40 protein-coding genes, 1 tRNA gene and 1 pseudogene are annotated in these 43,760 nt (G+C 69.8%); 25 read left to right on the top strand and 17 right to left on the bottom strand.

The annotated features are described in order from the left end of the window. Positions 1-33 precede the first annotated feature (33 nt). On the top strand, positions 34-171 hold the full coding sequence (locus OC490_RS49705) for a tetratricopeptide repeat protein (protein WP_410099268.1): 138 nt from the start codon (positions 34-36) through the stop codon (positions 169-171). Positions 172-386: 215 nt separating this feature from the next. On the opposite strand, the gene OC490_RS46370 is transcribed toward OC490_RS49705, so the two are convergent. After that, positions 387-2,129 carry a dolichyl-phosphate-mannose--protein mannosyltransferase gene (locus OC490_RS46370; protein ID WP_262064097.1) on the bottom strand — a complete coding sequence of 581 codons (1,743 nt, stop codon included), beginning with the start codon at positions 2,127-2,129 and terminating at the stop codon, positions 387-389. 95 nt (positions 2,130-2,224) lie between these two features. On the opposite strand from OC490_RS46370, the gene rsmI reads away from it, so the two are divergent. The 14 genes from rsmI to OC490_RS46300 all read left to right on the top strand — a co-directional run bounded on the left by rsmI (position 2,225) and on the right by OC490_RS46300 (position 19,564). Next, positions 2,225-3,076, top strand: coding sequence for a 16S rRNA (cytidine(1402)-2'-O)-methyltransferase (gene rsmI, locus OC490_RS46365; protein ID WP_262064096.1), 852 nt, complete (start codon positions 2,225-2,227; stop codon positions 3,074-3,076). A gap of 304 nt (positions 3,077-3,380) precedes the next feature. Next, entirely contained in the window at positions 3,381-3,824 is a 444-nt protein-coding gene (locus OC490_RS46360; protein ID WP_262064095.1) for a hypothetical protein, read from the top strand. Between the two features lie 47 nt (positions 3,825-3,871). Next, positions 3,872-4,759 (top strand): TatD family hydrolase, encoded by an 888-nt coding sequence (locus tag OC490_RS46355; RefSeq protein ID WP_262064094.1) that lies wholly within the window; start codon positions 3,872-3,874, stop codon positions 4,757-4,759. A gap of 131 nt (positions 4,760-4,890) precedes the next feature. Continuing rightward, positions 4,891-6,192 carry a resuscitation-promoting factor gene (locus OC490_RS46350; protein ID WP_262064093.1) on the top strand — a complete coding sequence of 434 codons (1,302 nt, stop codon included), beginning with the start codon at positions 4,891-4,893 and terminating at the stop codon, positions 6,190-6,192. A gap of 131 nt (positions 6,193-6,323) precedes the next feature. Next, positions 6,324-7,220 carry a 16S rRNA (adenine(1518)-N(6)/adenine(1519)-N(6))-dimethyltransferase RsmA gene (gene rsmA, locus OC490_RS46345; protein WP_262064092.1) on the top strand — a complete coding sequence of 299 codons (897 nt, stop codon included), beginning with the start codon at positions 6,324-6,326 and terminating at the stop codon, positions 7,218-7,220. Continuing rightward, positions 7,221-8,150 carry a 4-(cytidine 5'-diphospho)-2-C-methyl-D-erythritol kinase gene (locus OC490_RS46340; RefSeq protein WP_262064091.1) on the top strand — a complete coding sequence of 310 codons (930 nt, stop codon included), beginning with the start codon at positions 7,221-7,223 and terminating at the stop codon, positions 8,148-8,150. It abuts the gene before it with no gap. Between the two features lie 194 nt (positions 8,151-8,344). Then, positions 8,345-9,124, top strand: coding sequence for an MHYT domain-containing protein (locus OC490_RS46335; protein WP_262064090.1), 780 nt, complete (start codon positions 8,345-8,347; stop codon positions 9,122-9,124). A 321-nt stretch (positions 9,125-9,445) separates the two neighbouring features. Then, on the top strand, positions 9,446-11,443 hold the full coding sequence (locus OC490_RS46330) for a nitrate- and nitrite sensing domain-containing protein (protein ID WP_262064089.1): 1,998 nt from the start codon (positions 9,446-9,448) through the stop codon (positions 11,441-11,443). A gap of 222 nt (positions 11,444-11,665) precedes the next feature. Then, complete coding sequence (locus OC490_RS46325; RefSeq protein ID WP_262064117.1) at positions 11,666-12,688, top strand: peptidoglycan recognition family protein; 1,023 nt, start codon at positions 11,666-11,668, stop codon at positions 12,686-12,688. 71 nt (positions 12,689-12,759) lie between these two features. Next, positions 12,760-14,562, top strand: a complete 1,803-nt coding sequence (locus tag OC490_RS46320) for an ABC-F family ATP-binding cassette domain-containing protein (protein WP_262064088.1) — start codon at positions 12,760-12,762, stop codon at positions 14,560-14,562. Between the two features lie 190 nt (positions 14,563-14,752). Beyond that, on the top strand, positions 14,753-16,462 hold the full coding sequence (locus OC490_RS46315; RefSeq protein WP_262064087.1) for a PQQ-like beta-propeller repeat protein: 1,710 nt from the start codon (positions 14,753-14,755) through the stop codon (positions 16,460-16,462). Positions 16,463-16,514: 52 nt separating this feature from the next. Next, on the top strand, positions 16,515-18,287 hold the full coding sequence (locus OC490_RS46310) for a PQQ-like beta-propeller repeat protein (RefSeq protein ID WP_262064086.1): 1,773 nt from the start codon (positions 16,515-16,517) through the stop codon (positions 18,285-18,287). A 231-nt stretch (positions 18,288-18,518) separates the two neighbouring features. Continuing rightward, a complete protein-coding gene (locus tag OC490_RS46305; RefSeq protein ID WP_262064085.1) occupies positions 18,519-19,211 on the top strand; it encodes a helix-turn-helix transcriptional regulator in 693 nt (230 codons plus the stop codon). Positions 19,212-19,258: 47 nt separating this feature from the next. After that, entirely contained in the window at positions 19,259-19,564 is a 306-nt protein-coding gene (locus OC490_RS46300; protein WP_262064084.1) for a hypothetical protein, read from the top strand. Here OC490_RS46300 and OC490_RS46295 read toward each other — a convergent pair. Then, the gene (locus OC490_RS46295; protein ID WP_262064083.1) at positions 19,555-19,770 is read right to left on the bottom strand and encodes a DUF397 domain-containing protein; all 216 of its coding nucleotides are present in this window, start codon (positions 19,768-19,770) and stop codon (positions 19,555-19,557) included. The two genes, OC490_RS46300 and OC490_RS46295, sit on opposite strands and share 10 nt — an antisense overlap. A gap of 8 nt (positions 19,771-19,778) precedes the next feature. After that, on the bottom strand, positions 19,779-20,630 hold the full coding sequence (locus OC490_RS46290) for a helix-turn-helix domain-containing protein (protein WP_262064082.1): 852 nt from the start codon (positions 20,628-20,630) through the stop codon (positions 19,779-19,781). 229 nt (positions 20,631-20,859) lie between these two features. Here OC490_RS46290 and OC490_RS46285 point away from each other — a divergent pair, with 229 nt between their 5' ends. Next, positions 20,860-21,273 (top strand): ATP-binding protein, encoded by a 414-nt coding sequence (locus OC490_RS46285; protein WP_262064081.1) that lies wholly within the window; start codon positions 20,860-20,862, stop codon positions 21,271-21,273. 33 nt (positions 21,274-21,306) lie between these two features. Beyond that, a complete protein-coding gene (locus tag OC490_RS46280) occupies positions 21,307-22,212 on the top strand; it encodes a hypothetical protein (RefSeq protein WP_262064080.1) in 906 nt (301 codons plus the stop codon). A 37-nt stretch (positions 22,213-22,249) separates the two neighbouring features. Here OC490_RS46280 and OC490_RS46275 read toward each other — a convergent pair whose 3' ends face one another. After that, positions 22,250-22,567: a hypothetical protein gene (locus OC490_RS46275; protein WP_262064079.1), complete on the bottom strand. Its 318-nt coding sequence runs from the start codon at positions 22,565-22,567 to the stop codon at positions 22,250-22,252. A 23-nt stretch (positions 22,568-22,590) separates the two neighbouring features. After that, positions 22,591-24,163: pseudogene (locus tag OC490_RS46270) on the bottom strand (sodium:solute symporter family protein); the annotation flags it as partial. Between the two features lie 163 nt (positions 24,164-24,326). Between OC490_RS46270 and galT the strand changes: the two are divergent. From galT to galK, 3 genes are read left to right on the top strand one after another with little or no spacing between them, the layout of a single operon-like run. Further along, the gene (gene galT / locus OC490_RS46265) at positions 24,327-25,385 is read left to right on the top strand and encodes a galactose-1-phosphate uridylyltransferase (RefSeq protein ID WP_262064078.1); all 1,059 of its coding nucleotides are present in this window, start codon (positions 24,327-24,329) and stop codon (positions 25,383-25,385) included. Beyond that, positions 25,385-26,350 carry a UDP-glucose 4-epimerase GalE gene (gene galE, locus OC490_RS46260; RefSeq protein WP_262064077.1) on the top strand — a complete coding sequence of 322 codons (966 nt, stop codon included), beginning with the start codon at positions 25,385-25,387 and terminating at the stop codon, positions 26,348-26,350. The genes galT and galE overlap by 1 nt, the downstream gene beginning before the upstream one ends. A gap of 10 nt (positions 26,351-26,360) precedes the next feature. Next, entirely contained in the window at positions 26,361-27,503 is a 1,143-nt protein-coding gene (gene galK / locus OC490_RS46255) for a galactokinase (RefSeq protein WP_262064076.1), read from the top strand. A 25-nt stretch (positions 27,504-27,528) separates the two neighbouring features. On the opposite strand, the gene OC490_RS46250 is transcribed toward galK, so the two are convergent. From OC490_RS46250 to OC490_RS46240, 3 genes are all read right to left on the bottom strand, one after another. Further along, positions 27,529-27,993 (bottom strand): hypothetical protein, encoded by a 465-nt coding sequence (locus OC490_RS46250; protein ID WP_262064075.1) that lies wholly within the window; start codon positions 27,991-27,993, stop codon positions 27,529-27,531. Between the two features lie 19 nt (positions 27,994-28,012). Further along, positions 28,013-29,266, bottom strand: coding sequence for an MFS transporter (locus OC490_RS46245; protein WP_262064074.1), 1,254 nt, complete (start codon positions 29,264-29,266; stop codon positions 28,013-28,015). A 67-nt stretch (positions 29,267-29,333) separates the two neighbouring features. Then, a complete protein-coding gene (locus OC490_RS46240; RefSeq protein ID WP_262064073.1) occupies positions 29,334-29,789 on the bottom strand; it encodes a GNAT family N-acetyltransferase in 456 nt (151 codons plus the stop codon). A 261-nt stretch (positions 29,790-30,050) separates the two neighbouring features. Here OC490_RS46240 and OC490_RS46235 point away from each other — a divergent pair, with 261 nt between their 5' ends. Continuing rightward, the gene (locus OC490_RS46235; RefSeq protein WP_019066623.1) at positions 30,051-30,818 is read left to right on the top strand and encodes a LuxR C-terminal-related transcriptional regulator; all 768 of its coding nucleotides are present in this window, start codon (positions 30,051-30,053) and stop codon (positions 30,816-30,818) included. On the opposite strand, the gene OC490_RS46230 is transcribed toward OC490_RS46235, so the two are convergent. After that, positions 30,777-31,274 carry a MarR family winged helix-turn-helix transcriptional regulator gene (locus OC490_RS46230; protein WP_019064646.1) on the bottom strand — a complete coding sequence of 166 codons (498 nt, stop codon included), beginning with the start codon at positions 31,272-31,274 and terminating at the stop codon, positions 30,777-30,779. The genes OC490_RS46235 and OC490_RS46230 overlap by 42 nt on opposite strands. A gap of 104 nt (positions 31,275-31,378) precedes the next feature. Between OC490_RS46230 and OC490_RS46225 the strand changes: the two genes are divergently transcribed. Together OC490_RS46225 and OC490_RS46220 are read left to right on the top strand one after the other, a co-directional pair. Further along, positions 31,379-32,182, top strand: coding sequence for a trans-aconitate 2-methyltransferase (locus OC490_RS46225; RefSeq protein ID WP_262064072.1), 804 nt, complete (start codon positions 31,379-31,381; stop codon positions 32,180-32,182). Between the two features lie 3 nt (positions 32,183-32,185). Beyond that, complete coding sequence (locus OC490_RS46220) at positions 32,186-32,581, top strand: VOC family protein (protein WP_262064071.1); 396 nt, start codon at positions 32,186-32,188, stop codon at positions 32,579-32,581. Here the strand turns inward: OC490_RS46220 and OC490_RS46215 are convergent, their stop codons facing one another. Together OC490_RS46215 and OC490_RS46210 are read right to left on the bottom strand one after the other, a co-directional pair. Beyond that, complete coding sequence (locus OC490_RS46215) at positions 32,582-33,259, bottom strand: TetR/AcrR family transcriptional regulator (protein WP_200714921.1); 678 nt, start codon at positions 33,257-33,259, stop codon at positions 32,582-32,584. It lies immediately after the preceding gene. Next, positions 33,256-34,272: an acyl-CoA desaturase gene (locus tag OC490_RS46210; protein WP_262064070.1), complete on the bottom strand. Its 1,017-nt coding sequence runs from the start codon at positions 34,270-34,272 to the stop codon at positions 33,256-33,258. Before OC490_RS46210 ends, OC490_RS46215 begins: the two co-directional genes overlap by 4 nt. Positions 34,273-34,576: 304 nt before the next feature. Here OC490_RS46210 and ppc point away from each other — a divergent pair, with 304 nt between their 5' ends. After that, positions 34,577-37,309 (top strand): phosphoenolpyruvate carboxylase, encoded by a 2,733-nt coding sequence (ppc, locus tag OC490_RS46205; protein WP_262064069.1) that lies wholly within the window; start codon positions 34,577-34,579, stop codon positions 37,307-37,309. A gap of 65 nt (positions 37,310-37,374) precedes the next feature. Here ppc and OC490_RS46200 read toward each other — a convergent pair whose 3' ends face one another. From OC490_RS46200 to OC490_RS46175, 6 genes are all read right to left on the bottom strand, one after another. Next, positions 37,375-37,821 (bottom strand): hypothetical protein, encoded by a 447-nt coding sequence (locus tag OC490_RS46200; RefSeq protein WP_262064068.1) that lies wholly within the window; start codon positions 37,819-37,821, stop codon positions 37,375-37,377. 63 nt (positions 37,822-37,884) lie between these two features. Beyond that, a complete protein-coding gene (gene pth, locus OC490_RS46195) occupies positions 37,885-38,487 on the bottom strand; it encodes an aminoacyl-tRNA hydrolase (protein ID WP_262064067.1) in 603 nt (200 codons plus the stop codon). A gap of 79 nt (positions 38,488-38,566) precedes the next feature. Continuing rightward, complete coding sequence (locus OC490_RS46190; protein ID WP_262064066.1) at positions 38,567-39,151, bottom strand: 50S ribosomal protein L25/general stress protein Ctc; 585 nt, start codon at positions 39,149-39,151, stop codon at positions 38,567-38,569. A 285-nt stretch (positions 39,152-39,436) separates the two neighbouring features. Then, positions 39,437-40,417, bottom strand: coding sequence for a ribose-phosphate diphosphokinase (locus tag OC490_RS46185; RefSeq protein ID WP_262064065.1), 981 nt, complete (start codon positions 40,415-40,417; stop codon positions 39,437-39,439). A gap of 77 nt (positions 40,418-40,494) precedes the next feature. Beyond that, positions 40,495-41,940 carry a bifunctional UDP-N-acetylglucosamine diphosphorylase/glucosamine-1-phosphate N-acetyltransferase GlmU gene (gene glmU / locus OC490_RS46180; RefSeq protein ID WP_262064064.1) on the bottom strand — a complete coding sequence of 482 codons (1,446 nt, stop codon included), beginning with the start codon at positions 41,938-41,940 and terminating at the stop codon, positions 40,495-40,497. A gap of 132 nt (positions 41,941-42,072) precedes the next feature. Then, a tRNA-Gln gene (locus OC490_RS46175) sits at positions 42,073-42,144 on the bottom strand. Between the two features lie 194 nt (positions 42,145-42,338). Between OC490_RS46175 and OC490_RS46170 the strand changes: the two genes are divergently transcribed. Then, positions 42,339-43,655 (top strand): sensor histidine kinase, encoded by a 1,317-nt coding sequence (locus tag OC490_RS46170; protein WP_262064063.1) that lies wholly within the window; start codon positions 42,339-42,341, stop codon positions 43,653-43,655. Positions 43,656-43,760: the final 105 nt, after the last annotated feature.

The raw sequence follows: 43,760 nt of genomic DNA, 5'->3' as shown, positions 1-43,760 counted from the left end.
TCCGCGTACAACCTGGCGATTCAGCTGGGGGCGGTGGGTCGGGTGGAGGAGGCGTTGGAGCTGGGTGAGGACACTTTGGCCCGGCGGCGGCGGGTGCTGGGTGAGGACCACCCCGACACCCTGCGCACCGCAAGACTGCTCGACAGCCTCACCCGGCCGAACGGTGGCTGATACGCCTCAGGTCCTGGACATCCCCCAGGCGCCCCCCCGAGATATGCGTTGGCAATCGCGAACTCCATCGTCAGACCAGCTACACCCAGCCCGCCGCAAACCTGCCGACGCCCAGAGCCGAACCGCCCTCCGCCCATCCAAAGGCGACCAACCACCCCCGCCAACGACCAAGAGGGCGCGGCAAGTTGCCGCGCCCCCTCCCTACACCCACCCACCTACACCCACGTATCCAGCCACATCCGAGACCGCCACTGATCAATAGGAATCGACGTCCCCGTATACAGCGGCCAGAAGTAGATGAAGTTCCACGTGATCAGCAGGACCAGTACCCCCGCACCGACCGCCCCCGTGACCCGGCGGGTGTCGCTGGAGCCCGGTGGGCCGATCATCGCGCCGATCAGCATCGCGACCGCCAAACACAGGAACGGGAGGAAGACGATCGAGTAGAAGAAGAAGATCGTGCGGTCCTGGTACAGGAACCAGGGGAGGTAGCCGGCCGCGACCCCGCAGGCGATTGCTCCCGCCCGCCAGTCGCGGCGGAACGCCCAGCGCCACAGGACGTAGAGGATCGCGAAGCAGGCGGCCCACCACAGCAGCGGGGTGCCGATGGCGAGGACCTCGCGGGCGCACTTGTCGCCGGCGTTCACCGGGCAGCCGTCCGCGCCGGGTGAGGGGGACTCGTAGAAGTAGGAGACCGGGCGGCCGTCGACCAGCCAGCTCCAGGGGTTGGACATGTACGTGTGCGGCGAGTGCAGGCCGACGTTGAACTCGTAGACCTCGTGCTCGTAGTGCCACAGGCTGCGCAGCCAGTCCGGCAGGACGTGGCTCCAGGTGCCGCCCTTGCCGTCGGTCGCGGCCCAGTTGCGGAAGTAGCCGCCGGTGCCGTTGGCGGGGGAGAGGATCCAGCCGATCCAGGAGGTCAGATAGACGGCGACGGCGACCGGGATGGTGGCCAGGAAGCCCAGCCCGAGGTCGTACTTGAGGACGGCCACGTACGCGTTGCGGGCACCCGCGACCTTGCGGGAGCCGACGTCCCACATCAGCATCATCACGAAGAACGCGGCCGTGATGTAGAGGCCGTTCCACTTGGTGCCGATCGCGAGGCCCAGCAGCAGGCCCGCCGTCCAGCGCCAGGGGCGCCAGCCGAAGGAGAGGGTGTCGCCGGTGTGCGCGTCGGGGCGGACCCGGCCGTAGGCGTCGGCCGGCAGTGCCGCCGCGAGTTTCTCTCTGGCCTTGTCCCTGTCGATCAGCAGGCAGCCGAACGCGGCCACCACGAAGAACATCAGCACGCCGTCGAGCAGTGAGGTGCGGGCCATCACGAAGGCCAGGCCGTCCAGTGACATCAGGACGCCGGCGACACAGCCCAGGAAGGTGGAGCGGAAGAGGCGGCGGCCGATGCGGCACAGCATCAGCACGGTCAGCGTGCCGAGCAGCGCCGTCATGAAGCGCCAGCCGAAGGGGTTGAAGCCGAAGATCAGCTCGCCGATGCCGATGACGTACTTGCCGACCGGCGGATGCACGACGTAGGCCGCGTCCGTCGGGATCGAGACGTGCCCGCCTGTCTTCAGGATCAGGTCGTTGGCGTTCTTGTCCCAGTTGACCTCGAAGCCGCGGTGGACGAGCGCCCACGCGTCCTTGGCGTAGTACGTCTCGTCGAATATCACCGCCTTCGGACTGCCCAGGTGGTAGAAGCGCATCACGCCGGCCATCAGCGTGACCAGCAGCGGGCCGCCCCAGCCCGACCAGCGGGTGATCCGGTCGACGAGCCCCGGCGAGAAGCCGAGCGTCGCCCACAGCCGGGGGCTGGGCTCCGCGTACGGCGGCGTCAGCCGGTCCCGTACGTCGCTTCTGGGCCCGGCCGTGTAGCCGAAACGGCGCAGCCGCTGCTGCCACGACGGCCGCTGCTCTTGGGGGGCCTGGCCCTGCCGGGTGTCCGTGGAGGACGCGGTACTGGTCACCGCGCCATCGTAGGGAACAGCGCTGTGTGAGTCCCGTGCATGGGTGGTCTCGGTCCGGATGCGTCCGGATCTGTCGGCCCTGCGAGGATGGGAACGTGACTGGAACCCTTGTTTTGGCGGGCACCCCCATCGGCGACATGCAGGACGCTCCTCCCCGGCTCGCGGAGGAGCTGGCCGGGGCCGACGTGGTCGCCGCCGAGGACACCCGGCGGCTGCGCCGGCTGACCCAGGCGCTCGGGGTGCAGCCCAAGGGGCGGGTCGTGTCGTACTTCGAGGGCAACGAGTCCGCGCGGACCCCGGAGCTGGTCGAGGCCCTGGTGGGCGGGGCGCGGGTGCTGCTGGTGACCGACGCGGGGATGCCGTCGGTGTCCGACCCGGGGTACCGGCTGGTCGCCGCCGCCGTGGCGAAGGACATCAAGGTGACCGCCGTACCGGGGCCGTCGGCCGTGCTCACCGCGCTCGCGCTGTCGGGGCTGCCGGTGGACCGGTTCTGCTTCGAGGGGTTCCTGCCGCGGAAGGCGGGCGAGCGGCTGTCGCGGCTGCGGGAGGTGGCCGGTGAGCGGCGCACCCTCGTCTACTTCGAGGCACCGCACCGGCTCGACGACACCCTCGCCGCGATGGCGGAGGCGTTCGGCGCCGAGCGGCGGGCCGCCGTGTGCCGGGAGCTGACCAAGACGTACGAGGAGATCAAGCGCGGCCCGGTCGGCGAGCTGGCCGCATGGGCGGCGGAGGGCGTGCGCGGCGAGATCACCGTCGTGGTGGAGGGGGCGCCGGAACAGGCGGAGGAACTCGACGCCGACGAACTGGTGCGGCGGGTCCGGGTGCGCGAGGAGGCGGGCGAGCGGCGAAAGGAAGCGATCGCCGCGGTCGCGATCGAAGCAGGCGTTCCCAAGCGCGAGGTGTTCGATGCCGTGGTGGCCGCCAAGACCGCGCAAAAACCCCTCTGAGCCTGCCCGAAATCCCCTCTGAGCTGCGCGGAGATCCCCTCTGAGCAGGGCGCTCCTCCCATGAGCGAGCGCCCCATGGCGGGGCAAAGCGCGGTCGCCGAATGCAAAGTCCCGACCGGGTCGCAGGGGCGATTCGACAAGGAAAGTCCAAATCGCCTCCAACAGTCGACAGGACTGGTGCGTTCGCCCTGCCGGAGGCGTCCACTGGACTGAGGGACGCACCCGTCCCTCGCCTCCAACGGGATTCCGGGGGGAATCCCCTCGCCGGGGGCGCTTGTCCAGCGGAAGTCAAGCAGGAGCTGGCATGAGTGAGATCGCAGGGCAGACCGGCCTCCGGGGCGCTGCCACCGCCGTGGTGAACGAGTCGTACTCCTTCGCCTGCATGCGGTGCGGGCACGGCTGGGAGCAGGCATACGAGATAGAGCACCACGTCGACACCGACGGCCACCAGTTCGTGATGTACGTGGCGGACGGCCAGGTCGTGCCGTCGCCCCTGAGCCGCCCCGCGTGCCACAACTGCGACGGGCATGTCGTGCGCATCATGCGGGCGGGCCAGGTGTCGTCGGTACGGGACGCGGCGCAGCGGCAGTACCAGGCGCCCCGGCCGCGGTCGGCAGCGGCAGCGGCGGCGGAGGACGGCACGGCCACCACGGACGAGTCCGCGGCCCCCGGGCAGGAGCCCGTCGAGCACCACTGGCACCTGTCCGACCTGCTGCACCCGTTCCACCACCACCGCAAGGCGAGCTGACCGCCTCCGGCGACCGGGTGGGCATGCCCCTTTCGTAGGATCGGGGCATGCCTGCCTCCAGCGACAAGACTGTCGAGAAGACTGCGCCTCCGCTCCCGGAGCCCCTCCGGGTGCCCGTCGCCGACTCCCACACCCACCTCGACATGCAGTCCGGCACGGTGGAGGAGGCGCTCGCGAAGGCGGCCTCGGTCGGTGTCACGACGCTCGTGCAGGTCGGCTGCGATGTGAAGGGCTCCCGCTGGGCCGCCGAGACGGCCGCCCGCCACGACGCGATCCACGCGACGGTCGCCCTCCACCCGAACGAGGCCCCGCGCATCGTCCACGGCGACCCCGACGGGTGGTCCCGGCAGGGCGCGCGGCTGCCGGGCGGTGACGGGGCCCTGGACGAGGCGCTGACGGAGATCGATCGCCTGGCCGGGCTCTCGCAGGTCAAGGGCGTCGGCGAGACCGGCCTCGACTACTTCCGCACCGGACCCGAGGGCAAGGCGGCGCAGGAACTCTCCTTCCGCGCCCACATCGAGATCGCCAAGCGGCACGGCAAGGCCCTGGTCATCCACGACCGCGACGCCCACGCCGACGTACTGCGCGTCCTCAAGGAAGAGGGCGCCCCTGAGCGGACCGTCTTCCACTGCTACTCCGGTGACGCCGAGATGGCCGAACTCTGCGCGAGCGCCGGGTACTTCATGTCGTTCGCCGGCACCGTCACCTTCAAGAACGCCCGGAACCTGCGGGACGCGCTCGCCGTGGCGCCCCTGGAGCTCGTCCTCGTGGAGACCGACGCCCCCTTCCTCACGCCCGCCCCGTACCGCGGACGGCCCAACGCCCCCTATCTCATTCCGGTCACGGTCCGCGCCATGGCGGAGGTCCGGGGCATCGACGAGGATGCCCTGTCGTCGGCACTCGCGGCGAACACGGCCCGCGCCTTTGGCTACTGAGGCCCCACCGATGCCTGGCGCCCCTTTCGAACACAACCCTGGGTAGCCGCGTCGCTTTGGAGAGTGACGGTCGCTCCGCTAGGTTCTGTTGGCCCGATCCGGACCCTTCTGGCCTTCTGGAGCGTGTCGGCGTGAGCAACTACGAGACCTACGAGACGTACGACCGCGGTGTGCGCGACGACGAGTACACCGACGCGACCCAGGTGTACGAGGACACGTACCGGCCCGCCTACGAGGCGCCCGAACCGGTCTTCCCGCGCCAGGCGGTGAGCGTGCCGCAGAGCGCGGCGCCCGGGCGTGCGGACCGCAGGCGAAGAGCCGACCGCACGGGCGGCTCCACGGCCGCCACCGTGCGCCGACTCGTCCCGCAGGCCCTGGTCGTCGCCTTCCTCGCCGGCGGCACCACCGCGTTCGTCGCCAAGGACAAGGCGATCGAGCTGAGCGTCGACGGCAAGCCGCGCACCCTGCACACCTTCGCCGACGACGTCACCGAACTCCTCGCCCAGCAGGGCGTCGAGGTCGGCGAGCACGACGTGGTGGCCCCCGGCCGGGACGCGGACCTCGCCAGCGGTGACGAGGTCGCGGTCCGCTACGGCCGCCCCGTGCGGCTCACCATCGACGGGCAGCGGCGCGAGGTGTGGACGACGGCCCGCACGGTCGACGGCGCCCTCGAACAACTCGGCGTACGGGCGGAGGGCGCCTACGTCTCGACCTCCCGCTCCCAGCCCATCGGCCGCGCCGGACTCACCCTCGACGTGCGCACCGAACGCACCGTCACGATCATGGCCGACGGCCGCGCCCGCACGATCCGCACCAACGCGGCGACGGTCGGCGAGGCGGTCCAGGAGGCCGGCATCGGTCTGCACGGCGAGGACACCACCTCGGTCCCGCCCGAGAACTTCCCGCGCGACGGCCAGACGATCACGGTCCTGCGGGTCACCGGCACCCGCGAGATCCACGAGGAGGCGATCCCCTTCGAGGTGGAACGCACCGACGACCCCACCCTCTTCAAGGGCACGGAGGTGGTCGAACGGGCCGGCCGGCCGGGCCTGCGCCGCGTCACATTCGCCCTCCGCACGGTCAACGGCGTCAAGGAGAAACCGCGCCGCATCGACGAGGAACTGGTCCGGGAACCCCGTTCCCAACTCGTGAAGGTCGGCACCAAACCGATGCCCACCTCGGTACAGGGCGCCGACCAACTCAACTGGCACGGCCTGGCCACCTGCGAGTCCGGAGGCCGCCCCGGCGCGGTAGACCCCTCCGGCACCTACGGCGGCCTCTACCAGTTCGACACCCACACCTGGCACAGCCTCGGCGGCTCCGGCCGCCCGCAGGACGCGAGCGCAGAGGAACAGACGTTCAGAGCGAAGAAGCTGTACGTGCGCAGGGGCGCAAGTCCGTGGCCGCACTGCGGGACAAGGCTGCACGGCTGATGGATCGGAGGCTGGGGGCGCAGCCCCCATCCTTCAGGGGCGCGGGGCTGTGTCGATTTGCAGCTCCGCTGCGTGGGCGCGACCAGCCACAGCGGACCGGCAGACGAAGAACCGCCCCGTAACCTAGGTACGTGAGCAGCAACCCCGACGCCCTCCTAGGCCCCGCCGAAGTCCGCGAACTCGCCGCAGTCCTGGGCGTACGCCCCACCAAACAGCGCGGCCAGAACTTCGTGATCGACGCGAACACGGTCCGCCGCATCGTCCGCACCGCGGACGTCCGCCCCGACGACGTGGTCGTGGAGGTAGGCCCGGGCCTCGGCTCACTCACCCTCGCCCTGCTCGAAGCAGCCGCCCACGTGACCGCCGTGGAGATCGACGACGTCCTCGCGAGCGCGCTTCCCGCGACGGTCACCGCCCGCTTGCCCGAGCGGGCGGACCGCTTCGCGCTGGTCCACTCGGACGCGATGCAGGTGACCGAACTCCCCGGCCCACCCCCCACCGCACTGGTCGCCAACCTCCCGTACAACGTGGCCGTACCGGTCCTGCTCCACATGCTGGAGCACTTCCCGACCATCGAGCGCACCCTCGTGATGGTCCAGGCGGAGGTCGCCGACCGGCTGGCCGCGCCGCCCGGTTCGAAGGTGTACGGCGTCCCGTCCGTGAAGGCGAACTGGTATGCCGAGGTCAAGCGGGCCGGCTCCATCGGCCGTACCGTCTTCTGGCCCGCACCGAACGTGGACAGCGGCCTCGTGGCGCTCACCCGCAGGGCGGAGCCGCCGAAGACCACCGCCGACCGACGCGAGGTCTTCGCCGTGGTCGACGCGGCCTTCGCGCAGCGCCGAAAGACGCTGCGGGCCGCACTCGCCGGCTGGGCGGGCTCGGCGGCGGCGGCCGAGACGGCGCTCGTCGCGGCCGGGGTGTCCCCACAGGCGCGCGGCGAGTCCCTGACGGTCGAGGAGTTCGCACGCATCGCGGAACACAAGCCCGAACTGGCGGAACACAAGGCTGAACCCAAGGAGTCCGAGTAAGTGAGCGTGACGGTCCGCGTCCCCGCCAAGGTCAACGTCCAACTGGCAGTCGGCGCCGCGCGCCCCGACGGCTTCCACGACCTGGCCAACGTCTTCCTCGCGGTCGGCCTGTACGACGAGGTCACCGTGACCCCGGCCGACGAGCTCCGCGTCACCTGCACGGGCCCGGACGCGGCCCAAGTCCCCCTGGACCGTACGAACTTGGCGGCGCGGGCGGCCGTGGCACTCGCCGAGCGGTACGGCCGCACCCCCGCCGTGCACATCCACATCGCCAAGGACATCCCCGTCGCCGGCGGCATGGCGGGCGGCAGCGCGGACGGCGCGGGCGCGCTGGTGGCGTGCGACGCGCTGTGGGGCACGGGCGCCTCGCGGACCGAACTGCTCGACATCTGCGCCGAGTTGGGCAGCGATGTGCCGTTCAGCCTGGTCGGCGGGGCGGCGTTGGGGGTAGGGCGCGGGGAGCAGCTCACCGCACTGGAGACCGGAGGCACCTTCCACTGGGTGTTCGCGATGGCCGGGCGGGGACTTTCCACCCCGGCGGTCTTCCGGGAGTTCGACCGCTTGGCGGAAGGGGCCGACATCCCCGAGCCGGTCGCCTCGCAGCCGCTCCTCGACGCGCTCGCGAAGGGCGACCCGGACGCGCTGGCCGCCGCCGTCTCCAACGACCTTCAGCCCGCGGCCCTTTCGCTCTTCCCGGAACTCGCCGACACCCTCGCCGCGGGCCGCGCCGCGGGCGCCCTCGCCGCGCTGGTCTCCGGCTCGGGCCCGACGACGGCGTTCCTCGCCCGCGACCCCGGGTCGGCGGTGAAGGTGGCGGAGGCGCTGACGGCCTCGGGAACATGCCGGACGGTACGTACGGCGACGGGTCCGGCGGCGGGGGCGACCGTGATCGCCCGACCTTCACACCAGGTCCACGAAAACCCCGCCTGAACTGCGAAAATGCGCATGTGCGGTGTTATCGAAACCACATTGATTTAATGTTCGCCAATCAACCCCATGGTCCTCTTTCGCGGCGTATGTCCTGCAGGGTACGGCTGGCATGATCAGCCGACCCCGGTCCTCGTTACCGGCGGTACTCCCTGCGCGCGCGGTGTCGCCGCGCCACGCCCGAGAGGAACCTCCCCATGGGCCACATGGACCATTTCAGCGCCGGCTGGGTCACCCCGGTCCTGTCCTACGCGATGGCCTGCGTCGGCGCCGCGCTCGGACTGCGCTGCACCGTAAGGGCACTTGAGACGGACGGCGCCTCCAAACGGAACTGGCTGACCCTCGCCTCCGTCGCCATCGGCTCCGGCATCTGGACCATGCACTTCGTGGCCATGCTCGGCTTCAGCGTCGAAGGCACCCCCATCCGCTACGACGTCCCGCTCACCGTTCTGAGCCTGTTGATGTCGATCGGCGTGGTCGCCGCCGGCGTCTTCACCGCCGGATACGGCCGCTCCCGCGTCACCTCGGTCGCCTTCGGCGGACTCGGCACCGGCCTGGGCGTCGCCGCCATGCACTACACCGGCATGGCCGCGCTCGACCTGCACGGCGAGATCGACTACGACCCCCGGCTGGTCATCGCCTCTGTCGTGATCGCCGTCGTCGCCGCGACCGCCGCCCTCACCCTCACCCTGATCGTGCGCGGCCCGGTCCTCGCCACGATCGCCGCCCTCGTCATGGGACTCGCGGTCAGCACCATGCACTACACCGGGATGTACGCCGTGAGCGTCACCCTCGCGCCCAGTGGTGCGACCCTCTCCGGCGCCACCGCCACGGAGTTCATCTTCCCGCTCGCCGTCGTCCTCGGCTCCTTCCTCTTCCTGGCCTCCGCCTACGTCGCCCTCTCCCCGACCGGCAAACGCCACGAGTCGGCGTTCGCGGCCGAGTTGCTGCGCGAGGTCGAACTCGCCACGGTCTGAGCCGACTTCGGCCGGCCCGGCGCCCATGACAACGGGCATCGGACGCCCGTCACTGCGGTCTGCCCTGACGTCAACTGTCCTTACGGCAACGGCCCCCACCCCTCCCGGGTGTTGGCACCGACTGTCGATCGGCATATCGAACACGCCATGATCCCAACCGGCTTCTCCACGGCACCGACCCGAACTCCCCGGGACGTCGCCGCCGAACTCGCCACGGTCTGAGCCCACTTCGGCTCTCCCCACGGCACCGGACTGCCAACTCCCCAGGCGGCCACCGCCGTTCGAACCACCCGCACTTCCCCTCCCGAACGAGGTCCCCCCATGCGTGTCCTCCGCGCACCGGCCCGACTGCGCCCCAGATCCGTCCGCGCGAAGATCGTCGCCCTGCTGATGCTGCCCGTCGTGTCCCTGATGGCCCTGTGGGGCTTCGCCGCGGTGACGACCGCGTCGAGCATCGCCGACACCGAGACCGCCAAGGACGTCAATTCCGAACTCCTCACCCCGGTGGCGGAGTTCATCACCGCTGTGCAGGGCGAGCGGACCGCCGCCCTGCGCCACGCGGACGCCCCCGGCGCCTTCAAGGCCGCCACCAAGGCCACCGACACGGCCGCCGCCGCGCTCCGCGGCGGCGTCAACGACTCCAGCTCCGACGCGGCCCTCATCGACTCCTCGCTGCCGGGCCGGATCGACAAGCTGGAGGCCGACGCCACCGGCCTCGTGGCGCTGCGCGCGAGCGCCACCGCCAAGGGCGCCAAGTCGACCGCCACCTACGGCAGTTACTCGGCGATCGTCGAGCACGGCTTCTCCGTCACCGGTGCGCTCACCGGCGACAAGACCGCCGCCGACGCCTCCGAGGCGCGCGTGGTGCTCGAACTCTCCCGGGCCCGCGAGGCGGTTGCCCAGGAACAGGCACTGCTCGGCGCCGCCCGCACCGGGGGCGAGCTGACCAAGGAGCAGTACGCGCTGTTCGTCGGCGCCGTCGCCACGCAGCGCGAGCTGCTCGAACCAGCGGTCGCCGACCTCAAGGCCGCGCACCGGACGGCGTACCGCAAGGTCCTGGACGGCACCGGCTACGCCCAGTTCCAGGCCGTGGAGAACCGGGTGCGCAGCGCGGGCCCCGGCACCTCCGCCGTGTCCACGGGGCTGCTGAGCGGCTGGGACTCCGCCGCGAGCGGGGTGCTCACCGGGCTCGACGCGGCCGAGACGAAGGCCGGTACGGGAGCCACGGCCGCCGCCGACCCCTTCGGCTGGGACACGCTCGGCGCCTCCGGGATCGCCGTCGTCCTCGGCCTGGTCGGCGTGCTGCTGTCGCTGCTTGTCTCCGTGCTCGTCGGCCGCGGTCTCATCGTCGAACTCCTCGACCTGCGCAACTCCGCCCTCGAAGTGGCCGGCCGCAGTCTCCCGCGGGCCATGCGCCGACTGCACGCCGGACAGGGCGTCGACATCGACGCCGAGGCCCCCATGCGCCGCCTCGCCGGTGACGAACTCGCCCAGGTCGGCACCGCGTTGACCGCAGTCCAGCGCGCCGCCCTCAGGGCCGCCTCCGAACGCGCCGAACTCCTCTCCGGCATCTCCGGGGTCTACGTCAGCCTCGCCCGCCGCAGCCAGGTCCTGCTGCACCGCCAACTCGACCTGCTCGACGCGATGGTGCGCCGCCAGCGCGACCCCGCCGAACTCCACGAGCTGTACCGCGTCGACTACCTCGCCACCCGCATGCGCCGCCACTCCGAGAGTCTGCTGATCCTGTCCGGCATCGCACCCGGCCGTGGCTGGCGGGACCCGATCCCGCTGACCGACGTCCTGCGCGCGGCCGTCGCCGAGATCGAGAACTCGTCCCGGGTGCAGATCTGGGCCGTACCGAAGGTGTCGCTGACCGGCGGTTCCGTCGCCGACGTGATCCATCTGCTCGCCGAACTCGTCGAGAACGCAACGGCGTTCTCCCCGCCCAGCACCCAGGTGCAGCTGCGCGCGGCCCGGCTGCGGGAGGGCGTCCTCATCGAGATCGAGGACAGCGGCTTCGGTATGAAGGAGGACGCGATGGCCGACGCCAACCGCAAGATCCAGTCCGAGAAGGTCGACCTCCTCGACGCCAAGCAGATCGGCCTCTTCGTGGTCAACCGGCTGCGCGAACGCCAGGGCCTGCGCGTGGAGATACGGGACTCGCGGAGCGGCGGCATCACGGCCGCCGTACTCATCCCCGAGAACCTGATGCGCGACGACATGCCGGTGGGCGAGCAGCAACAGGCGTCCGGCGGGCGGGGGTTGGCACCGGCGTCGGCCCTGGTCCCGCAGCAGCGACTGCGCGGGGCGGGTGCCTGAGTCACCCTCCGCACCATCTCCACACAGATGTACCGCAATTGCAGTACAGGTGGGGCGGATGGGGCGGATAGGTTCGTTTGATACTTCAAGTGCACCGCTGGAAGGGTCAGTTCCGTGTCCGACACCCCCACACCGTCGTCCCCCACACCGTCATTCCCCACCCCGTCCCACCGCAGGAAGCGGTCCCTCTCGCGTCGCGGCGCGATAGGGGCTGCCGGAGCCGTGGCCGCCGGGGCCGCCCTCACCCCGGTGGTGTTCGCGGCCACCGAATCCGGCTCGGACTCCACCCCCGACACGACCCCGTCGGGCACGAAGCCGGAGACCTTCCCGGCCACCCGCACCGCGACCGCCACCGGCACCACCCCCGCCACCACGGCCTTCGCCGCGTCCTACGTCGGCCTGCGCTGGACCGGCGAGCAGGACGGCGCCGGCATCCGCCTCGCGGACGGCCCCTGGCAGACCACCGGCACCGGCTGCGCGACGGTCGACGGCGGCGGCACGGCCCTCATCGCGGCCGACGAGGGCACCGCCTACGAGGTCAAGGCACCGGCAGGCGCAACGGACGTACGCACGGTCGCGATCGACTGCACCCGAGGCCCCGACCGCACCTTCCACGTACCGTCCGAGCCGACCCGCGTCCGCGGCGTCCGCTACCTCTCGCGCCCGGCCTGGGGCGCCGACGAGTCGAAGCGGTACAAGGACGGCAAGGTCAACTCGCCCGAGGCGTACTACCCGTTGCAGTCGATCACGGTCCACCACACGGACACCCCGAACGCCGACCCGGACCCGGCCGCGACCGTCCGCGGCATCTACGAGTACCACGCGGTCACCCTCGACTGGGGCGACATCGGCTACCACTTCCTCATCGACGAGGCGGGCGTGATCTACGAGGGCCGCTACTCCGGCGACGATCTCGTCCCGGCCTTCAACCCCGACGGCAACCTGGTCACCGCCTTCCACACGGCGGGCTTCAACTCCGGCAACCTCGGCATCGCCCTCATCGGCACCTTGGTGACCCAGCCCCCGACCGACGCGGCGAAGGCTTCGCTGATCCGCCTGATCAAGGTCATCACCCGCTTCAAGGGCCTCGACCCCCAGGCCAAGATCACCTACACCAACCCGGTCAACGGCGTGAAGAAGGACAACGAGACGATCAGCGGCCACCGGGACTGGCTCCAGACGGACTGCCCGGGGCAGACGATGTACGACCTGCTGAGCGAAGTAAGAACGTCAGCGGCCTACTGACCTGCACGGATCGTCACCCTCCCGCCGCGCATTACTCTGGGAGGCTGACCGTCCCCCCTGTCAGGAGAGAAATGGCCGTCAACCTGGTCAATGTCGAGAACGTCAGCAAGGTGTACGGCACCCGTGCCCTGCTCGACGGTGTCTCGCTCGGTGTCTCCGAAGGGGACCGGATCGGGGTCGTGGGCCGCAACGGAGACGGCAAGACCACCCTGATCCGGATGCTCGCCAAGCTGGAGGAGTCCGACACCGGCCGTGTCACCCACTCCGGCGGACTCCGCCTCGGCGTCCTCACCCAGCACGACTCCCTGGACCCCGAGGCGACCGTCCGCCACGAGGTCATCCGGGACATGGCCGACCACGAGTGGGCGGGCAACGCCAAGATCCGTGACGTACTGACGGGACTGTTCGGCGGGCTCGACCTGCCGGGCTTCCCGCAGGGCCTGGACACCGTGATCGGCCCGCTCTCCGGCGGCGAGCGGCGCCGTATCGCGCTCGCCAAGCTGCTCATCGAGGACCAGGACCTGGTCGTCCTGGACGAGCCCACGAACCACCTCGACGTCGAGGGCATCGCCTGGCTCGCCCAGCACCTGCGCGAGCGCCGCTCCGCGCTCGTCTGCGTGACCCACGACCGCTGGTTCCTGGACCAGGTCTGCACGCAGATGTGGGACGTGCAGAAGGGCGACGTCTACGAGTACGAGGGTGGCTACACCGACTACGTCTTCGCCCGCGCCGAGCGCGAGCGCATCGCCGCCACCGAGGAGACCAAGCGGCAGAACCTGGTCCGCAAGGAGCTGGCCTGGCTGCGCCGGGGCGCCCCGGCCCGTACGTCCAAGCCGCGCTTCCGCGTCGAGGCAGCCAACGAACTGATCGCGGACGTGCCGCCGCCGCGCGACACCAGCGAGCTGATGAAGTTCGCGTCGTCGCGCCTCGGCCGGACCGTCTTCGACCTGGAGGACGTGACCGTCCAGGCCGGCCCGAAGGTGCTCCTGAAGCACATCACCTGGCACCTCGGCCCCGGCGACCGCATCGGCCTGGTCGGCGTCAACGGCGCCGGGAAGACCTCCCTGCTCCGGGCCCTCGCCGACGCCGCCCGCAGCGACGGCGAGACCCAGCCGGTGGCCGGCAAGGTCGTCGTAGGAAAGACGGTCAAGCTGGCCTATCTCTCGCAGGAGGTCGCCGAACTCAAGCCCACGCTGCGGGTGTTGGAGGCCGTGCAGCAGGTGCGGGAGCGGGTCGATCTCGGCAAGGGGCGGGAGATGACCGCCGGGCAGCTGTGCGAGACGTTCGGCTTCAACAAGGAGAAGCAGTGGACGCCGGTCGGGGATCTGTCGGGTGGTGAGCGGCGCAGGCTGCAGCTCCTCCGACTCCTCATGGACGAACCCAACGTCCTCTTCCTCGACGAGCCCACCAACGACCTCGACATCGAGACCCTGACCCAGCTGGAGGACGTCCTCGACGGCTGGCCCGGGTCGATGATCGTGATCTCCCACGACCGGTTCTTCGTCGAGCGCACCACCGACAAGGTGTACGCCCTCCTCGGCGACGCGACCCTGCGGATGCTGCCGCGCGGCATCGACGAGTACCTGGAGCGGCGCCACCGTATGGAGGAAGTGGCCGCCGCGGCCGTCCCCGTCGTGGAGAAGGCCGCGCCCGCCGTGAGCGCCGCCGACCAGCGGGCCGCGAAGAAGGAACTCCAGAAGATCGAGCGGCAGTTGGACAAGGTCTCCGAGAAGGAGGCCAAGCTGCACACGCAGATTGCCGACAACGCCACGGACTTCGCGAAGGTGGCCGAACTGGACGCGCAGCTGCGGGACTTGGGCGGCGAGCGCGAGGAGCTGGAGATGAGGTGGCTGGAACTCGCCGAGGACGCGTGAAAGGTGAGTGAAGGCGCATAACGGGGCTGTCACGGGCCGGTTCTCCCTTGGGTACAGGGGTGAACCGGCCCGTTGTCCGTGGACAGCCGGGTGATAGAAAGGGCCGTCTGAGACCTGCTTGAATGCGCCTCCGGGTCCTCGCGAATCCTCGGGGCGTGGCTAAAAATCAGTGAACGAGGGGGAGCCGCTGATGACTCAGCCGCCCGAACAGCCGCCGTCCGGCGGTTACGGAGTGCCGCCGAACCAACCGCCACAGCCACCGTCCGGCGGCTTCGGCGCTCCCGTTCCGCCGACGCCCGGCTACGGCTATCCGCAGCAGCAACAGCCGGGCCCGTACGGCTCCGGTCCCTACGGTCATCCGCAGCAGCCCGGTCCGTACGGTCAGCAGCCCCAGCAGCCCGGTCCCTACGGCGGCTACGGCTACCCGCCGCCCCCGCCCCCGCAGTTCCCCCCGCCTCAACCCCCCTCCGGCCGTGGCCCCTTCAAGGGCAGGCCCGCCCTTCTGATCGCGGCGGCGGTCGCCGGGCTGCTGGTCGTCGGCGGCACGGTGTGGGCGGTCACCGGCGGCGGTGACGACAAGAAGCCGGTCGCGGAGAAGAGCGACAGTCCTACGGCCTCCGGCACCGGCGACGACCCCGCCAACCCCGGTGACGGCAGCGGCGACGGCGGCAAGGACCCCGAGAACCTCAACGAGGGCCGCAAGTCCGGCGAGGCGAAGGTGCTCTGGTACAAGGAGGCGCCGGACGCGCCCGGTTCCGGCGCCGACGCCCCCGGCATGTGGATCACCGGCAAGACGGCGGTGAAGGCCGCGTACAAGGAACTCGTCGCCTACGACGTCGGCAACGGCGACCCGACGTGGCCCACGATCACCTTCCCGCAGAAGATCTGCGCGGTCACCCCGCAGAAGTCGGCCGACGACAAGATCGTGGTGGCGTACGAGAGCGGTGTCAGCGACAGCGCCAAGTGCAACCACCTCCAGCAGGTCGACCTGAACACCGGGGCGAAGGGCTGGACCGCGACCGTCGCGGACGGCGACCTGTTCGACAGCGCGCTCACCATCGGACTGACCATCACCGGCAAGACGCTGATGGTGGGCCGCTCGCAGTCGGGTGTGGCCTACGACCTCGGCACCGGCAAGCAGCTGTACGAGAAGAAGAAGTACGGCGCGGCCTGCTTCCCGTCCGCGTTCGCGGGCGGCGGCAAGCTGCTCGTGGTCTCGTCCTGCGGGGCGGGCTCCGACACCGCGCACGACGAGGTGCAGGAGCTCGACCCGGCGACCGGCAGTGCCAAGTGGACGAAGGCGATCCCCAAGGGCTGGACGGTCTCCCATGTGTACTCCGTGGACCCGGTCGTCCTCTACATGACCGACTCGGACAACAAGCACTGGAACATCTCGACGCTGAAGAGCGACGGTTCCGTCCGCTCGCAGGTCGACTCCAAGGCCGCCTTCGCCCCCTCCTGCGGTCTGTCGATCCTCGACCAGAACCTCCAGGGCTGCCAGGGCGTCGCGGTCGACGCGGACACCCTCTACCTCCCGACCGACGCGACGACCGGCGCCAACCAGATCGTCGCGATCGACCTGGCCACCGGCAAGGAGAAGTGGCGCGTCAAGTCCCCCGAGGACGAGTCGATGCTGCCGGTCAAGGTCGAGGGCGGAAAGCTCATCGCCTATGTCGAGGCGGCCTACGACGCGGGTGGCCAGGTCGTGTCCGTCCCGACGACCGGCTCCTCGCACACCACGACGAAACTGCTGCAGATGCCGGCGGGCACCGCGCGGATCGAGTCGAGCTTCTTCTCCCGGGACATCGACTACGTCGACGGGCGCTTCTACATCTCGTCGACCCGGCTGAACGGCAATGACGACACGAAGGAGAAGTTGATGCTCGCCTACGGCAAGTGACGCCTTCCGTCGTCCTGTTCGCTTCCGTCGATCCGTCCCCGAGGTACTCGTCATGACCCAGCCGCCCCCGCCCCCGCCGAACCAGCCCCCGCAGCCGGGCGGCTTCGGCCCGCCCCAGGACCAGCCCCCGCAGCAGCCCCCGCCCCCACCGGGCTACGGCTACCCGCAGGCGCCGCCCCCGCCCCCGCCCCAGCAGCCGGGCTACGGCTACCCCGGCCAGCAGCCCAACCCGTATGCCCAGCCCCCGCAGCAGCCGTACGGGCAGCAGCCCAACCCCTATGGCCAGCAGCCCGGTTACGGCTACCCGGGGCAGGGCCAACCCGGTCAGCCGACCATGCCGTTGCATCCGCAGCCTGGCCAACCGGGCGGCGGCGGACGGAAGTTCGGGGCGTCCGCGGTGATCATCACCGCGGCGGTCGTGGCGATCGCGCTGATCGTCGGCGGCGGGATCTGGTACTCGTCCTCGTCCGGCAAGGACGACAAGGCCGACGACAAGAAGACCACCGCCGACTCAACTCCCTCCGACAGCAAGGGCGGCACCGGTGGCACCACGACCGGCGGCAAGGAGAAGGTGCCCGCCGACACCGCCTCCAAGGTCCTCTTCCAGGTCCCGATGCCCAAGGTCAGCGACACCATGGTGACCACCGGCTCCTGGCTCACCGACAAGGTGTACGCCAAGAGCGGGGCCGCCGAGATCGACGGCTACGACCGTGACTCCGGTGCCAAGCTGTGGACGATCAAACTCCCCGGCCCGGTCTGCCAGGCCACGAAGAACACCACCACCGACGGCAGGACGGCGATCATCTACGAGCCCGCCATGCCGACCAAGGCCAAGCCCTCGAACGGCTGCAGCCAGATCGCCGCGATCGACCTGAACGCGGGCACCAAGCTGTGGACGAAGACCGCCAACTCCGGTGACCAGCCGATCAGTTTCGAGAACGTCACCGTCAGCGCCGGCACGGTCGCCGTCGGCAGCACCGACGGCGGCGCCGCCTTCGACATCGCCACCGGCAAGGCCCTGTGGAGCCCGAAGGTCGCCGACTGCTACGACGCCGGGTACGGCGGCGGCGCCAAACTGGTCGCGGTGCGCAAGTGCGGCACGTACGACTCGCCCGTCCTCCACATCCAGACCATCGACCCGGTCTCCGGGAAGGTGCTCTCGGACTACAAGATGGCCCAGGGCATCGAGTACGCGAGCATCGTGTCGACCGACCCGCTGGTCGTCGCGGCCGACGTCGGCGACAGCGCGGGCGACGGCAGTGGCATCTCCGACTTCTTCTCCATCGACAACAAGACGGGTGCCCTGCGCGCCCACATCTCGGCACCGGGCAAGCAGTACGCGGCCCGCTGCGACGGCATCACCCGAGTCGAGTACTGCACCGAACTCGCCGTAGGGAACGGCCGGTTGTACGTGCCGACCGAGGAACACGACGGCTCCGGCGACTCCTACAGCAAGACCAACGAGATCGTCGCCTTCGACCTCACCACGGGCAAGCAGACCGGCCAGCGCGCCGACGCCGGCGACGGCTACACCATCACGCCGCTGCGCATGGACGGCAGCAACCTGCTCGCCTACAAGTCCCCGCCATACGACAAGGGCGGCCAGATCGTCAGCATCGACGGCAACTCCTTCAAGGAGACGACGCTGCTGGAGAACCCGAGCACCGAGACGGTACGGGACACGGAGACCAGCTTCCTCCCGGACTACGCGGAGATCCTCTACGCGGAGGGCCGGCTGTACATGTCGGCGGTCTACGCGGACAAGCCCTCGTCGTCCTCCACCGACGACAAGGACCTGGCGATCGCCTTCGGCACAACAGGCTGAACCACCCTCCTCATTCACCCTCTCGCTCACCACCCTCATCACCCGTGAATGCCCCGGAATGCGAAAAAGTCCGTCGATCCGGGGCACTTCTCACCAGTAGGGGCAGCGCAACGTCGAACAAGCGTGTAGCTTCCGGGGGCATGAAGAACGGGGGTACTGGGGGCCCTCTGTTCTTGGGGACCGGTGGGCATCCATAGTGGGCATCCATTGGGGGGACTGGGGGGTTGCTCGATGGGAGTGCGGCTGATGGTGGTCGACGACCACCGATTGCTCGCCGAGGCGCTGGCCTCGGCACTGAAACTGCGGGGACACCGGGTGCTGGCCGCGGCGGCGCCCGCGGCGGGCGCGGCGGAACTGGTGATCACCCGCGCACCCGAGGTGTGCCTGCTGGGCACGGCGACACCGGCCGAACCGGGCATCTTCGACCCGGTGGTGAAGATCAAGCGGGAACGCCCGCAGGTAGCGGTCCTGGTCCTCGGCCCGGTCCCGAGCCCTCGCGGCATCGCGGCGGCCTTCGCGGCAGGCGCCTCGGGCTACGTCCGCCACGACGAGCGCATAGAGGGCGTGGAGCGCGCCATCATGAAGGCCAGGGCAGGCGAGGCAGCCGTAGCACCGCAGTTGCTACAGGGGGCCTTCAGCGAACTGCTCAACCCGGCGGCCCAGCCCGACGACGAGGGCCAGCGGCTGTTGCAGATGCTCACGCCGAGGGAGGTAGAGGTCCTGGTCCGGGTGGCCGACGGCGAGGACACCCGCCTGATCGCCGCAGGCATGGGCATAGCCCCGTCGACGGCACGCACGCACGTACAGCGAGTCCTGATGAAGCTGGGCGTGGGTTCGCGACTGGAGGCGGCAGCGCTGGCGGCGCGGACGGGGCTGCTGGACCGGGCGGGCCCACTGGCCAGTTCGGCGGGGCCGGACGCGTAATGGACCAGCGGTGGGTGCGGGAGGAATCCCGCACCTCGTGGGAGGCCATGAGCCGGAAGGAACACGCGGCCGTCCTACGGGCCGTCCGCAAGGGCAGACCGACACAGGACCCCGCCACGGCACTGCTGGCGCTGCACTGGGCCTGGACCGTCATCGGCCCGCCCGGCGCCCGCAGGCGCTACCCCTGGCTGGACGCTCTCTTCGATATCAGACCCAAGGCTTTCCTCTCGGACATTTACGACGGCACCCCGCGAAACGACGCCCGCACATACGTCCGCCGCGCCGCCCGCCGGGTCGAGGCGGCGTACTTGCCGTTCCTGGAGTCCCTGGGCGTGGACACGGGTCAGCCGTGACGACCGACGCGGCCGGCGGTCAGCGCTCCGGACCGTATGCCGTGGAGGAGGGCGGCGAGGGCCGTGGGGGTGGTGGTGAGGGCGGCGGCGGGGGTGTCGCTCTCGCGGAGGTGGAGGGTGGTGGGGGTGGTGGCGAGCTCGATGCAGTTGTTGCCGTCGCCACTGCCGGAGAAGGATGACTTCTGCCAGTTGTTGGGGATGGTCACGGCGCGCCTCACAGTTCCTTCGCCAGCCTATGGATGACGTCACGCGATTGATCGGGGTCGAGTGACACCGCCTCCACTTTACGGAAGAGCGTTCGAAAGGCGCCGAGTTGGGCTTCGGAGTCGATGAAGGCCGCGCCGTGGGGTGCGTCGCGTACCGCGGTGTCGAGCTTGGGTACGGCACCTCCCGCGTACATCATGGCGTTGGTGGCGCCGGCGAAGTCGTCGAGGGCGAAGGGGATGACGCGCACGGTGATGTGTTCTGCCTCGGAGAATTCGAGAACGCGGCTGAGCTGAGCTCGTGAGCAGGTTCGACCGCCGACCTTGATGCGGAGCGCTGCCTCGTGGATCACCGCTTCGTACGGGGCTGGAGTGGGACTCTCGATGATCTTCTTGCGATCCATGCGATGGCGTACGCGCAGTTCGAGGTCGTCGGCCGGGAGTTCGGGGACTCGGTAGGAGAAGACGGCGCGCGCGTAGTCCTCCGTCTGGAAAAGCCCGGGGATGTGCAGGAACTCCACATCGAGTCGGTAGCTGGAGTGGTACTCCAACTCGGCGAGATCCAGGAACGACATGGGCAGCAAGCCGCGGTACTCCTCCCACCAGCCGCGGGTCCGGTCGGTCGCCATCGCCACCAGTGCATGGACCAACTCGTCGTCCGTGCAGTCGTAGTGGGCGGCAAGCCGCCGTACACGGGCCTCGCTCACGCCCGCGATACCGAACTCGATCTGGCTCATCTGGACGGAATCCGCTCCGAGCAAGGTGGCTGCCTCACGCGCCTTGAGCCCTGCGGCTTCGCGTAGTTTCCGCAGCTCCACGCCCAGTCGTACCTGGCGTGCGGTGGGTTGCTTACGGCGTGGCATGGCTTCCTCCTTGCCACCCCCAACTCCCGGGAAGCGGCGACTCGTTCGGGGGCAGATTACGGCAACGACTTGCAGAGTCCTAAATTAAGGTCCTACCGTCGGTGACGCGACGCACACCGTGCGGAACCCCGGGATGCCGGAAGCGCACCACCCCGTCCTGCCATGGCGGCGTGGCAGGCCACCGCCCGTGACCCGCATCAACTCCCCACACCACCAACGGAGTTCACCCATGCCCGAAACCGAGCCCGAACCCTGGGAGTACTCCCTCTCCATCCCGTCCGACCGCCGTGCCGTCACCGTTTGCCGCCGCACCCTCCGCCTGGTCCTCACCGTGCACGGACTCATCGGCGTCGCGGACACCGCCGAGCTCCTCGCGACGGAGCTGGTGGCCAACGCCGTACTGCACACCAAGGGTCCGGCGATGCTCGGGGTGCGGTGGTCGGCGGGGGTGCTGCGGGTCGGGGCGTGGGACGCGGACCCCGAACCGCCTGAAGCGCCGGGGCAGTTGGCGAGTCTGTTGGACGCCGAGGAGGGGCGCGGTCTCGCCCTCGTCCAGGCGTGCGCAGATGCCTGGGGCTGGCAGCCGTTGTCGAGGAACGGCAGGCGCGGCAAGTACATCTGGTGTGACCTCGCCGTGGCCTAGCTCGTTGATCATGTCGTACCGAAAGGAGAGCTGATGGTCGGCTCGTCACACGAGGCGCTGCACCGGATCTTCCAGAAGGATCCCGCGCTGCTCACCCGTGCTCTGCAGGACGTGTTAGGTGTTCCGCTGCCGGAACCGCGTGAGTTCGCCGCCATGAACGTGGACCTCACCGAGATCGAGCCGGTCGAGAGACGTGTGGACACGTTGCTGCGGGCGGAGACCGAGGAGGGCGTCTATCTCCTGGTCGTCGAGTCGCAGAGCGACATCGACAAGAGGAAACGCGGCAGTTGGCCGTACTACCTCAGCTACCTGCATGAGAAGTACCGCTGCGAGCCCGTGCTCATCGTCATCACCCAGAGCAGCGCCACGGCCCGGTGGGCGGCTGAGCCCATTCATCTCGGGGTGCGCGGATGCCCCTCGCTGACGGTACGACCGTTCGTCCTCGGTCCGGACAACGTGCCGGTGATCGCGGACGAGCGGGAGGCCGAGCGGGACGTACCCCTTGCGGTGCTTTCGGCGATGACGCATGGCAAGGGTCCGCAGGCCGCCGTCATACTGGAATCCCTGGCAACCGCCCTGCGGACCATCGACCCGGACAGTGCCGCGGTCTTCGTGCAGTTCGTCGACTCGTGCCTGGCGGACCGCCAGGCCCAGCAGATGTGGAGGGACCTGATGACGGCGATCCAGTACTTCTGGCGGCACCCGCTGGCGGAGCAGGTGCGGGAAGAAGGGCGCGAGGAGGGGCGCGTCCAGGCGACGGCGGAGATGCTGCTTCGTATTTTCGGTTGGCGTCAGATCGACGTCCCCGAGTCCGTCCGCGACCGCATCCTCGCCTCCACGGACCTGGACGAACTCAACGCCTGGCTGGACCGTGCGAACCACGTCACCGACGCGTCGGAACTGTTCGTGGGGGAATTCCCCAGGAGTGCGGGGAACTGAGCGACCGGCCACAGCTCACCCGCACCCGGTAGCCGCCCTAAGCCCCCTCTTCCTCTTCCTCTTCCGCCACCTCCACCGGAGGCGTCGGCCGCAGCTTCAACCACCCCAGGAAGAAGATCCCGAGCAGCAACATCGCGATCCCGGTCCACAGGTTGATGTTGACGCCCTCGGACTTGTCCAGCGACGAATCCGACGGGTTGATCCCCGCGATCGTGACGATCACGCCGTAGACGACGAACAGCCCACCGATGATCAGCCGCAGGTCGAACAGTCGGGACGCGGTCGTCGACTTGCCCTCCAGTTCGCTGACTTCGCGCTGGAGGTCGTGCTCTGAGCGTCCGGAGTTTTCAGACATGGTCTCTCAATCCTCCGCGGCCAGAACGAGAACGGGATGTAGCAGAGGGCGGCCAGGATCACCGCGCCCCAGCCGAGCAGGGCCGGGCGGCGGTACCACGCGTCGTCGCCCGCGGCGGGTGCCTCGGTCATGCCGGGGGACGTCGTGCCGTAGACCAGGCCCTGGAGTTCCGCCGCCGGCTTCGGCCGGGTGAAGAGGGAGACCGCGAACATGACCACCGCGCCGGCGACGAACCCGGCGATCGCGGAGACGAAGTTGGCGCCCTGGTCGGAGGGGATGGAGATGATCCCCTGCTTGTAGATCCAGAAGTAGTTGACCATCGCGGTGACCGTGCCCGCGAGCAGGCCCCAGAAGCCGGACTTCGACGTCGCCTTCCTCCAGAACATGCCGACGATGAAGACGACGAACATCGGCACGTTGAAGAAGGAGAAGAGGGTCTGCAGATAGCTCATGATGTTGGAGAAGGACGAGGCCAGGAAGGCTGTGCCGACGGAAGCCGCCACGCCGATCACCGTGATCAGGCGGCCGAAGCGGACGTAGTACGAGTCCTCGCGGTCCGTCACCACGTACTTCGCCCAGATGTCGTTCGTGAAGACCGTGTTGAAGGATGAGACGTTGGCCGCCATGCCGGCCATGAACGCCGCCAGCAGGCCCGTCACCGCGATGCCGAGGACGCCGTTGGGCAGCAGCTGTTCCATGAGGTACGGGATCGCGTCGTTGTATTGCAGATCCGAGCCGCTGGTGCCGATCTTCGGGACCAGCGCCGCCGCCACCAGGCCCGGGATCATCACCAGGAACACGATGAAGACCTTCGGGTACGCGGCGATGAGCGGGGTGCGCTGGGCGGCGGAGAGGTTCTTCGCGGAGAGCGCGCGCTGCACCTCGGCGAAGTTGGTCGTCCAGTAGCCGAAGGACAGGACGAAGCCGAGACCCAGCACGATGGTCAGCCAGTTCGCGCCGAGCGGGTTGACGCTGCCGATGCCGGTGCCGCCCCACGCGGTGGTGAAGTTGTGGCCGTGGGGCGCGTCGAGTTTGTCGGTCAGGCCGTCCCAGCCGCCGACCTTCTTCGGGTCGAGGTAGGAGATCGGGATGAGGGCGGCCAGGATCACGAAGAACTGGAGGACCTCGTTGTAGATCGCGGACGACAGCCCGCCGAGGGTTCACACCGGCGATCAGGATCGCGGCGAAGGCGAACAGGATCGAACTCAGCAGGTGTGCCCACTTGTCGAAGCGCAGCAGCAGGAACTCCGGGACCGAGCGCACCTTCGAGCCGTAGTAGAAGGGCATCATCACCAGGCCCAGGAAGACCATGGCCGGGATGGCGCCGATCCAGTACCAGCGCACGGTGTACGCGCCGTACTGCGCGCTGTTGGCGGCCATGCCCAGGATCTCGGTGGCGGCCAGGTCGGCCGAGATGAAGGCGAGACGGGTGATCCACGCGGGCAGGGAGCGCCCGGAGAGGAAGAAGTCGAGGCTCGTCTTCACCGATCTGCGGGCGGCCAGACCGATGCCGAGGACTACGACGAAGTAGATCGCCAGGATCGTGTAGTCGAGCCCGTTGGTGGGGAGCCGGAGCTCGGCGGCGAGGGAGGTGGGGGCTGCAGAGTCCGCATCAAGCGCTCACCTTGTTTGTGTTCTTCGTTTGGTGTTCTTTGTTTGATTTTGATGGTGACGGCTGGGGGGATCGATGGTTTGATGTGTTTAGTTCTGTGTGAAGCCCGGATGCGGCGTGGATGTACGTACGGATGGAGAGCCCGGCGTGAAGAAGACCTCGACCCGGTTGGCCGACGGTCGTGAGCTCATCTACTACGACCTGCGGGACGACACCGTGCGCGACGCGGTGGACCGCCGCCCGCTGGAGCGCACGGTCACCACTTCGGAGGTACGGCGGGACGTGCTGCTCGGCGACTCGGTGGCGATCGCCTCGCACCGCCAGGGCCGCATCTATCACCCGCCGGTCGACCAGTGCCCGCTCTGCCCGACGACGGGCGACCGGCTCAGCGAGATCCCGGACTCCTCGTACGACGTCGTCGTGTTCGAGAACCGTTTCCCCTCGCTGGCCGGGGACTCCGGCCGCTGCGAGGTGGTCTGCTTCACCTCCGACCACGACGCGTCCTTCGCCTCGCTGACCGAGGAGCAGGCGGCCCTCGTCCTCGACGCGTGGACGGACCGGACGTCGGAGCTGTCGCATCTTCCCTCCGTCGAGCAGGTCTTCTGTTTCGAGAACCGCGGCGAAGAGATCGGTGTGACCCTCGGTCATCCCCACGGCCAGATCTACGCCTACCCCTTCACCACCCCGCGCACCGCCCTGATGCTGCGCTCGCTCGCCGCGCACAAGGAGGCGACCGGCGGGGAGAACCTCTTCGACTCGGTCCTGGAGCGCGAACTCGCCGGTGAGCGGGTCGTCCTTGAGGGTGAACACTGGGCGGCCTTCGTGCCGTACTCCGCGCACTGGCCCTACGAGGTCCACCTGTATCCCAAGCGCCGGGTGCCCGATCTGCTCGGTCTGGACGAGGCGGCGCGCACAGAGTTCCCCAAGGTCTATCTGGAACTCTTGAGGCGCTTCGACCGGATCTTCGGTGAGGGCGAGCCTCCGACGCCGTACATCTCCGCCTGGCACCAGGCGCCGTTCGGCACACTGGAGGAGTTCGAGGGTGTGAGCAGGGACGACTTCGCGCTCCACCTCGAGCTTTTCACCATTCGCCGCACTTCCGGCAAGCTGAAGTTCCTCGCGGGTTCCGAGTCCGGCATGAGCGTGTTCATCAATGACGTGCCGCCGGAGCGCGCGGCCGAGCGACTGCGAGAGGTAGCGAGTTGATGAGCGGTAAGTACCTGGTCACGGGCGGGGCGGGTTACGTCGGCAGCGTGGTCGCCCAGCATCTGCTGGAGGCGGGCCACGAGGTCACGGTCCTGGACAACCTCTCGACGGGTTTCCGCGAGGGAGTGCCGGCGGGGGCCACGTTCATCGAGGGCGACATCCGCGACGCCGCCAAGTGGCTGGACTCGTCCTACGACGCCGTCCTCCACTTCGCCGCGTTCTCCCAGGTCGGCGAGTCCGTCGTCAAGCCCGAGAAGTACTGGGAGAACAACGTCGGCGGCTCGATGGCCCTCCTCGCCGCGATGCGCGAGGCCGGAGTCCGCAAGCTCGTCTTCTCCTCCACGGCGGCCACGTACGGCGAGCCGGAGGAGGTTCCGATCGTCGAGACCGCCCGCACCTCCCCGACCAACCCCTACGGCGCCTCGAAGCTGTCGGTCGACTTCATGATCACGAGCGAGGCGCAGGCCCACGGGCTGGGCGCGGTCTCGCTCCGCTACTTCAACGTGGCGGGCGCGTACGGCAGTTGCGGCGAGCGGCACGCCCCCGAGTCGCACCTCATCCCGTTGGTGTTGCAGGTCGCCCAGGGCAAGCGCGACGCGATCTCCGTCTACGGCGACGACTACCCGACGCCGGACGGCACCTGCGTCCGTGACTACATCCATGTGGCGGACCTGGCCGACGCGCACCTGCTGGCGCTGAAGGCGGCCACCCCGGGCGAGCACCTGATCTGCAACCTGGGCAACGGCGAAGGCTTCTCCGTCCGCCAGGTCGTCGAGACGGTCCGCCAGGTCACCGGGCACCCGATCCCCGAGATCGTCGCCCCGCGCCGCGGCGGCGACCCGGCGACCCTGGTCGCCTCGGCGGACCGTGCCAGGGAGCGCCTCGGCTGGAACCCGGCCCGCGCGGATCTCGCGGGCATCGTCGCGGACGCGTGGGCGTTCGCGCAGAACGTATCGAAGGGTTAGGAGAGAACACGTGGGTGTACTTGAGGGCTTCGAGGAGCTGTACGGCACCGCTCCCGAGGGCGTCTGGGCCGCGCCGGGCCGGGTCAACCTGATCGGCGAGTACACCGACTTCAACGAGGGCTTCGTGATGCCGCTCGCCCTGCCGCACACGGCGGTGGCGGCGGTGTCCCGCCGTACGGACGGCGTCCTGCGCCTCCACTCGGCGGACATCGAGGGTCCGGTCGTGGAACTGCATGTCGAGGACCTGGCCCCGCGCACCAACACCAGCTGGGCCGCGTATCCGGCGGGCGTGGTCTGGGTGTTGCGCGAGGCGGGCCATCAAGTCACCGGTGCGGACATCCACTTGTCGTCCACGGTTCCGACGGGCGCGGGCCTGTCGTCGTCGGCGGCGCTGGAGGTCGTCACGGCCCTGGCCCTCAACGACCTCTTCGAACTCGGCCTGTCCGGGCCGGAGTTGGCCCGCTTCTCGCAGCGCGCTGAGAACGACTTCGTGGGCGTTCCCTGCGGGATCATGGACCAGACGGCCTCGGCCTGCGCCGAGGAGGGTCACGCGCTCCACCTCGACTGCCGCGATCTGTCGATCCGTCAGATCCCCTTCGACCTGGCGTCGGAGGGCCTGTCGTTGCTTGTCGTCGACAGCCGTGTGAAGCACGCCCTCGGCGACGGCGCCTACGCCGAACGCCGCGAGGGCTGCGAGGAGGGCGCCCGCCAACTCGGCGTCCCCTTCCTGCGGGACGTGGCGTACGAGGACCTGGAGTCGTCCCTGGCGCGGTTGAGCGATGAACGGATCCAGCGTTACGTCCGCCATGTCGTCTCCGACGACCACCGGGTCGACCAGGTCATCAACCTGCTGGACGCGGGGGACGTACGGGCGATCGGCCCGGTCCTCACCGAGGGCCACACCTCCCTCCGCGACGATCTGCGCATCTCCTGCCCCGAGTTGGACCTCGTGGTCGACACGGCGGTCGGCGCGGGCGCGCTCGGCGCGCGGATGACGGGCGGCGGCTTCGGCGGCTCGGCGATCGTCCTGGTCGAGGCCTCGGACGCGGACACGGTCACGAAGGCGGTCGAGGAGGCGTTCGCGGCGGCGGGTTACACCGCGCCTCGCGTGTTCCCGGCGGTGCCTTCGGCGGGGGCGCGGCGGGTGCGCTGAACTGCGGCCGGCCGGGGCGTCCCGCTCACCGGGGTATGTCGTCGCAGACGGCATCCCGGGCGGAGACGCTCCTGGCCAGTCGGCGCAGCGCACCGTGGACCACCGTGCGTAGACGCGCGGCGGTCAGCGCGGACGCGCTGTCGTAGGTGAGGATCCGCACCACGTCGACACGCAGCCGGTCGACCTCGCCGAGGGCGGGGAGACCGGCGAGCAGTTCGTAGTCGGGCCGCTTCGTCACCACGTCCGCCAGGTCGACCAGCCTGAGCCACCCGATCATGTCCGGTGTGTACGGCTGTCCTTGGGCCACGGCGTCCAGGACGAGGGAATGGATGCTCAGCGCGAGCAGCGTCCGCACCAACGGATCGGCCGAATCAGGGTGCAGCCCCCAGTTCTCGTACCGCCGATGCCGCACGCCGGGCCCGCCGGAAAGCCGGTCGTCGGCGGCCAGGATGCGACGGCTCCACGAGGAACAGTCCGACCAGACGTCCACGGGTTGTCCCTCGCCTTCGTCAGGGAGCCGTGACCGGCTCGGGCTCTCCGCCGCCGCGCAGGTTCCGCACCCCCGGCGCCAGCAGCGCCGCCCCCGTGGCCAGCACCACCAGCGCCGCGCACCCCGCGAGAGCGTGCCCCAGCCCTACGGTCGCCGCGAGCGGTCCGGCGATCAGCAGGCCCAGTGGGGCGAAGGACAGGGAGCCGAAATAGTCGTAGGAGCTGACTCGGGAGAGGGACTCCTCCGGGATCTCGCGGTGGATCGTGGTGCTCCACAGGACGCCGAAGACGTCGTTGGAGACGCCGGCCGTGAACATCGCGGCGGCGATCAGCCAGACCGGGGCCCGCACGGCGAGCAGGGCGACCGGTGCCGCCGTCGGGAACGTGGCCAGGACCGCCACCAGGATCGGGCGGCGGACCCGGACGCGGGAGGCCAGGCCCGCGCCGGCGATCGTGCCCAGGGCCTGCGCGGCGACGATCAGCGACCAGGCGCGGGCGCCGCCGAGATAGCGGTCGGCGGTCAGGGGGCCGAGGACTCCCACGTTCGCGTTGAGCGCCGCGATCACGATCGACCACTGCGCCACCACCACCCACAGCCACTGGCGGGACGCGAACTCCCGCCAGCCGTCGCGGAGATCGGCCCAGCCGGAGGTCTTCCTGGGCGGGCGGGCCGGCACCGGGAGGCGGGCCGTCAGGGCCGCGCTGAGGGCGAAGGACGCGGCGTTCAGGGCCAGTGCCCAGCCGGGGCCGACCAGCGCCACCGTCACGCCCGAGAGCGACAGACCCAGGAGCAGCGCGCTGTTGGTGCCCACCCGCAGCAGACCGTTCGCCCGCTGCAAGCGGTCCGCGGGGACCACCAGCGGCATGATGCCCTCCATCGCCGGCGCGAACACGGCCGTCGCCGTACCGGCCGCCACCGCCAGCAGGCACATCGCCGGGATCGGTGCGTGTCCGGACAGGACCAGGACGGCCAGGCCCGTGTACGCCCCGGCGCCGAGCACATCCGCCAGCGCCATCAGCCGGGCGCGTGACATCCGGTCCGCGATGACCCCGCCGATCAGGATGAACACCAGCTGCGGCAAGGCCTGGCAGGCCACGACCAGGGAGAGTTGGCCGGGTCCGGCGCCGGGCAGCGCCAGCACCGCGAAGGCGAGGGCCACCCGGGCGAATCCGTTGCCGAGCACGGAGACGGTGCGGGCGGCGGCGAGCAGCAGGAACGGCCGTTCACGCCACAGCGACGGTGTTCCGGGGTTTCGGGAGGAAGTGAGCGTCACAGCGAGGGACTGTAGAGGGCCGATCCCAACGTGCCGCCACAATCGGCCACTTCACCGACCGCCGTGGTCAGCCCAGGTGCTTGGTGAGGGTGTACTCCGTGATCCCCGGCGGATAGTCCGGGATCACGGACACCACCTCGTACCCCTGCTTCTTGTAGAACTCCGGCGCCTGGAAGTCCCATGTGTCGAGCCGGGCCGCCACACAGCCGCGCTTCTCACGGGCGATGCGCTCCGCCCGCGCGAGCAGCCGGGAGCCGAGCCCCGTCCCCCGGTGCCGGCCGTCCACCCACAGATAGGTCACATGGAGCCAGTCCGCCCAGGTGTGGCAGACCGCTCCGCCCGCCAGCTCCCCCGAGTCGTCCAACGCCCACACGTGGAGCGGAACTTCACGTTCGCGAGGGGTCCCGCGCAGCGCCCGCAGCACCGGGGACGCGGCCGTGTTGGTTTCGAGCAGCCGGGCGCGGAGCAGATCGCGTCGCTCCTTGTCGACTTCCGTCTCAATACGAAACATGCGGCTCACCATAAACGCGCCGGACAGTCAGTTCTGCAAATTGGGTTCCGCTGCTGCGCCCCGGCCGTACCCTGTGAACAGCACCGGTGGGGGCCGGTGCTGATCAGGGGGCGAGACAAGTCGGGTACGACGCCCGATGTGGGGGTAGCAGTCTCTGCACGGCGGCGGCCGTGCGGTTTCGGCAGCTCCCGGGCGTCGTACCCGCAACCATCGCTTCGTCTCCCGACGATGAGGTATCCCCTGCTCCACCAGGAGCCTGGGGAAGGGGGTTTCGTGGTTCGCATCCGAGTCCTGGTCGTCGACGACCATCGCATCTTCGCCGAATCGCTCGCCGCGGCACTGGCGGCCGAGCCAGATGTCGACGTGTCCGCGGCCGGCAGTGGTCCCGCCGCGCTGCGCAGCATGGAGCGCGCGAACGCCGAGGGCCGCAGATTCGACGTCCTGCTGGTGGACGCCGACCTGGGCGGCAATGTGCAGGGCATCCGGCCGGCGGTGCCGGTACAGGCGGGCAACGAGGACGGGCTGGTGGACGGGATCTCCCTGGTCGCCGGGGTCCGTTCCGCCCAGCCGAGCGTACGGATGGTCGTGCTGGCGGAGAAGGACGATCCGCGCCGGGCCGCGCTGGCCCTGCAGGCCGGGGCGTCCGGCTGGGTCGCCAAGGACTGCTCGCTGTCCAGGCTTTTAACCGTCATCCGAGGTGTCCTGCGCGACGAGACGCATCTGCCGCCGGCCCTGCTGACCGGGGTCCTGCGCGAGTTGACGGCCGCACGCAAGCACCGCACCGAGAGCGAGCGTCTCGTGGAGTCCCTCACGCCGAGGGAACGCGAGGTGCTGCGCTGCATGGTGGCCGGGCTGGGGCGGAAGGCGGTCGCCGAGCGGCTGTTCCTTTCCCCGCACACGGTCCGGACGCATATGCAAAACGTGCTCGGCAAGTTGGGGGTCCACTCGACCCTCGCGGCGGTGGCGCTCGCCCGGCGCGCGGGGGTCGGACCCGTCGACCTAGCCGGGGATGTTGTCGAACGGGGCGGTCAACTGGCGTAGCAGTCCGGCCAGTTCGCCCCGCTGGGCGCGGGAGAGTTCCGCGAGGATCGCGCGCTCCTGCGCCAGCAGGCCGGCCAGGGCCTGGTCCGCGCGGTCCTGGCCCTCCTCGGTGAGCCGGACCAGCACGCCCCGGCGGTCGCTGGGGTCGGGGAGCCGCTCGACCAGGCCCTTCTGGGCCAGGCGGTCGATGCGGTTCGTCATCGTGCCGGACGTGACCAGGGTCTGGGTCAGCAACTGGCCGGGGGAGAGCTGGTAGGGGCTGCCCGCGCGCCTCAGTGCCGTCAGCACGTCGAACTCCCAGGGTTCGAGACTGTGCTCGGCGAAGGCCAGCCGGCGCGCCCGGTCCAGGTGCCGGGCCAGTCTGCTCACCCGGCTGAGTACCTCAAGCGGCTCCACGTCGAGGTCCGGGCGCTCCCGGCGCCACGCTGCGACAAGCCGATCGACCTCGTCCTCCATGACGATCAGTGTAGTGGTTGTGTCGACATGAAGTCTCTTGACATCAACTAACTTGATTTCAAGTCTCTTGACATCGAGATAACCGTGCGGGGAAAGTGGGAGACATGACGACTTGGGACCCCGCCCAGTACCTGCGCCACGCCGGCCACCGCGCCCGCCCGTTCACCGACCTCCTCGCCCGCGTCACCGACGTCCCCGGCACCCCGCCCCGCATCGCCGACCTCGGCTGCGGCCCCGGCAACATGACCGCCGTCCTCGCCGACCGCTGGCCCACCGCGCACATCACCGGCTACGACAACTCACCCGAGATGCTGGAGAAGGCCGAGCCCTGCGCCGGCCCCACGGCCGGTGGCGGCAGCCTCGACTTCGCCCCGGCCGACGCCACGACATGGGCACCGACCGAGCCGTACGACCTGATCGTGTCGAACGCGGCGCTGCAATGGGTGCCGGGGCACCTCGACCGGTTCGGCGACTGGATCTCCGCGCTGGCGCCCTCCGGCACCTTCGCCTTCCAGGTGCCGGACAACATCGACGCGCCCCTGCACGCCCTGATGCGCGAACTCGCCGCCACCGCCCGCTGGAAGAGCCGGCTCGGCGAGGTGCTGCGCCGCGAGGACTCGGTCCACGCACCCGGCGTCTACCTCGACCGCATGACCCGCCTCGGCTGCGCGGCGGACGTCTGGCAGACGACGTACCAGCACATCCTGCCCGGCACCGACCCCGTCCTCGACTGGGTCAAGGGCACCGGCCTGCGCCCGGTCCTCACCGCGCTCGCGGACGACCCGGAGGCACGGGACGCGTTCGTGACGGAGTACCGCGACCTGCTGCGCGAGGCGTACCCGACGGCGGAGTACGGCACGGTGCTCCCCTTCAGGCGGCTGTTCGCGGTGGCCCGCAAGGAGGTGTGAGCGGTGCTCGCGGCCGTGGACCATGTGCAGTTGGCGGCCCCGGCGGGTTCGGAGGACGCGCTGCGCGCCTACTACGTCGACACCCTCGGCATGACCGAGATCCCCAAGCCGGCGGCACTGGCCGCGCGGGGCGGGTGCTGGTTCGGGGCGGGGGCGGTGCAGCTCCATCTGGGGATCGAGGCCGACTTCCGGCCCGCGAAGAAGGCCCATCCCGGGCTGCGAGTCACCGACATCGAGGCGTACGCGGCCCGGCTGGCGGCCCATGGAGCGACGGTCACCTGGGACGGGGACCTGCCGGGGCACCGGCGCTTCTACTCGGAGGATCCGGTGGGGAACCGGCTGGAGTTCCTGGAGCCGGTGGTCGGGGGATCCGGCCCAGCCGACTCTGCGAGTCCGTGATCAGGCCTTCCGGTGCCCTATCAACCGCGGCTTCGCCTCCAGGCCGTCCAGCCCGTGCCAGGCCAGGTTCACCAGATGGGCCGCCACCTCCGCCTTCTTCGGGCGGCGGACGTCCAGCCACCACTGGCCGGTCAGGGCGACCATGCCGACGAGGGCCTGGGCGTAGAGGGGGGCGAGTTTCGCGTCGAAGCCGCGGCTCTTGAACTCGCGGCCCAGGATGTCCTCGACCTGGGTCGCGATGTCCGAGATGAGCGATGCGAAGGACCCCGTCGATTGCGGGATGGGGGAGTCGCGGACCAGGATGCGGAAGCCGTCCGTGTACTCCTCGATGTAGTCGAGGAGGGCGAAGGCCGCCTGTTCGCAGAGTTCGCGGGGGTGGCCGGCCGTCAGGGAGCTGGTCACCATGTCCAGCAGGCGGCGCATCTCGCGGTCCACGACCACCGCGTACAGGCCCTCCTTGCCGCCGAAGTGCTCGTAGACCACCGGCTTGGAGACCCCGGCCTTCGCCGCGATCTCCTCCACCGACGTGGCCTCGAAACCCTTCGCCGCGAAGAGCGTGCGACCGACTTCCAGCAGCTGGGCCCGGCGTTCTGCTCCCGTCATCCGGGTGCGGCGCGCGCGTCGGGGCTTCTCGTTGCTCGGGGTGCTGCTGGGATCGGTCGCCACGGCGTCAATCATGCCGCCTCCGCCGACTCCTTCCGGGGCTGAGAGCCGTCCGGACCGGAGATACGGCGCGAATCGATACGCGAGCGTGACGGCCAGCGCACGTCATAGGCCCAGCCGAGCTGCTCGCACCAGCGGATGATCCGCGCCGAGGAGTCCAGCTGGCCGCGCATCACACCGTGCCGCGCGGACGTCGGGTCGGCGTGGTGGAGGTTGTGCCAGGACTCGCCGCAGGACAGGATCGCCAGCCACCACACGTTGCCCGAGCGGTCACGGGACTTGAAGGGGCGCTTGCCGACCGCGTGGCAGATCGAGTTGATCGACCAGGTGACGTGGTGCAGCAGCGCGACCCGGACGAGCGAGCCCCAGAAGAAGCCGGTGAACGCGCCCCACCAGGACATGGTGGCCAGCCCGCCGATCAGCGGGGGCAGCGCCAGCGACAACATCGTCCAGAAGATGAACTGGCGGGAGATCGCCCGGATCGTCCTGTCCTTGATCAGGTCGGGCGCGTACTTGTCCTGCGGGGTGCGCTCCTCGTCGAACATCCAGGCGATGTGCGCCCACCACAGGCCCTTGATCAGCGCCGGCACGGTCTCGCCGTAGCGCCACGGCGAATGCGGGTCGCCCTCGGCGTCGGAGAACTTGTGGTGCTTGCGGTGGTCGGCCACCCAGCGCACCAGCGGGCCCTCGACCGCCATCGACCCGGCGATGGCGATGGCGATCCGCAGCGGGCGCTTCGCCTTGAACGAGCCGTGCGTGAAGTACCGGTGGTAGCCGATCGTCACGCCGTGGCAGCCCAGGTAGTAGAAGAACACCAGCAGGCCGAGATCCAGCCAGCTCACCCCGCCCCAGCTCCACGCCAGCGGCACCGCCGCGAGCAGCGCCAGGAACGGGACGGTGATGAAGAGGAGGAGGGTCAGCTGTTCCAGCGTCCCCTTTTTCTCGCCGCCCAGGGTGGCGGCGGGCAGCGGAGTGCCGTCGTCGTTCGCCCGCGGGGCGTCGTCGATCACATCGGAGCTCGTGGTCATGGGCGTCCCCTGTGGGGTTCGGAGGTGGAGGCTGAGCGTCGGACGGCGGGAGCCGAGTATGAGTTCACCATGGACTTCCCTACGGTTCCGTAACCTACGGCGACGTAAGTATGGCAGTGCGTCGACCGGTGGACGAAGCCCGTGAGACCGCGCGTCAGAGTGGACACCTATCCTTGGTGTCGGTCGGACAGCGCGGTCCGCTCTGTTTTCTTCCCGGATGTCCGTCCCGTATGCGGCAGCCGCCGCGGGACCGCCGTCCGGGTTCCCTCCAGACGAGCTTCAAACACTGCAAGGAGCCGCACCTGTGAGCAGTGCCGACGACCAGGCCACTACGACCAACAATGAGCTGCGCGCCGACATCCGGCGACTGGGCGACCTGCTGGGCGAGACCCTCGTCCGCCAGGAGGGCCCCGAGCTGCTCGAACTGGTCGAGAAGGTCCGCCGCCTCACCCGGGAGGACGGCGAGGCCGCCGCCGAGCTGCTGCGCGGCACCGAGCTGGAGACCGCCGCCAAGCTGGTCCGCGCCTTCTCCACCTACTTCCACCTGGCCAACGTCACCGAGCAGGTGCACCGCGGCCGTGAGCTGCGCGCCCGCCGGGCCGCCGAGGGCGGTCTCCTGGCCCGTACGGCCGACCGCCTCAAGGACGCCGACCCCGACCACCTGCGCGAGACGGTCAAGAACCTGAACGTCCGCCCGGTCTTCACCGCGCACCCCACCGAGGCCGCGCGCCGGTCGGTCCTCAACAAGCTCCGGCGCATCGCCACGCTCCTGGAGACCCCGGTCATCGAGTCCGACCGCCGCCGCTACGACACCCGGCTGGCCGAGAACATCGACCTGGTCTGGCAGACGGACGAACTCCGGGTCGTCCGTCCGGAACCGGCCGACGAAGCCCGTAACGCCATCTACTACCTGGACGAGCTGCACGCGGGCGCCGTGGGTGACGTCCTCGAAGACCTCACCGCCGAGCTGGAGCGCGTCGGCGTCAAGCTGCCCGACGACACCCGCCCGCTCACCTTCGGCACCTGGATCGGCGGCGACCGCGACGGCAACCCGAACGTCACCCCCCAGGTCACCTGGGACGTCCTGATCCTCCAGCACGAGCACGGCATCAACGACGCCCTGGAGACGATCGACGAACTGCGTGGCTTCCTCTCCAACTCCATCCGCTACACGGGTGCGACGGACGAGCTGCTGGAGTCCCTCCAGACCGACCTGGAGCTGCTGCCCGAGATCAGCCCCCGCTACAAGCGGCTCAACGCCGAGGAGCCGTACCGGCTCAAGGCCACCTGCATCCGGCAGAAGCTGGAGAACACCAAGAGCCGCCTGGCCAAGGACACCCCGCACCAGCCCGGCCGCGACTACCTCGGCACCGCCGAACTGCTGCACGACCTCACCCTGATCCAGACCTCGCTGCGCGCCCACCGCGGCGGCCTCTTCGCCGACGGCCGCATGGACCGTACGATCCGCACGCTCGGCGCGTTCGGGCTGCAGCTCGCCACCATGGACGTACGGGAGCACGCGGACGCCCACCATCACGCGCTGGGCCAGCTCTTCGACCGGCTCGGCGAGGAGTCCTGGCGGTACTCCGACATGCCCCGCGAGTACCGCACCAAGCTGCTCGCGAAGGAGCTGCGGTCCAGGCGGCCCCTGGCTCCGACGCCCGCACCCGTCGACGCGGCCGGTGAGAAGACCCTCGGCGTGTTCGAGACCGTCAAGAAGGCCCTCGCCGTCTTCGGGCCCGAGGTCATCGAGTCGTACATCATCTCGATGTGCCAGGGCGCCGACGACGTGTTCGCCGCCGCCGTCCTCGCCCGCGAGGCCGGTCTGATCGACCTGCACGCCGGATGGGCCAAGGTCGGCATCGTGCCGCTCCTGGAGACCACCGACGAGCTCAAGGCCGCCGACACCATCCTGGAGGACATGCTCTCGGACCCGTCCTACCGGCGGCTCGTGGCGCTGCGCGGGGATGTCCAGGAGGTCATGCTCGGGTACTCGGACTCCTCCAAGTTCGGTGGTATTACGACGAGTCAGTGGGAGATCCACCGGGCGCAGCGGCGCCTGCGTGACGTGGCGCACCGGTACGGGGTGCGGCTCCGCCTCTTCCACGGTCGCGGCGGAACCGTCGGCCGCGGTGGCGGTCCCTCGCACGACGCGATCCTCGCCCAGCCCTGGGGGACCCTGGAGGGCGAGATCAAGGTGACCGAGCAGGGCGAGGTCATCTCCGACAAGTACCTGGTGCCGTCGCTGGCCCGCGAGAACCTGGAACTGACGGTCGCCGCCACCCTCCAGGCCTCCGCCCTGCACACCTCGCCCCGCCAGTCCGACGAGGCGCTGGCCCGCTGGGACGCGGCCATGGACGTCGTCAGCGACGCCGCCCACGCCGCCTACCGCAGGCTGGTCGAGGACCCGGACCTGCCGACGTACTTCCTCGCCTCCACGCCGGTGGACCAGCTCGCCGATCTGCACCTGGGCTCGCGGCCCTCCCGCCGCCCCGGCTCGGGCGTCTCGCTCGACGGACTGCGCGCGATCCCGTGGGTGTTCGGCTGGACCCAGTCCCGGCAGATCGTGCCCGGCTGGTACGGCGTGGGGTCGGGACTGAAGGCGCTGCGCGAAGCCGGTCTCGACACCGTGCTCGACGAGATGCACGAGCAGTGGCACTTCTTCCGCAACTTCGTCTCCAACGTCGAGATGACCCTCGCCAAGACGGACCTGCGGATCGCCCAGCACTACGTCGACACCCTCGTCCCGGACGAGCTGAAGCACGTCTTCGACACCATCAGGGCCGAGCACGATCTGACCGTCGCCGAGGTGCTCCGCGTCACCGGTGAGGCCGAACTCCTCGACGCCACCCCGGTGTTGAAGCAGACGTTCACCATCCGGGACGCCTACCTCGACCCGATCTCCTACCTCCAGGTCACCCTCCTCAAGCGCCAGCGCGACGAGGCGGCGGCCGGCGCCGAGCCCGACCCGCTGCTGAGCCGGGCCCTGCTCCTCACCGTCAACGGTGTGGCGGCGGGTCTGCGCAACACCGGCTGAGCAGAGAAACGAAGGGTGCCCCCGAGCTGTCGTAGCAGCTCGGGGGCACTCGGCTTTTCGAGCGGTCAGAGGGCTACGAACGCCGCCGTCAGCAGGGCGATCCCCGAGCCGGCCAGGATCCACGCGGGCCGGGTCAGCCGCAGGCCGCCGGCGACGACCACCGAGGCCAGCAGGAGGGCGCCGCCGAGGGGGACCCAGGCGTAGAGGATGCCGGCGGGGCCGGAGCGCATGACCTCGTCGGTGCCCGGCTTCACGACCACCGCGTACGTCCGGCCCTTCTTCACCGCGACCGTGTGCTCGATGACGACGCTGGCGCGGGCCTTCGACCCCGTCGAGACCGGGGTGTACGGCCCGGTGCAGGTGTCGTCGCCGCATGCGGTGACCTCGATGGTGCCGCTCTCGCGGCCCTTGGTCAGCATCACGTTGTGCGCGGTGGGCCAGGAGCCCCACACCCCGGCGATCAGGATCAGCAGGGCGACCGTACCCATCGCCGCGAGCCGTCCGAAGTTCATGGCGGGGATCATTGGCCATACCTGCACACGCGGTCAACTCCGGTGACCGACAAGTCGGTCAAGTCAGGAGTTGTACGCGCTCTGCGCCCGCTCCAGGCCCTCGCTCACCAGACACTCGACCGAGTCGGTGGCGCGGTCCACGAGGAAGTCGAGTTCCTTGCGCTCCGTGGACGAGAAGTCCTTCAGCACGAAGTCGGCCACCTGCATACGGCCCGGCGGGCGCCCGATCCCGAACCGCACCCGGTGGTAGTCCGGGCCCATCGCCTTCGTCATCGACTTCAGCCCGTTGTGGCCGTTGTCCCCGCCGCCCAGCTTGAGACGGAGGGCGCCGTAGTCGATGTCCAGCTCGTCGTGGACCGCGACGATGTTCGCGACCGGCACCTTGTAGAAGTCACGCAGCGCGTTGACCGGACCGCCCGACAGGTTCATGTACGACATCGGCTTCACCAGCACGACCCGGCGGCTCGCCGGACCCGGCGCACCGATCCGGCCCTCCAGGACCTGCGCCTGTGCCTTCCCGGCCCGCTTGAACTTGCCGCCGATCCGCTCCGCGAGCAGGTCGGCCACCATGAAGCCCACGTTGTGCCGGTTGGCGGTGTACTCGGGGCCCGGATTGCCGAGGCCCACGATCAGCCAGGGGGCGTTCGCGTCGGTCGTCACGTCCATGTCTCCTTGATACGCGCCAGCCGCTGCCCCCGAACCTGACGGACGGGAACAGCGGCTGACACCGTGGTGAAGGTGAGGATCAGGCCTCGGTGCCCTCGGCATCGGCGTCCGCGGACGCCTCCTCCGCCTGGGCGGCCAGCACCTGGAGGACGACCGCGTCCTCGTCGATCGCCAGCGTGGTGCCCTTGGGGAGCGGGATGTCCTTGGCGGCGATGGAGGCACCGGCCTCCAGGCCCGCGATGGACACGGTGACCGACTCGGGGATGTGCGTGGCCTCGGCCTCGACGGTGATCGTGCTGAGCACGTGCTCCAGCAGGAAGGAGCCCGGGGCGAGCTCGCCCTCGGTGTGGACGTAGACCTCGACGGTGACCTTCTCGCCGCTCTTCACGGTGAGCAGGTCGACGTGCTCGAGGAAGCCCTTGATGGCGTCGCGCTGGACGGCCTTCGGGATCGCGAGCTGGGTCTTGCCCTCGATGTCCAGGGTCAGCAGGACGTTCGGGGTACGCAGGGCGAGCTGCAGCTCGTGGCCCGGCAGCGTGACGTGCAGCGGGTCCACACCGTGGCCGTAGACCACGGCGGGAACCTTCTTGTCACGGCGGATACGGCGGGCGGCACCCTTGCCGAACTCGGTGCGGGTCTCGGCGGTGAGCTTGACGTCGGCCATGGTCACTCCTCGTAGAACAGTCGGGGAAGGTGGTCACCCGGCCGAACATCGGCCTGCTACGAAGAGCGCGTCGATAACGGACCGCCGTACGGACTTCTTGCGAAGCGGTACGGCCTCCCTCGCCGAGCAACTGTGGCAGCTTACTTGGCGGAGAGGCCGTACCGGAAATCGATCTTCTGGAAGCACCGGTTCACGAGCGCCCTGAAGGGGCGCGGGGAACTGCGCGACCAGCCACGACGGCGCCGCAGCCGATCGACGGACATCGCGGCCCGTCCAGCGGAGCGCCTAGTGTTCGTCGAAGAGGCTCGTCACCGAACCGTCCTCGAACACCTCGCGGACCGCGCTGGCGATGGTCGGGGCGATCGACAGGACCGTGATCTTGTCGAGGTCGGCGCCTACCTCGCCCGGGGTCGGGAGGGTGTCGGTGAGGACGAACTCGCTGACGCGGGAGTTCTTCAGGCGGTCGGCCGCGGGGCCGGAGAGCACGCCGTGCGTGGCCGTCACGATGACGTCCTCCGCGCCGTGCGCGAACAGGGCGTCCGCGGCGGCGCAGATCGTGCCGCCGGTGTCGATCATGTCGTCGACCAGGACGCAGACGCGGCCCTTGACCTCGCCGACCACTTCGTGGACGGTCACCTGGTTCGCCACGTCCTTGTCGCGCCGCTTGTGCACGATCGCCAGGGGCGCGCCGAGGCGGTCGCACCAGCGGTCGGCGACGCGCACGCGGCCGGCGTCCGGGGAGACGACGGTCAGCTTGCTGCGGTCGACCTTGCCGCCCACGTAGTCCGCGAGGAGCGGGAGGGCGAAGAGATGGTCCACGGGGCCGTCGAAGAAGCCCTGGATCTGGTCGGTGTGCAGGTCGACGGTGAGGATGCGGTGCGCCCCCGCCGTCTTCATCAGGTCCGCGATGAGGCGGGCCGAGATCGGCTCGCGGCCGCGGTGCTTCTTGTCCTGGCGGGCGTAGCCGTAGAACGGCACGATCACCGTGATGGAGCGGGCCGAGGCGCGTTTCAGGGCGTCGATCATGATCAGCTGCTCCATGACCCACTGGTTGATCGGGGCCGTGTGGCTCTGGATCACGAAACAGTCCGCGCCGCGCACCGACTCCTCGAAGCGGACGTAGATCTCGCCGTTCGCGAAGTCGAAGGCCTTGGTCGGGACGACCCCGACACCCAGCTGCTGGGCGACCTCCTTGGCAAGCTCGGGGTGGGCGCGGCCGGAGAAGAACATCATCTTCTTCTCGCCGGTCGTCTTGATCCCGGTCACAGCACTGTCTCCTCAGAGGTCATTCAACTGGGTGTGCGTTTATCACGGTACGCCGTGTTCGACGCACCCGTTTCCGGTCAGTCTTCGTTCTGGTCCTGGCGGGAAGCGGTTTCCGCCGCCTTCGCCGCCGCGCTTCCCGGACGCTTGCGGGCCACCCAGCCCTCGATATTCCGCTGCTGGCCACGGGCCACGGCCAGCGAACCGGGCGGTACGTCCTTCGTGATCACGGAGCCGGCGGCGGTGTACGCGCCGTCCCCGACCGTGACAGGTGCCACAAACATATTGTCCGACCCTGTACGGCAGTGCGACCCGACGGTGGTGTGATGTTTGGCCTGTCCGTCGTAGTTGACGAAGACGCTGGCGGCACCGATGTTGCTGTACTCGCCGATCGTCGCGTCCCCGACGTAGGAGAGGTGCGGGATCTTCGTGCCCTCGCCGATCGTCGCGTTCTTCGTCTCGACGTACGTGCCGATCTTGCTCTTCGTGCCCAGGCGGGTGCCGGGACGGAGATAGGCGTACGGCCCGACGGACGCCTGCGGGCCGATGTGCGAGCTGACGGCGACGGTGTTGTCGACGCGGGCGCCGGCCTCGACGACGGTGTCCGTCAGGCGGGTGTTGGGGCCGACCTCGGCGCCCTCGCCGATGTGGGTGGCGCCGTGCAGCTGGGTGCCGGGGTGGATGATCGCGTCCTGGCCGAAGGTGACGGCGACGTCGATCCAGGTGGTCGCCGGGTCGATGACGGTTACGCCGGCGAGCATGGCCTCGGTGAGCAGGCGGTCGTTCAGGATGCGTCGGGCCTCGGAGAGCTGCACGCGGTTGTTGATGCCGGCGATCTCGCGGTGGTCGGCCGCGACGGAGGCGCCGACGCGGTGTCCGGCCTCGCGCAGGATGCCGAGCACGTCGGTGAGGTACTCCTCGCCCTGGCTGTTGTCGGTGCGCACCTTGCCGAGGGCGTCGGCGAGCAACTGTCCGTCGAACGCGAATACCCCTGAGTTGATCTCGCGGATCGCGCGCTGCGAGTCGGAGGCGTCCTTGTGCTCGACGATCGCGGTCACGGCACCGGAGGCGCCTTCGCGCACGATCCGGCCGTAGCCGGTGGCGTCCGGGACCTCGGCGGTCAGGACGGTCACCGCGTTGCCGTCGGTGGCGTGGTTCGCGGTGAGTTCGCGCAGGGTCGCACCGCGGAGCAAGGGGGTGTCGCCGCAGACCACGACGACGGTTCCGTCGATGCTTCCGAGTTCTTCCAGCGCCATCCGTACGGCGTGCCCGGTGCCGTTCTGCTCCGCCTGGACCGCGGTCCGCACTCCGGGGTCGGTCTCGCCGAGGTGGGCGGTCACCTTCTCGCGGGCGTGCCCGACGACGACGACCAGGTTCTCCGGCTCCAACTCGCGGGCGGCGGCCAGCACATGACCGACCAGCGTGCGGCCACAGATCTCGTGCAGGACCTTCGGTGTGGCCGACTTCATACGGGTGCCCTCACCCGCTGCGAGTACGACGACGGCTGCCGGGCGAATGGCGCTCACGGGTATGCCCTTCGGCTTCGGAATGCTGGGGGTTGGACATTCGCAGGATACCGGGGCGTTTCATGGGGGACATGAGAGTGGGCCCTGACAGTGCTGTCAGGGCCCGAAGAGGGTTGCTGGAGAAAGTTGTTGCTCCCCCGCCAGGACTCGAACCCGGACAAATGGCACCAAAAGCCACGGTGCTGCCAATTACACCACGGGGGATCAAACTCGTTCGAACCGGACATTTGGTCTGGTCGCCGAGTGGGCAACAAACACTATGCCGTACGCGATGGCTTCCGTGCGACGGTACTTCTCGGCGGTGATCGGTTTCGTCATTGTTCGATTACGCGCAGTGGTGTAGGCAACTCGTCGAAACTCGACGGAAAAGCGAGCCCCCGCGCCCGTAGGCTGGAGGCATGACCACGACGGGGGAAGAGCATGCCACGGCCCGGGGAGGGCCGTGGTGGTGGACCAGGTGGCGTAGTGCGGTACTGGACGCGGGGCTCGCCGCCGGCTCCGCGGCGGAGTGCGGGGCGGAGGGGGTTCGGTTCGCGCACGACGCGGGGGTCCCGGCGGCCGTGGGTGTCGTGTTCGGCGTGCTGGCCGGGTCGACGTTGGTCGTGCGGCGGAAGTGGCCGATCGCCGTCGTCCTGGTGTCCATCGCCATCACGCCGGCCCAGATGGGCTACCTGATGGGCATCGTCGGCCTCTACACCCTCGCCGCGTCCGAACTGCCGCGCCGGATCATCGGATCGCTGGCCGGGATGTCCTTCCTCGGCATGCTGATCGTCATGTTCGTGCGGGTGAAGCAGGACACACAGCGCGGGACCTGGGAACTCGGGGACTGGTTCGTCCCGTTCGCCTCGATCACCACCGCGGTCGGGATGACCGCGCCGCCCGTGCTGCTCGGGATGTACGTGGGCGCCCGGCGCCGTCTGATGGAGAGCCTCAGGGAGCGCGCCGACAGCCTGGAGCGGGAGTTGCAGCTCCTCGCGGAGCGGGCCGAGGAGCGGGCCGAGTGGGCGCGGGGCGAGGAGCGGACCCGGATCGCGCGGGAGATGCACGATGTCGTGGCGCACCGGGTGAGTCTGATGGTCGTGCACGCGGCGGCCCTGCAGGCGGTCGCGCGTAAGGATCCGGAGAAAGCCGTCAAGAACGCCGCGCTGGTGGGGGACATGGGGCGGCAGGCGCTGACCGAGTTGCGGGAGATGCTCGGGGTGCTGCGGAGCGGGGACGGGGTGGGTACGAGGGAGCGGTCCGCCGTGCCGTTGGTCGCGGTGGGGGTGGCCGCCGCGGCGGCGGCCTCGCGGGTCGTGGACGACGAGGGCGGGGCCGAGGGGCCGTGTCTGTCGGACGTGGACGAGCTGCTGGGGCAGTCAGCGGCGGCCGGGATGGCCGTCGATCTGTCGGTGGAGGGGGAGACCCGGTCGTACGCGGCGGAGATCGAGCAGACCGCGTACCGGGTGGTGCAGGAGGCGTTGACGAACGTCCACAAGCACGCGGCCGGCGCGAAGACGCACGTACGGCTTGCGCACCGGGTGTCGGAGATCGCGATGCAGGTCGAGAACGAACCGCCGCCCGAGCCCGCGTCCGCCTCGGCGGCCCGTCTGCCGTCCGGGGGCAACGGGCTGGTCGGAATGCGGGAGCGGGTTCTCGCGCTGGGCGGGGTGTTTGTTTCGGGGCCCACGGATGCGGGTGGGTTTCGGGTTTCGGCGGTTATTCCGGCGGTTTGAGGGTGGGTGGTGTGCCGGTTCGTCGGTTCGTCGTGGTGGGTCGGTGCCGTGTCGGGGGGTGTCCGTCCTCGGAACGGCGCGGAATCGGTGTCTTGAGAAGCTGGT

This window comes from Streptomyces sp. STR69 (genome assembly GCF_024519455.1).
In the GTDB taxonomy this organism is placed as follows: Bacteria; Actinomycetota; Actinomycetes; order Streptomycetales; family Streptomycetaceae; genus Streptomyces.
Note: the sequence above shows the minus strand (reverse complement) of the source record. Positions and strands in the feature narration are given on the sequence as shown.

Excerpts from the sequence above, each read along its gene's own strand:
- OC490_RS46355 (WP_262064094.1), top strand. The coding sequence starts at position 3,872 with ATGCCTGCCTCCAGCGACAAGACTGTCGAGAAGACTGCGCCTCCGCTC.
- OC490_RS46330 (WP_262064089.1), top strand. The coding sequence starts at position 9,446 with ATGCGTGTCCTCCGCGCACCGGCCCGACTGCGCCCCAGATCCGTCCGC.
- OC490_RS46360 (WP_262064095.1), top strand. The coding sequence starts at position 3,381 with ATGAGTGAGATCGCAGGGCAGACCGGCCTCCGGGGCGCTGCCACCGCC.
- OC490_RS46335 (WP_262064090.1), top strand. The coding sequence starts at position 8,345 with ATGGGCCACATGGACCATTTCAGCGCCGGCTGGGTCACCCCGGTCCTG.
- OC490_RS46200 (WP_262064068.1), bottom strand. The coding sequence starts at position 37,821 with ATGAACTTCGGACGGCTCGCGGCGATGGGTACGGTCGCCCTGCTGATC.
- galE (WP_262064077.1), top strand. The coding sequence starts at position 25,385 with ATGAGCGGTAAGTACCTGGTCACGGGCGGGGCGGGTTACGTCGGCAGC.
- OC490_RS46225 (WP_262064072.1), top strand. The coding sequence starts at position 31,379 with ATGACGACTTGGGACCCCGCCCAGTACCTGCGCCACGCCGGCCACCGC.
- OC490_RS46170 (WP_262064063.1), top strand. The coding sequence starts at position 42,339 with ATGACCACGACGGGGGAAGAGCATGCCACGGCCCGGGGAGGGCCGTGG.
- OC490_RS46210 (WP_262064070.1), bottom strand. The coding sequence starts at position 34,272 with ATGACCACGAGCTCCGATGTGATCGACGACGCCCCGCGGGCGAACGAC.
- OC490_RS46285 (WP_262064081.1), top strand. The coding sequence starts at position 20,860 with ATGCCCGAAACCGAGCCCGAACCCTGGGAGTACTCCCTCTCCATCCCG.
- OC490_RS46310 (WP_262064086.1), top strand. The coding sequence starts at position 16,515 with ATGACCCAGCCGCCCCCGCCCCCGCCGAACCAGCCCCCGCAGCCGGGC.
- OC490_RS46275 (WP_262064079.1), bottom strand. The coding sequence starts at position 22,567 with ATGTCTGAAAACTCCGGACGCTCAGAGCACGACCTCCAGCGCGAAGTC.
- OC490_RS46305 (WP_262064085.1), top strand. The coding sequence starts at position 18,519 with ATGGGAGTGCGGCTGATGGTGGTCGACGACCACCGATTGCTCGCCGAG.
- OC490_RS46240 (WP_262064073.1), bottom strand. The coding sequence starts at position 29,789 with ATGGTGAGCCGCATGTTTCGTATTGAGACGGAAGTCGACAAGGAGCGA.
- OC490_RS46320 (WP_262064088.1), top strand. The coding sequence starts at position 12,760 with ATGGCCGTCAACCTGGTCAATGTCGAGAACGTCAGCAAGGTGTACGGC.
- pth (WP_262064067.1), bottom strand. The coding sequence starts at position 38,487 with ATGGACGTGACGACCGACGCGAACGCCCCCTGGCTGATCGTGGGCCTC.
- OC490_RS46300 (WP_262064084.1), top strand. The coding sequence starts at position 19,259 with ATGAGCCGGAAGGAACACGCGGCCGTCCTACGGGCCGTCCGCAAGGGC.
- OC490_RS46215 (WP_200714921.1), bottom strand. The coding sequence starts at position 33,259 with ATGATTGACGCCGTGGCGACCGATCCCAGCAGCACCCCGAGCAACGAG.
- OC490_RS46315 (WP_262064087.1), top strand. The coding sequence starts at position 14,753 with ATGACTCAGCCGCCCGAACAGCCGCCGTCCGGCGGTTACGGAGTGCCG.
- OC490_RS46190 (WP_262064066.1), bottom strand. The coding sequence starts at position 39,151 with ATGGCCGACGTCAAGCTCACCGCCGAGACCCGCACCGAGTTCGGCAAG.
- OC490_RS46280 (WP_262064080.1), top strand. The coding sequence starts at position 21,307 with ATGGTCGGCTCGTCACACGAGGCGCTGCACCGGATCTTCCAGAAGGAT.
- OC490_RS46290 (WP_262064082.1), bottom strand. The coding sequence starts at position 20,630 with ATGCCACGCCGTAAGCAACCCACCGCACGCCAGGTACGACTGGGCGTG.
- OC490_RS46230 (WP_019064646.1), bottom strand. The coding sequence starts at position 31,274 with ATGGAGGACGAGGTCGATCGGCTTGTCGCAGCGTGGCGCCGGGAGCGC.